This is a genomic window from Streptosporangium sp. NPDC000509 (assembly GCF_042898365.1).
Taxonomy (GTDB): Bacteria; Actinomycetota; Actinomycetes; order Streptosporangiales; family Streptosporangiaceae; genus Streptosporangium.
On sequence record NZ_JBIAYX010000009.1, the window covers coordinates 187633 to 243751 of the forward strand.

Consider the following 56119-nt stretch of genomic DNA (forward strand, 5'->3'; position numbering starts at 1 on the left):
TCCCGGCCGCCGCGCCCGCCCCCCGCGCCGGCGCCCCCCCCCCCCCGGCCGCCCCGCGCCCCCGAGACAACCGCAGGGCGCGGATGGGGGGGGGGGGGGGGGGGGGGGCCCCCCCCACGACCGGTGACACGGGTCGTGCCGATGTCCGGTGAAGGGGTCAGCGCTCGACGATCTCGTTCTTGCCGATGACGACGATGCCGCCGTTGGTCACCGCGAAGCGGCTGCGGTCGTACTCCAGGTCGAAGCCGATCCTGGCGCCGTCCGGGATGATCACGTTCTTGTCGATGATGGCCTTGCGGACGATGGCGCCGCGGCCCACCTTCACGTTGCCCATCAGGACCGAGTCCTCGACCTGGGAGTGGGAGTGCAGCACCACGCCGGGGGAGAGGATGGAACGCTCGGCGAGCCCGCCGGAGACGATCGCGCCCGCGGAGACGAGGGAGTCGATCGCCCTGCCCACCCGGTCGCCGTCGTTGTGCACGAACTTGGCCGGGGGGAGCGGATCGTGGCCGGTGTAGATGGGCCAGCGGCTGTTGTAGAGGTTGAAGACCGGATGCGCCGAGATGAGATCCATGTGGGCCTCGTAGTAGGCGTCGAGCGTTCCGACGTCCCTCCAGTAGCCCCGGTCGCGCTCGGTGGAGCCGGGCACGATGTTGTCGGCGAAGTCGTACACCTCCGCGCTGCCCGACTTCACCATCATCGGGATGATGTTGCCACCCAGGTCGTGCTTGCTGGTCGGGTCGAGCGCGTCCTCCCTCAGCGCGTCGATCATCGACTGGGTCTTGAAGACGTAGTTGCCCATCGAGGCGTAGACCTGGTCGGGCGCGTCGGGCAGGCCCACCGCGTCCTTCGGCTTCTCGCGGAAGGCCGTGATCTTGCGTCCGGCGGGGTCGGTCTCGATGACCCCGAACTGGTCGGCGAGCGAGAGCGGCTGCCGGATCGCGGCCACGGTCACCTCGGCTCCGCTCTCGATGTGCTGACGCACCATCTGCTGCGGGTCCATGCGATAGATGTGGTCGGCGCCGAACACGATGACGTGGTCGGGCATCTCGTCGTAGATGAGGTTCAGATTCTGGAACAGCGCGTCGGCGGAACCGGAGAACCAGTGCGGCCCGAGGCGCTGCTGGGCGGGGACCGGTGTGACGTAGTTGCCGAGCATCGCCGACAGGCGCCATGTCCGGGAGATGTGCCGGTCGAGACTGTGGTTCTTGTACTGCGTCAGCACAACGATCTGGAGGTAGTGGCCGTTGGCGAGATTGGACAGTACGAAGTCGACGAGCCGGTATATCCCCCCGAAAGGCACCGCAGGCTTCGCTCGATCAGCTGTCAGAGGCATGAGCCTCTTACCTTCTCCACCGGCGAGCACGATCGCGAGGACTCTCATAGGTGGACCTTAACCTGATGAACAGGGATGAAACACTAGGCTGATCGCATGCGAGTGGATCTGCTGACCCGTGAATACCCCCCCGACGTCTACGGAGGGGCGGGAGTTCACGTCGAATACCTCGCCCGGGAGTTGCGCAGGCTCGCCGACACCCGGGTCCGCTGCTTCGGAGCGTCACGACCGGAGGAGGGCGTCGCGGCCTACCGGGTGCCGGGCGGGCTGGAGACGGCCAACGCCGCGCTGCAGGTGCTCGGCGTCGACCTGGAGATGGCCGCCGGGTGTGAGGGCGCCGACCTGGTACACAGCCATACCTGGTACGCCAACTTCGCGGGCCACGTCGCCAAGATGCTGTACGGGACACCCCACGTGGTGACCACGCACAGCCTGGAGCCGCTGCGGCCGTGGAAGGCCGAGCAACTGGGCGGCGGTTACACGCTGTCGTCGTGGGCCGAGCGCGGCGCGCTGGCGAGCGCCGACGCGATCATCGCGGTCTCCGAGGGGATGCGCCGCGACGTGCTGGCGAGCTATCCGGAGATTCCGCCGGAGAGGGTCACTGTGATCCACAACGGGATCGACACCGGCGAGTACGCCCCCGACCGGGACACCGACGTCCTGGAGCGGCACGGCATCGACCCGAGCAGGCCCTACGTCGTCTTCGTGGGGCGCATCACCCGGCAGAAGGGTCTCGTGCACCTGCTCCACGCGGCACGCGACTTCCACCCCGACGCCCAGCTGGTGCTCTGCGCGGGAGCCCCCGACACTCCCGAGATCGCCGCCGAGGTGACCGCGCTGGTGCGCGGACTCGACCGCGAGGGCGTCGTGTGGATCTCGGAGATGCTTCCCCGTCCCGAGGTGATCCAGATCCTCACCCACGCCACCGTGTTCGTCTGCCCCTCCGTCTACGAGCCGATGGGCATCGTCAACCTGGAGGCGATGGCCTGCGAGACCGCCGTCGTGGCCACCGCCACCGGCGGCATCCCCGAGGTCGTGGCAGACGGCTCGACCGGTCTGCTGGTCCCGATCGACCAGGCCGCCGACGGCACCCCGCACGACCCCGACGCCTTCGCCGCCGACCTCGCCGAGCGGGTCAACCGGCTGCTCGCCGACCCCGCCCTCGCCACCAGGATGGGCGAGGCGGGAAGGGTCCGCGCGGTGGAGCACTTCTCCTGGGAGCGCATCGCCGAGCGGACGATGGAGCTCTACCGGCAGGTCGCCCGCCGGTAGGCGCGGGCCTGCGCCGGGTGACGGTCCCTCGCGGGGCGGAGTCCACGGCGGTGGTCTCCCGCAGTGGTTCCCCGGTGGTTCCCCGTGGTCTCCGGCGGTGACGAGGTGGGGTCCTAGGCGGTGATGAAGTGCAGGATCACGTTGTGCACGTGATGCGCCTTGTTGTCGCCCCGGAACTCCACCTCGTAGGTGTGGGTGCCCACGTGGATCGCGATGGCCCCCGAGGAGAAGAACGAGCCCGCGATCGACTTGTTGCTCACCACGCTCACCGCGGAGACCTTGTTGTAGGGGATGCTCGTGATGGCGATCTTCTTGCCGACGAACGACTTGTCCTGCACGATCACCCGCTTGTCGGTGAGCCCCAGGAAGCCGGTGCCCGTACCGATGGCGTCGTAGACGGCGATGATCTGCTCGCCGGGCATGAGGCCGCTCTCAATCTGCTGGTACTGCTCCTTGCGGTCGTACACAACCTGAGCCATGACGTTCGCAATCTGTAGGGGGATCTGTGTCTCTGTGAAACGAACGTCCCGGGGGTCAGGTTCCTGGGCGGGTAAGGTCGGCCCGTGAACTTTCAGATGAGGATCACCGATCGTCACGGTGGTGTCAGCACCGGTCCGTACCGCAGTCGCAATCTCGGAGGCATGTGCGGCGACGAGCCGGACGCGGTCGCGGAGAACAGAGCGCGGACGGCCGCCGAGTTCGGCCTGGAGCGGGTCGTGTTCATGCGGCAGGTCCACAGCGCCGATGTCCAATATGTCAGGGAACCCTTCGGCGACGACCCGCCGCCACTGGACGGGGTCTGTACCGACGTTCCCGGCCTCGGCCTGGCCGCGCTCTGCGCCGACTGCGCGCCCGTCCTGCTGGCCGAGCCGGAGGCCGGACTGGTCGGCGCCGCGCACTCGGGCCGGGTCGGCACCATGTCCGGCGTCGTCACGGCCCTGGTCGAGGAGATGGCCGAACGCGGAGCGGACCCGGCGAGGATGACCGCGCTGATCGGCCCGATGGCCTGCGGCACCTGCTACGAGGTCCCCGCGGACATGCGTGAGGAGGTCGCGGTGATGCTTCCCGAGGCGTGGTCGATCACCCGCCAGGACACCCCGGCCCTCGACCTGCGGGCCGCGATCACCTCGCAACTGGGCAAGGCGGGTGTCGGGGAGATCACCCACGACACCCGCTGCACCATCGAGAGCCCCGACCTGTTCTCCCATCGCGGGGAGGGGACGACCGGCAGGTTCGCGGGCTACGTCTGGCTGGAGGCCTGACCCGCCCTCACCCCGGTCCCGGCCCGCGTACGGAGGGGAGGCCGGTCCAGGTCGCCCACGGGACCCGCCCGGCCCTTCCCGGTCACGCGGTGTCCGTCACGCCGCGGCACGCTCCAGCACGACCACCGGGATCTCCCTCTCGGTCTTCGTCTGGTACTCGTCGTAGGCGGGCCAGGCCGCGGCCATGATCGACCACATCTCCGGTTTCTCCTCCGGAGTGGCGGTGCGTGCCCTGGCCTTGAACCGGTCGTCCAGCACCTGGACCTCGACCTCGGGATCCGCCTGGAGGTTGAGGTACCACAGCGGCGGATCGTCGGCGCCCCCCTTGGAGGCGACCACGAGGAGGTCGTCGCCGTGACGCTGGTAGATGAGCGGGGTGGAGCGCCGCTCGCCGGACTTGCGGCCGACGGTGGTGAGGATCAGGGTCGTGGTGCCCTGCCACTCGTGCCCCTCGGCGCCGTCGGTCGCCTGATATCTCTCCACATGCTCTTTTCCGAACAGCATGATCTATCCCCTCTGACGATTACGCGGGTCAATACCCGTCAGAGGGGATCCATCACACCGGGTCGATCAATCCGCCGACAGGATGCTCCCGTAGGCGCGGGCGGCCAGGTCCGCGATCAGATCGTGCGCGCCGAGAACCTCGGCGCACTCGGCTCCGACCTCCTCCGCGGCCGCGTTCGCGAGCCCTGGAGGCGCCTCAGGGCCCAGCAGGCAGGGGGAGACGGCGATGCGCTGGGCGCCGATGCCGCGAAGCCGCCCGGCCGCGTCCGCCACGGTGGGCGCGCTGTCGAGGGAGGCGACCAGGACGGGCAGGGTGAGCCGCGAGGCCAGCAGCACCGCCGTCGGCTGTGCCTCCGCCGCCGCGATCTCGCCGCCGACGGTGGCGAGGATGACCGCGTCGACCGGGCTGGAGACGTTGAGCAGCCGCATCCGGTCGGCCCGCGCCAGGCTTCGCTCCGACAGGCGGATGTGCAGGGCCTCGGCGAGCAGCGGGTGCGGCCCCAGGGGGTCGGTGACCGTCACCGGGACCTTGCTGGAGGCGACCGCCGCGGAGATCAGCTGGTCGGCGACCGGGTGCGGGCCGGTCAGCAGCGGAACCACGATGGCGGCCGTCGCGTCCTCGGGACGCTCCCTCGCCGCCGCCTCCAGTTCGGAGGTCAGTCCTTTGCCGTCCTCGCCGAGCGCGGCCAACCGGACCTGGATCTGTGGATTGTCCCCTCGGATGAGGGCCGCGAGTTCCGCGGCGGTGCCGGAGGCGTCGCCGAGCGCGGCCAGCACGAGCGCCGGCGCCTCGGGCGGGAGCTGGGAGGGCACGGGCCTGCGGTGCCTTCCGGAGGGCCGTACCGGGCGCCCTCGTACGGGGAGGATGGGACTCTCGCTCACATGCGCGGACTCTAGGGGCATTTGACACTTCCCGTGACCGGAAACGGCAGCATTTCCGTCACAACATTTGTGGAAAGGAGTGGGGAACCCGCCCCCGGGCGGGTCGGTGACCGGGCGTGCGCCCAGCTCACAGCCGGTATGCGACCGGCTCGCGGCCGGTACGGGGTGGGCTCATGTCCGGCGTGCGACCGGGTCACGACCGGCGCGCCGGCGGGTGACCGGTTCATGGTGGGTGGGCGGGCGGTGCGCGGCCGGGAAACCCGTCAGGTCAGACGTCACGGTGCCCCTCCCACTCGTCCTCCAGCGCCGAGTGCACGATGGAGTCGCGCCAGACCCCGCGGGCCCGCACGTGGTGCCTGATCCTGCCCTCCTCGACCATCCCGGCGACCAGCATCGCGAGTTGGGCGGCGGTGTTGGCGGGGGAGCGGGCGCCCCAGATGCGGTGCAGGCGCAGATCGCGGAAGCCGAACGTCAGGATCAGCCGGATCAGGTCGGTGCCGATGCCCCGGCCCCAGTGGTCGGGACGGAGCCCGAGGCCGATCTCCGCGCTGTGCGGGTGGTCGGCCTCGATGTGCAGCCGGGCGACGCCGAAGGCCTCGCTGTTGTCGAGGTCGGTCACCGCCAGCACGTAGAGACGCCGAGGCTCGACCTCCGCGGCCTTGATCGCCTCGATGATCGTTTCCTCGACCTCCTCGCGCGTGCGGGGGTCGAACGGCAGGTGCTCGGTGGCCGTCGGGTCACCGTATACGGCGTGCAGGGCGTCCACGTCATCGATGGTGATTTCCCTGAGCCGGAGTCTCTTGCCCGAGATCTCAACGTGGCGCATGCGCAGACGCTAACGTCTCGGAGCGCCTACGGCTAGAGATCTTTCCGGTAAGCGGACATACCATCATTTTAGTGATCTTATACGCATGGCTCCGTGTGTGCCCAGGGCCAGGATTCCTGTGCCACGACTCAGGCGACACGGTCTCGATCGTGTCCGGAATCGGACACGGGCCGGCTCCCGTGCGGTCGGCCTCGCGGGGGGGCCGCTTCACTTCGCGGGGAGCGACGCCGTCTTCGACGGACATGTCGATCCTCCTTTTTTGCGGGGAGGGCACCGGAGGGCGGTGGCCGGGGATGGCCGTCCCCTGCCACCGGCCCGCCCGGCTTCCCCTCGTGGCGGGCTCTGGTGGTTCTGACGTACTCCGATAGGCCTGTATGGGGTTACAACGAGCCGGCGGGTCGGCGAGTTCGGTGAATCGCGGCGAATTCACCGGGTGGTTCTCCTACTTCGGAGAAGGACGCGGCCACCGGAGAGGGGCGGTGGCCGCGAGAGGGCTCAGGCGTCCCGGGAAGCGGTCCCCGTGCGCGTTCCCGGAACGCCGTCGCCGGTGGCGCCGGAATCCCCGCCCTGGGCTCCGCCGAGGTCGGGGGTTCCGGGGAGGTCGGTGTGGGTCCCGGGCGCGATGGCGAGGCCCACGGCGGTGACGGCGAGCGCGGCGACCACGTAGAGCGAGATGGCGAGGGTGCCGCCGAACCGGTCGAAAAGCGACAACGCGATGATCGGGGCGAGGGCGCCACCGAAGATCCCGGCGACCTGGTAACCCATGGACGCGCCGCTGTAGCGCAGGCGGGTGCTGAACAGCTCGGCGATGAAGGCCGCCTGCGGCCCGTACATCGCCGCGTGGCAGGCGAGGGCGACGACGGAGGCCAGCACGATCAGCGGGAAGGACCTGGTGTCGAGCAGGGGGAAGAAGGCGAACACCCAGATCGCGGCCCCGATCACGCCCGCCAGGTAGACCGGGCGGCGGCCGACCCGATCGGAGAGCGCGCCGAACAGCGGGATCAGGAAGAGCTGGAAGGCGGAGCCGATCAGCACCGCGTTCAGCGCGACCCCGCGTTCGAGTGCGAGGGGACCGGTGACGTAGGCCAGGACATAGGTCACGAAGATGTAGAAGGCGACGTCCACGCCGATGCGTGCGAGGCCCGCGGAGATCAGCGCGCGCGGGTGCGTGCGCAGCACCTCGAGCAGCGGCATCCGTGCCTTCGCGCCCGCCCGCTCGACCTGGGCGAACAGCGGGGACTCCACGATCCGCAGGCGGATCCACAGGCCCACGACGACGAGCGCGCCCGACAGCAGGAACGGCACCCGCCATCCCCACGACAGGAACGCCTCCTCGGGAAGCGCCGCGGACATCACCCCGAGCACGCCCGCCGCCAGCAGGTTTCCCGCGGGTACGCCGACCTGCGGCCAGCTCGCGTTGAACCCGCGACGGCGGGAGTCGCCGTGCTCGATGGACATCAGCACGGCTCCGCCCCACTCGCCGCCCAGGCCGAGCCCCTGCAGGAAGCGCAGGGTGACGAGCAGCAGCGGGGCGGCCACGCCGATGGTGGCGTAGCCGGGCAGCAGGCCGATCAGGAAGGTGGCGACGCCCATCAGCAGCAGGGTGACCACCAGTACGTTCTTGCGGCCGGCCCGGTCGCCGAAGTGGCCGAACACGATGCCGCCGAGCGGCCGCGCGACGAACCCGATCGCGTAGGTGAGGAACGCGAGCAGCGTGCCGGTGAGCGGTTCGAAGGTGGGGAAGAAGAGCCTGTTGAAGACCAGGGCCGCGGCCGAACCGTAGAGGAAGAAGTCGTACCACTCCAGGGAGGTGCCGACCAGTCCGGCCACGATGACCCGTCTGGTCTGGGAGCTTGCCATCGCATGTGCTCCTTAGCTTCTCGTCGGGGGAGGTCCCGTGAGTTCGCTTCGTGTTGCGGTCCCCATCAACATAAGAATCGTTCAACAATTCGACAATAGGTTTGTTTGATGATTTCTTGGGGGAGTGGAAAACGTCACCGCAGCGCTACAGCGCGATCGCGGTCGTCTCGGGCGCAGCAGTGCGGCGGAGGTGGTCGCCGACATCCTCCGTGACCGGATCGCCGAAGGACTCTTCGTCCCAGGTCAGCGCCTGTCCGAGGAGAGCATCGGCGCGGCGCTCGAAGTCTCGCGCAATACCCTGCGCGAGGCGTTCCGGCTTCTCGGTCACGAGCGCCTGCTGGAGCATCGGCTCAACCGGGGTGTGTTCGTGCGCGTGCTGTCGGCGGAGGACGTCGCCGACCTCTACCGGATGCGCAGGGTGATCGAGGGCGCCGCCGTGCGAAACAGTGCGCACGCCACCCGGGAGACTCTCGCCGTCATCAGGGAGGCCGTCGCCGAGGCGTCCCGTGCCGCCGGCGAGGGGCGCTGGCAGGACGTCGGGACGGCCAACATCCGCTTCCACCAGAACCTCGCCGCCCTGAACGGCAGCCCGCGCCTGGACGAGGTGATGCGTCAACTGCTGGCCGAGCTCCGCCTGGTCTTCCACGTCATGAAGAACCCCCGCGCCTTCCACGAGCCTTTCGTGGTCCGCAACATGCAGTTGGTGGAGCTCATGGAGACCGGACGGGTGGCCGAGGCCGAGCAGGCCCTGGAGACCTACCTGGACGACGCCGAGAAACTACTGATAAAGGCATATATCCCCTAGCCGTAAATGGGGTGTAATACGGCACAATGGGCGGATGCTTCCTCCGAATCCGCATGTGAACGTGCTCATCGGCCCCGGTGTGGTCGCGGACCTCCGCCTGCTCACCGAGGTGGCCGATCGGGAGTTCGCGGCGCTCGGTGTCGGCGGTACGGTGTCGGCGACCCCGGACGTGCCCGGCTTCCGGGCGGCGCTGGAGTCGCGGGACGTCCTGGTCATCCTGCCGGGTCCGGATCCAGAGGCCCGCCGCCTGGCTTCCGAGCGTCCCGACGCGGTCTGGCTCGACCTGACGATGAGGCCCCACCCGGCGAAGGCCGACGCGCCCCTTCCGGCGGCCGAGGCGGGCACCGGGACCGCGGACGGCGCGGTCTCCACGGGCGGCACGGGGGCCGCCGGTGGCACGGGCGCCACCGGAGCCACCCGGGCAGTGTCGGGCACCCACATGCACGGGCGGGGAATCTGGGGACTGACCTGGGCGATCAGGCACGCCGTCCATCGCCTGCGCCGGCCCGCGCGCAGGATCGCCTACGGCGACCACCCCGACCAGTGGTCGGAGGTGCGCTCCCCGTACGGAGGCGACGGGCAGGCCCTCGCGGCGTCGGGGGAGAGCGGCGAACAGGTGCCTACCGCGGTGCTGCTGCACGGTGGTTTCTGGCGTTCGGTCTGGGGTGCGGACCTGATGGACGCGCTCGCCGTCGACCTCGCCGAGCGCGGGTTCGTCGCCTGGAACCTCGAATACCGCCGCCCCGACCTGCACGGCTGGGACGCGACCACCGAGGACGTCGCCCGGGGCGTCGCCCTCGCGGCGGAGAGCGCGAACGGCCCGCTCGTGGTGATCGGCCACTCGGCGGGCGGACAGCTCGCGCTGCGCGCCGCCGCCGACGACCACCGGATCACCCTGGCCGTCTCCCTGGCGGGGGTGCTCGACCTGGCCGAGGGAGATCGCAGGCACACGGGCACCGGCGCGGTCGCCGCCGCGCTCGGCGGATCCCTCGCCGAGGTGCCCGACGTCTACCGGAGTTCAGGGCCGCTGGAACGGCTTCCGGTGGGAGTGCCCCAGCTCATCGTGCAGGGCGGCGGGGACGACCTGGACCTGGTGGACTTCAGCCGTCGCTACGCGCGAGCCGCCCAAGCGGCGGGCGATCAAGTGACATATCTCGAAATGTCGGGCGATCATTTTGACGTCATCGACCCCGCCTCACCGATCTGGCGGGCCACCGCCGGGGCGGTCGCCGAGCACCGAACCCCCTCCTGACGCGCCTTCGCCGGTCGAAGGACTCCTGAAAGGTCCCCCGGCAGCCCGGCAGGAAGAAGGTCGGCGCCGACCGGCGAAGGTTCACCGAGCCGAGTCGCCCGACCAGGCTGAACCACCCGCGGTCCATCCCGCCGGAGGCCCCTCAAGGGCCCGTCGGAGGCCCGTCAGAGCGAGGAGAGGGGGCGCCAGGGGACCGGGCTGGACAGCACCATCATGCTCGACGGGTGGCCGTAGGGGGCGAGCCGGTCGATCATCTCCTCGAAGGCCGTCATCGAGGAGGCGGCCACCCGCAGCAGGCAGCAGGCGTCACCGGTCACCCGGTGCACCTCCAGGATCTCCGGCCAGGCGAGCGCCTGATCGTCGCGGAGCACGCAGCGGGGCCCGTAGCACGACATCCTGATCAGCGCGGCCACCCCGCGCCCGGCCAGCGCCGCGTCCACCCGGGCGTGGTAGCCGGTGATCACCCCGGTCTCCTCCAGCCGTCGCACCCGCTCGGCCACCGCCGGAGCGGACAGGTGCACCCGGCGCGAGAGCTCGCTGTACGACAGGCGCGCGTCGTCCTGCAACTCGGCCAGCAGCGCCCAATCCATCGCGTCCACGGTCACGCTCCGTCACGTCGTAACTTGATCTGCCCGATGCCTTACGTTCCGAAGGCTCAGTCCAATAATCACCTTTCTTCCATTATTTCCGTACAGACCGATACAGACCACCATGGAGGTACCCAGGCGGAGGAGGAGTGATGACCGGCATCAAGCAGCTCACAGAGCAGGACCGTAAGGCGCGCGCCGAGGCCAACGAAGGGCTGCCGACGCTGGGCTTCGAAGAGGGCACGCCCTACGACGACTACGTGGGCACCGCCGCCCTGCGCGGTATCCAGCGCACCCTCACCGACGTTCCGGAGGAACTGCCGTTCCTGGTCACCACCCAGGTGATGGAACTCTATTTCGGACTGCTCCGCACCGAGTGGCACCTCGCCCAGCGGCAGCTCGACGAGGACGACGCCGATGCCGCGATCTCGACGATCAAGCGCACCGTACGGCACTTCGAGGCGCTCAACGCCGCCTGGGCCGCGCTGAGCTGGCTGACCCCCGCGCAGTTCAACTCCTTCCGCGACGCGCTCGGCGAGGGGTCCGGCTTCCAGTCGGCCCTCTACCGCCACGTGGAGTTCCTGCTCGGCAACAAGTCCGAGGCGCTCATCCGGCCGCACCGCCGCAACCCCGAGGCGTACGAGGAGCTCGTGGAGGCCCTGCACCGGCCGAGCCTCTACGACTCGGTCCTCGCCTTCCTCGCCCGCGCGGGCCACGCCGTCCCCCGTGCGGTGCTCGATCGCGACCTCGCCACCGAGCACGAGCCCGTCCCCGAGGTCGAGGCGGTCTGGGTCGAGGTGTACGGCGGTCCGCTCGCTCCGCTGGCCGAGGCGCTGACCGACCTGGCCGAGCAGTTCTCCGAGTGGCGCTACCGGCACCTGATGGCAGTGCGCCGCTCGATGGGCGCCAAGCCGGGCTCCGGCGGGTCGAGCGGCCTGAGCTGGCTGGAGCGGAGCATGCGACGGGAGATCTTCCCCGAACTCTGGACGGCCAGAACCCTGATGTGAGGTGCTCCTCGGCGCCGTACCCCGGGGTCCTTCGGGTTCTCCGACGCCCGCGCTCGTCAGCGGCCCGCGCGGCGCACCTCCCCGCCGGGGAGGAGGTCAGCCGACCTGGCAGGCAGGGCACCAGAAGAGGTTGCGCCCGGCGAGCACCCTCGTGCGGACCTCGGTGCCGCACAGGAAGCAGGGCATGCCGGAGCGCCGGTAGACGTAGACCTCGCCGCCGTGGCCGTCGACGCGGGGCGGGCGGCCCATCGCCTGCGGCGTGTGCTCGGGCCTGACCGTGTCGATGTGGCCCACCCGGACGCCGTCGGCCATCAGAAGCACCAGATCCGCCCAGATCGCCTCCCAGCGGTCGTGGGTGAGGTCGCGGCCGGGCCGCGACGGGTCGACCCCCTGGCGGAACAGCGCCTCGGCGCGGTAGATGTTGCCCACCCCCGCGACGACCGACTGGTCCATCAGCAGGACCCCGACGGAGACGCGGCTGCGGCTGATCCGCCGCCAGGCGATGTCCGGATCGGCGTCCGCGCGCAGCGGGTCCGGCCCGAGCCTGGCGTGCAGCGCGGCCTTTCCCTCGGGGCCGAGCAGCTCGCAGGTGTTGGGGCCGCGCAGGTCGGCGTACTCGCCCGTGTTGCTCAGGCGCAGGCGCACCATCCCCGTCGGGGCGGGCACGGGGACCGGGCCGAAGGCGTACTTGCCGTAGATGCCCAGGTGGACGTGGAGCCACCGCTCGTCGTCGAAACCCAGCAGCAGGTGCTTGCCGTGGGCGTCGGCCTCGGTGAGCACCCGCCCGTCGATCCGCAGGGCTCCGGCGGCGAACCGTCCCTGGGGGCTCTCCGCGTGCACGGCCCGCCCCCCGAACGCCCGCCGGTGCTCTCGGGCGAGGCGATGAATGGTGTGTCCTTCAGGCATGATTGTGAGAATCATACGATCCGCGCGGCGATGCTCAGGGCGCCGCGGACGCCCGCTCCCGCCGACGCCGGGAACGGCGCCGGGCCAGGGCGTGGGCCGACGCGGCGAGCAGGGCCCCGGCCGCGTACGCCACGAGGTCGGCCGCGCCGAACGTGCTGCCGAGCACCAGCCTGGCCACGACGCTCACCTCGGAGAGCGCGGCGGGAACGGGCGTCAGCTGGGCCAGCTCGACCGCCCAGCTGAACGCCAGCGCGCCGATCGCGGCCCGCACCGGCGTGATCCGGGGCCACACCAGCACCACCAGCGCGTGGACGAGCACGGTGTAGAGGGCGTCGCCCGCGTACTTGCCGAACCAGCCGCCGGTGACCGCGCGGACGGTGAGCCCGGCGGCGACGGTCGCCACGGCGGCGAACGCGGCGAGCAGGCGCGTGCGGGAGGAGGGATCTTCCATCAGGGCCATCGAGTCGTCCGAGATGCGAGGGTCAGGGGAGGGCGGGCAGGGGGCGGCCGTGCAGCCAGCCGGCGAACAGGTCGTCCAGCGGCCGCGTCGTGCGGCGCGCGGCGAGCGCGGTGAAGGCGTCGGTGGTGACGGTCCCGTGGCGGTGCCCGGCCGTCCACTCCCTGAGCAGCGCGAAGAAGGAGTCGTCGCCGACGGTGCGCCGGAGCGCGTGCAGGGTGAGGGCGCCGCGTTTGTAGACGCGGTCGTCGAACAGCCGCCGGGGACCCGGGTCGGCCAGCGTGAAGTCCTGCGGGAGCACCGAAAGGCGGCGGTGCCAGCGGTGCGCGTGGTCGTCGGAGGACAGGCCGCCGGAACTCTCCGACCAGATCCACTCCGCGTACGAGGCGAACCCCTCGTGCAGCCAGATGCCGCTCCAGTCGGCCACCGTGAGGCTGTTGCCGAACCACTGGTGGGCCAGTTCGTGCGCCACCAGCCGCTCCTCGCTTCGTTTGCCGTCCACGTGGTTCACCCCGAAGATCGACATGCCCTGCGCCTCGACCGGGATCTCCAGCTCGTCGTCCACGACCACCACGGTGTAGGAGCCGAACGGGTAGGGGCCGAACCGCTCGCTGAAGACCTCCATCATCCGCTCCTGGCGCCCGAAGTCGTGGCGCACCCGCGTGGCGTATCCGGCGGGGAAGACCAGCCGCGTCCCCGGACCGGCCTCGGCCTGCTGGTAGCGGCCGATCTGCACGCTCGCCAGGTAGGAGGACATCGGCTCGGCCTGCTCGTACACCCACGTGGTCGTCGAGGCCGCCCGGCGTTTGGAGACGAGCTCGCCGTTGGCGACCACCTGGTACACCGAGGCGGTGGTGACCGAGATCCGGTAGGTGGCCTTGTCGTCCGGCCGGTCGTTGCACGGGAACCACGAGGGCGCCCCGATCGGCTGGCCGGCCACGATGACGCCGTCGGTGAGCTGCTCCCAGCCGAGCCCGCCCCAGTGGCTGCTCACAGGGCGGGGGGTGCCCGCGTAGCGGATCTCGACGGTGAACCGGCCGGGGCGCAGCCCGGCGGGCGACAGGTGGAGCTTGCCGCCGCGGTGGGTGAAACGCACCGGCGCGCCGTCGACCAGCACACCGCTCACCCGCAGGGCGCCGAGGTCGAAGGCGACCCGGGTGAGCGGCCGCAGCGCCACCGCGGAGATCCTGGCCACCCCGCCCAGGCGGTTGGGGCCCACCCGGTAGTCGAGGGTGAGGTCGTAGTGCTCCACCCGGTAGCCGTCGTCGCCGTGCATGGGGAAGTACAGCTGGAGGGTGGAGGTCGTGCTCAAAGCCACACCGGCTTCCTCTGTTCGCGCGCTATCCTCGCCGGGCCCAGGCCGCGATCGGGTTGCCGAACCAGCGGGTCCCGGCGGGCACGGACTCGCCGCGCATCACCAGGGACGCCGGTCCGACCGTGGTGTTCTCCCCGATCGTCGCCGCGGGCAGGACCACCCCGTGGGGGCCGAGTGTGGATCCGTCCCGCATGACGACAGTATCGATGCTCATCACGCGGTCGTGGAACAGGTGTGTCTGCAACACGCATCCCCGGTTCACCGACACCCCGTCACCCAGGCTGACCAGGTCGACCTCCGGCAGCCAGTAGGTCTCGCACCACACGCCCCTGCCCACCCGCGCCCCCAGGGAGCGCAGCCACAGGTTCAGCGGTGCCGTCCCCAGCCAGTGCTGGGCGAACCAGGGCGCGGCGAGCACCTCCACGAAGGTGTCGGCCAGCTCGTTGCGCCACACGAACGAGCTCCACAGCGGCCGGTCGCCCACCGCGATCCTGCCCACCAGGACCCACTTGGCCACGGTCGCCGTCGCCGCGGCGAGCACCCCGCCGCCCAGCACCGCCACGCCCGACAGGGCCGCCGCCACCGCGAAGCCGTACGCCCCGGCCAGCCACTCCACGGCCGCCGCGACGAGCACGGCCACGGCGACCGTGCACATCAGCGGCACCACGCGGCACACCTCGACCGCGGCGCGGGCGAACCTCAGCCTCGGCGGCGGGTCGTAGGTGCGGCTCCGATCGCCCTCCTCGGCGGACCTGCGCAGCTCCACCGGGGGCATCCCCAGGTACGACGAGCCCGCCTTGGCCTTCTTCGGCGCCGCGGACAGCACCGCGACCAGCCCGTCCTTGGGCACCTTGCGCCCCGGCGCGGTCATCCCCGAGTTGCCGAGGAACGCGCGCTTGCCGATCCGCACGTGGCCGACCCGCAGCCGCCCGCCCTCCAGCTCGTACGGCGCGACCATCGTGTCGTCGGCGAGGAAGGCGCCGTCGCCGACCGAGGTCATCGACGGCAGCGCCAGCACGGTCGACAGCTCCACGTCACGGCCGACCTTCATGCCCAGGGCGCGCAGCCAGGCGGGGGTGACCATGCTCGCGTACAGCGGGAACAGCCAGACCCGCGCCATCGACATGAGCAGGCCCGTCGCCCACGCCTGCCAGGCCTGGCGGCTGTGCACCGGGTGCTGCCCGGCGTGCAGGCCGAGCGAGAGCAGTCGTACCGAGGCCACGGTGAGCAGGGCGAGGGTGGCCGCCGAGGCGAGGGTGGCGAGCGGCACCCCGTACAGGACGGAGGCGAGGGAGGGTGCGCCGTCGCGCAGCAGGACGGCGAGGCCCGGCAGCGCGGCGATCACCGGGAAGAGGCTCAGGACCAGCGCGGACAGCCCGTACGCCGTCGCCCAGGGCCATGAGCGCGGGGGGCGGTCGACGGCCGTGGGGCGGGCCTTGCCCGTCCGGCTCGCGGGCACGCCCGCCCAGCGCTCCCCGGAGGGCACCGAGCCCGCCACCGCCGAACCGGGCGCCACCTGGGCGTTCTTGCCGATCTTCGTGCCGGGGAACAGGGTGGTGCGGGCGCCGACCGTGGCGGAGGCGCCGATCTTGATCTCGCCGACGCGCACCTGGTCGCCGTCGATCCAGTAGCCGTTCAGGTCGACCTCGGGCTCGACGGCCGCGTACCTGCCCAGTTTGAGCATTCCGGTGATCGGCGGCATCGAGTGCAGGTCCACGTCGTCGCCGACCTGGGCGCCGAGCGCCCGCGCGTAGTGGGTGAGCCACGGGGCGGTGGAGACCTCGCCCACGCCGAGCCGCTCGGAGAGCCGATCGGCGAACCACAGCCGCAGGTGCGTGCCGCCGCCCCTGGGGTATGTGCCGGGCTCAAGACCTCGTAGCAGCAGCCTGGCGCCGCCCGCGGCGAGCGCGATCCGCCCGGCGGGGCTGACGAACAGCAGCGCGCCGGCGAGCACCCACCACCACGAGACGGCGGGAGCCCAGGGAGATCCGGCCAGGTTGTTCAGCGCGGCGAGCGCCACCACCCAGCGCAGCGCGCCGACGCTGAGCAGCGGCACGGTGAGCGCCGCCTGCGCGATCGCGGCGCGGCGCGGCATCGGCGTGACGATCCGGTCGGTGGTCACGATCTCCGGCGCGTCGAGCGCCGACAGGTGCCTGCCGAGCCCGGCCAGCGTCGGGTGGTCGTAGACGTCGCCGACGGTGACCGCCGGGTAGCGGGTCCGCAGCGTCGAGACCAGCCGCGCCGCCGCGAGGCTGGTGCCGCCCTCGGCGAAGAAGTCGCCCTCGACGCCGCCCAGGATGTCCGTCCAGCACTCGGTCACCCACGGGTCGACGTCCGGCACCCCGGCGTCCGGTGTCTCCGGCGTTCCCGGTCTGCCGGGCAGCGGCCAGGGCAGCGCATCCCTGTCGATCTTCCCGGAGGTGCGGGTCGGGAGCTCGTCCACGAGGGCGATCCTGGGGACGAGCGCGGCGGGCAGGGAGTGGCGGAGGCGGTCTCTGGCGTCTTGCTGGTCGAACTCCTCGCCGGGCACGACGTAGCCGACGAGCAACTGGTGTCCGCCGCCGGTCGTGCGGACCGCCGAGGCCGCCCCGGCGACCCCGGGCAGCGCCTGCAGCGCCGCGTCCACCTCGCCCAGCTCGATCCTGCGCCCGCCGAGCTTGATCTGCTCGTCGGCCCGCCCGACGAAGACGAGCCCTTCCGGCTCCGCCCTCACCAGGTCGCCGCTGCGATAGGCGCGCTCCCAGCCGAGCGAGGTGAGCGGCGCGTACTTCTCCGCGTCCTTGACCGGATCCAGGTATCTGGCGAGCCCGACCCCGCCGATGACCAGCTCGCCGGTCTCTCCCATCGCCACCGGCTCGCCGTCCTTGCCGACGACGGCGAGGTCCCAGCCCGTCAGCGGCAACCCGATCCGCACCGGGCCCTCGCCGGTGAGCGGCGCCGCGCACGCCACCACCGTCGCCTCGGTCGGGCCGTAGGTGTTCCACACCTCGCGGCCCGGCACGGCCAGCCGCTCGGCCAGCTCCGGGGGACACGCCTCGCCGCCGAAGATCAGCAGTCGTACGTCGTCGAGCGTCTCGACGGGCCAGAGCGCCGCCAGCGTCGGTACGGTCGACACCACCGTGATGCCCATGTCCAGCAGCCACGGCCCCAGGTCCATGCCGGTGCGCACCAGCGCGCGCGGCGCCGCCACCAGGCAGCCGCCGTGACGCCAGGCGAGCCACATCTCCTCGCAGGAGGCGTCGAACGCCACCGACAGTCCCGCCAGCACCCGGTCACCGGGGCCGATCGGCTCTTTCGTGAGGAACAGCCGCGCCTCGGCGTCCACGAACGCCGCGGCGCTGCGGTGGGTCACCGCCACCCCCTTGGGCCTGCCGGTGGAGCCGGAGGTGAAGATGATCCACGCGTCGTCCTCGGGACCGGGGCGCTCGCCGACCCGCCTTCGCTCCTCGTCCGGTCTCCCGCCCGTCGCGTCTGCACCGCGCCCGTGGTACGGGCCCCCGCCGTGCAACTCGGCCGCGTAGTCGAGTTCGGAGCCGCCGGTGCGCCGGGGCTCAGGCGTGAGGTGTTCGGGGCCGTGAGGGTGGTGAATCTCACATCCGGCACCCTGCTCGGCGGAGGGTTCACCGGGGTGCCCGTCGCGGCCGGCCGGGTGCGCCGCGCCGTCACCGGAGGAGGGGGCGCCCAGGTGCTCGTACGGGTCGCCGTAGGGGGAGATCTTCCCGCCGTCGCCGATGACGGCGCGGACATTCGCCTCGCCGAAGACCAGGTCAGCCCGCTCGTCGGGGTCGTCGGCGTCCACCGGCACGTAGGCGGCCCCGGCGGTGAGCACGGCGACGATCGCGACGTACAGGCCGACGGTGCCCGAGGGGATCCGCACCCCGACCCGGTCCCCGCGCCCGATCCCGGCCGCCCGCAGCTCCAGGGCCATCCGGTTCGCCTCGGCCCGCAGCCCGGTGTAGTCGAGACGGGTCTTGCCGTCGTCCAGGGCGAGCGCGTGGGGGTGCCGTCGCGTGGTCTGGTCGAGGATGTCCAGCAACGTCCTGACCTGCGGCGCGGCCCCTCCGGGCAGGAGCGCTCGCGACGGCACACCGGTGCCGGCCGGTAACGGAATCACTGTCTTCCCCCATGTGTACGCCCCCTGTGGGCCCGGGACAGCCTACGTGCACGGGGTTAACGCATTTCCTCCGTGAGGCCGTACCTCACATGAACCTTCCCTTTCGGGCATATTTCACCCAGATGGCAGTGGGGGCCTGCCGGGCGTTGACGCCCCTTCCGGTGCGATCTTAAACTCAACGCTTAGTGAATTAGCTGCCGTACGGCGAGGCCGGGACGTCTGCGGCGGCCACGGCACGGGAGCGTGACGCCATGCGCAGGACATCCGCCGCGGTCGGGACCACGATCTTCTTCGCCTTGGCGCCGGGAACCGTCGCGGGGGTCCTGCCCTGGTGGATCACCCGCTGGGAGGAGGGGGACCTCCTGCGCGCGGCGCCACTCTGGGGTGCGGTGCCGCTGCGCCTGGCGGGCGCGGCACTCGTTCTCGCCGGGACCGCGGTGCTGGTCAGGGCGTTCGTCCGGTTCGTCGTGGAAGGTCTCGGCACCCCCGCCCCGATCGCGCCCACCGAGCACCTGGTCGTCGGCGGGCTGTACGCCCACGTCCGCAATCCGATGTACGTGTCGGTTCTCGCGGTCATCTGCGGGCAGGCGCTGCTCCTGGGCCGCCCCGTCCTGCTGCTGTACGCCGTCGCCGTGGCCGTGCCGGTCGTCGCGTTCGTCCGCTGGTACGAGGAGCCGACCCTGCGCCGCGCGTTCGGCGCCGACTACGAGAGATACCGTGCGGCGGTGCCGGGCTGGTGGCCCCGCTCGCGTGCCTACGAACCCTGATCGATCGCCGTACGGCCGGCCCGCGCCGTCACGGGCAGGACGGCAGCCATCCCTTGGCCGCCGCGAGGCATCCGGCCTGGAACCGGCTGCGAGCCCCGAGCCGTTCCATCAGTTCGGCGGTGACGCGCCGCAGGGTGCGCACCGAGACGTCGAGCCTGCGGGCCACCGCCTCGTCGGTCAGCCCCGTCGAGAGCAGGCGGAGCACCTCGCGCTCCTGGTCGCTGAGGCCCTTCTCGTCGCGCCTGCGCTCCTCGCCCAGCGGGCCGGCGGTCCCCCAGGTCTGCTCGAACAGGGCGACCAGGGCGGCGACCACGCCCGCCCCGCGCAGCAGAACCGCTCCGACGCTGCTGTCCGCCGGGTCCGTCGGCAGCAGGGCCGTCCGGCGGTCGAAGATGAGCATGCGAAGCGGGAGTCCGGGGGTGGTGCGGATCTGGCCGCCGTTACCGGTGAGCCAGGTCGCGTACCCGGTGGTCGCCTGGTCGTTGCGGACACTGTCGGGATAGATGATGCGGATCGCCACGCCACGGTCGAGCAGAGCCTCGTCCAGCGGACGGCTCGCCAGGATGTTCTCCGGGGTCTGGGCGCTCTTGGGTTCGAATCCGAGCAGTTCCTGCCGGCACCCGCCGACCAGTTCCTCGATCCTGCCGCGGATCGTGTCGATGCCGACGAGCGCCTCGGAGTCGCCGTCCGAGCGCGCCGGGTGGTGGTCGCCGTAGGCGGCGATCATCTGGGCGACGGCCGTCCGGCTCCGCTCGATCTCCTGCTGCTTGGCCAGCAGCGCGGCCTCCTCCCTGGCCAGTAGCGCGGAGAGTCCCACCTCCGGGCGGACCAGGCGCAGCACGTCCGGCTCCTCCCAAGAGGGGCGCAGGAGTGACAACTTGGCCAGTTCGTCCAGGGTGGCGCGGATCCGGTGGACCGGCCATCCCAGCTCCAGGCTCAGCTCGGTCACCCCGAAGGAGGGGTTCTCCAGAATGGTGCGGTAGACGGTTTCCTCGGCGGACCCGATGCCAAGCAGCATGAGCACGACTCCTCCACGGTTCGAGCATGACCGAGACACGATCCGGTGGGCGGGACCCACGACGATCACAGCCTGAAAAGTAGCCGGGCGCAGTGATGACCGGGTTACGCGATCGCCCCGCCCCCGCCGGGGCGTGCCGGTCCGCCGGGATCGTCCTTCGGGCGCGGGGTGTGGCGGGGCGTCCTCCGAGGGGCCTGCCGGGGCGGTGCGCGGGGTCCGCGGGGACGCCGTGCGGGGACGCCGGCGTCGGGCCGCGGGGGCGGGGCGCGGGGGCGGGGCGCGCTGGCATGATGCTGCCACGCCATGGACCTGACAGGGGAAACACCTGGTGGATTCGCCACGCGCGAACCACGGTCGATTCATGTATCTCATCAACGCGCGCCTGCGTGCCCCCCAGATCGAAGGCCACCTGGCCCCGGACGGCGGGTGGATGCCCGCGCGTGAGCTCCGCCACCTTCTTCTGGTGCTGGCGGAGCCCGCCGACGGGATAGAGCACATCTACAGCGAGCAGCATCCCGCCGGAATCCATCTCGGTCTCTTCATCCGCAGGCCCACCCTCGACGAGGCCGAGAGCGCCGCGGCCCGGCTGTGCCTGCGTGCCCTGCACGGCGTTCCCGAACTCTCCGGGTGGTCGCTGGTGGCCTGCGGCACCGACCTCGACCTCGCGCTCGGGCGTCTTGAGTCCTTCGACGAGGAGGCCTGTCAGCGTCCTGCCATTGCAGCGCGCTGACAGGCTCCAGGGCTTCCGCAACCAACCGCGATCGCCCAAGAATCGAAGTGTCAGAACGAAGCGGGAAATATCCGGAAATGAAATTCGGAGATCGTCCGCGAAACAGAAAAAGGGCGCCGAGAATCGCCGGTCGAAAGGAAAGAAGAACAATGAGCACCACGGTCCGTCGCATCGCCCCCGCACTCGGCGCCCACTCTCTCACCGCCCTTCTCGTCGCCGCGGCCGTGCCCGGGATGAGGGCCGGCCTCGCGGCCACCGCGGCCCGCACCCCGGCGGGCGGCGCCGGCTGGCAGTGAGCCGACCAGGAGAAACCCAGAAAACCATTCGTCACGGGCACCGAGCCCGAGAAGTCGTCCGGGAGGCGACCATCGTGAAGCACCAGGAAGTCGAGTTACTCGCTCTCGGCGCAGGGCCGTCCAACCTCGCCCTCGCCGTGGCCCTCGAAGAGCTCGCTCCGGAACTGGCCACAAGAACGCTGATCATAGAACAGCACGAGAACGTGGTCTGGCATCGGGGAATGCTGCTGCCCTGGGCCCAAAGCCAGGTTTCCTTTCTCAAGGACCTGGTCACGTTGAGAAACCCGCAGAGCAGATTCTCCTTCGTGAACCACCTGCACTCCGTGGGAAGGCTCAGTGAATTCGTCAATCTGGGCAGTTTCACCCCGTACAGGACGGAGATCTCGAACTACCTGCTCTGGGTGGCGGAGTCGCTCGCCCAGGTGCGCATCGAGTACGGCCGGCGCTGTGTGGCGGTCGAGCCGGTCATGGCCGAGGACGGCGGCGTCGAACGGTGGATCGTCCGGCTCGCCGACGGATCGACCATCGGCTGCCGCACCCTGGTGGTCGGCGCGGGCCGTGACGCCCACATCCCCGAGGTGTTCGACGAGCTCCCCCGCGAGCGGATCATCCACAGCACCGAGTACAGCCAGGTGATCGCCGAGATCGACCACGACGCCCCGCACCGGGTCGCGGTCATCGGCGGCGCGCAGAGCGCGGCCGAGATGCTGTGGTCCACCCACCAGAGCATGCCCAACGCCCAGTGCACGATGATCATGCGCTCCATCGGCCTCACCGGCTACGAGAGCAGCAAGTTCACCAACGAGCTCTTCTACGCCTCCTTTGTCGACGAGTTCCACCGGTCGCGTCCCGAGGCACGACGCCAGCTCCTCGGCGAGATGCACCGCACCAACTACGCCGGGCTGTCGCCGGGCCTGCTCGAAAACCTCTACCGGCAGATCTACCTGGAGCGCCTCGCCGGACAGGAGAGGATCCGGATGATCACGATGGCCGAGATCTCCCGGGCCAGGATCGAGGGCGACGAGATCGTCCTCACCCTCCGGGACAGGAAGAGCGGCGACCACGACGAGCTGACCTGCGACATCCTGCTGCTCGGCACCGGCTTCGACCGCCGGATGCCCACGCTGATCCGCGACCTCGCCACCAAGGCCGGCCTCGGCGAGATCGGCGTCGATCGCTTCTACAAGCTGTCCCTGCCCACCGGCTCGGGCGCCGCCTGCTACCTGCAGGGCGTGAACGAGGACACGCACGGCATCGCCGACTCCCTGCTCAGCACGCTGGCCAACCGGGCGGAGGAGATCGTCTACGACATCCAGGGCAACAACGCCGCCGCCGAGCTCCTCACGCCGTTCGCCCTCCCGATCGCCTCCTGACCCCTGCCGAGCCTCTCGGAAACCTTCGAGGAGAACCCCCGTGGACCTCCGTACCTTTGACCCCGCCCACCTGCGCCAGGACAACGGGCTGCTCGCCAAGCGGCTGCTGCCCTGGGAGACGCTGAACGCCCCCTTCGAAGGCGCCTGGTGCGTCATCGAACCGGGAACCGCCTCGACCCGGCACGCCCACCACGAATACGAGATCTTCATCGCCGTCTCCGGCGAGGCCGTTCTGGAGAGCGAGGGCGAGAGCAGCCCCTTCTCCGCCGGAGACGTCGTCTACTTCCCGCCCGGCACCGACCACCGGGTCGTCAACGACGGCACCGCCAGCTTCGAGATGTACGGCATCTGGTGGGACCACGACATGACCCGCACGTTCGAGAACCGCCACCAGGAGGAGAGATGACGGAGACGATCGTCATCGCCGCGACGCCGACGCCGAACGGTGACCTGCACGTCGGTCACATGGCGGGTCCCTACGTCGCCGGAGACGTCTACGCCCGCTACCTGCGGGCCGAAGGCCGCGGGGTCAACTACAACACCTGCACCGACGACAGCCAGTCGTACATGATCTCGACCGCCCACAAGCACGGCACCACGCCCGCCGAGCTGTGCGCGACGTCCACCGCCCGCATCCAGCGGTCGGTCGAGGCGATGGGCATCTCGCTGGCCCCGATGCCGCCCATCGACGACGTCTACCGGCGTACCGTGCTCGACTTCGTCACCGCCCTGCACGAGCAGGGCCGGTTCGAGACGCGGACCGTGCGCATGCCGTACGCGGAGAACGCGGGAACCTACCTGTTCGACGGGCTGGTCAAGGGCGAGTGCCCGGCCTGCCTGACCGAGAGCTGCGGCGGGTCGTGCGAGGGCTGCGGCCACCCCAACCACTTCGACGACCTGGGCGACCCGCGCTCGGTCCTCGACCCCGCCGACCCGGTGACCTCGCGCGAGGTCACCGTCCTGGTCCTGCCCATCGAGAACTACCGGGAGGAGCTCACCGCCTACTACGCCGCCCGCGAGAGCACCTGGAGGGGACACAGCAAGCAGCTCATCCGCGAGATCCTGGCCAGGCCGCTCCCCGAGATCCCGATCACGGTGCCCTCGCCGGGCTGGGGGATCGACGCCCCCTTCGCCGAGACGCCCGGCCAGATCCTCTACCCGTGGGTCGAGGCGATGCCCGCCTCGATCTACAGCACCTGGAAGGCGGCCGGCGAGCCAGCGGGCCCCGTCGACCAGGCCTGGCTCGCCGAGAGCGGCAACAGCCTCGTCTACTTCCACGGATTCGACAACGTCTACTTCTGGGGCATGGTCGACCTGGTCATGCTGCTCGCGCACGGCGACCGCTACATCACCCCCGACACCAACATCTGCAACGAGTTCTATGAGCTGGAGAACGAGAAGTTCTCCACCAGCCGCAACCACCTCATCCGCGGCGCCGACCTGGTCGCCGAGGTGCCGCGCGACCTCGTCCGGTTCTATCTCGCCCTGACCTGCCCCGAGGACCAGCGGGCCAACTTCACCAGGGAGGGGCTCGACAAGGTCACCTCCCGCAGGTTGCGCGAGCCGTGGAACGCGCTCGCCGACCGCCTCGACGCCCTCGTCACCGACCCGGGGGAGGAGCTGAAGGTCACCGACGCCGGACGCCGCCGGGCCGCGGTGGTCGTCGAGAGGTTCCGGCTCTGCTACGACCTCACCTCGTTCAGCCTCACCCGGGCGGCGGACAACATCGTCACCCAGCTCTCGAGGCTGCTGACCGCCGAGCGCGACGAGCCCGGCGACCTCCTGATGGAGGTGCGCGCCTTCCTCTCCTGCGCCGCCCCCGTCCTCATCGACGTCGCGGCCGAGGCCGAGGCGGCCGGTGTCGAGCTCACCCTCGACACCTCCGCGGAGACGATCGACGCCTTTACGCTACCGCGACTGCCCGGGAGCCCCCGATGAAACTCCTCGCCATGGAAGCCCGTCAGAACGCCACCTACTACCACTCCCGCTACCAGCAGGTTCAGGACTACGGCGCCGAACTCTACGTCCTCAACGGCATCGGCACCCCGGACTTCTGGCCCGAGGACCGCTACCGCGTCGTGGGCTCCCAGAACATCGACGACCTCATCACCGAGGCCAAGGAGTGGCACGAGCAGGAGCGCTTCGACGGGATCATCACCTTCTCGGAGTCGGCCGTGACCACGGTCGCGGCCGTCGCCGAGGCGCTCGGACTGCCGAGCGTGGGCGTCGAGGCGGCCAGGACCAGCCGCAACAAGCTGCTGATGCGCGAGGCGCACCGCAAATACGACGCTCCGCACCCCGGCTTCCGCTTCGTCACCGACCTGGAGGCCGCGCTCGGCGCGGCCGGCGACTTCGGCTACCCGGTCATCCTCAAGCCCACCCTGGGCGCCGCGAGCAACTTCGTGTTCAAGGTCGACGACGCCGAGGAGATGGCGGAGCTGTTCCCGCAGGCGCTGGAGGGCATCGAGGGGATGTCGTGGTTCGAGATGGAGGCGCACGGCCTCGACCTCGGCCCGCACGGCCTGCTCGTCGAGGCGTTCCTCGACGGCGACGAGTTCCTCATCGAGGCGGTGGCCTGGGACGGCGAGGTCTACCTCGGCTCCATCGTGGACCGCATCACCGTCGAGGGGGGCACCTTCGACGACGACGTGCACCACGGGCCGACCGCACTCACCCCCGAGCAGGTGAACGCGGTCCACCGCGTGGTCAGGGCCGGCGCTCACTCCCAGGGGCTGCGCCGCAGCGTGCTGCACGCCGAGGTGCGCTTCCACCAGGGCGAGCCGTATCTGCTGGAGATCGCGATCAGGCCCGGTGGCGGCGGGCTGGACCTCATCGCCGGGATCACCGCCGCGCACAACCCGATCCGCGCCGTGATGGACGTGGCCCGCGGTGCCGCGCCGAGGGTGCGCCACTACCGGCCGACCGGCGTCCACATCACCGCGATGTGCCTGATGTGCGACGCCGGCAAGATCGCCGCGATCGACGTGCCCGCCGAGGTCTCCGAGTCCGAGCGGGTCTTCTTCCTCAAGATCACCGCCAAGCCCGGGGACGTCGTCCGGCGCCCGCCGGAGGGCAACAGCATCCTCGGCTTCCTGGGCACCACCGGCACCTCCCTGGAGGACGCCAGGGAGACGATGCTCGACTACGCCTCCAAGATCAACGTCACGTTCGTCCAGGACGGAGAAGCGTCATGACACAGCTGGCCGAGGAGGCGCCGCAGCGGACCCTGAGGGTCGCCCGCACCCGCCGCTACCTGATGTGCCCTCCCACCCACTTCGACGTCGTCTACTCCATCAACCCCTGGATGAACCCCGGCAAACCGGTCGACGGCGCGCTGGCGAGGCTCCAGTGGGACGGCCTGCTGCGCGCCTTCCGCGCCCTGGGACACCAGGTGGAGTTCATCGAACCGCTGCCCGGCAACCCCGACATGGTCTTCGCCGCCAACGGCGCGACGGTCATCGACGGCAAGGTGCTGTCGGCCAGGTTCCGTCACGAGGAGCGGGCCGCCGAAGGCCCCGCCTACCTGGAGTGGTTCCGCGCCCGCGGCTACCAGACCCGCGAGGCCGTCTTCGTCAACGAGGGCGAGGGCGACTACCTGCACGCGGGACGGTACCTGCTGGCCGGCACCGGCTTTCGCACCGACATCCGCTCGCACCGCGAGGCGGAGAGGTTCTTCGGGATGCCCGTGGCGGGGCTGAGACTGGTCGACCCGCGCTTCTACCACCTCGACACCGCGCTCGCGGTGCTCGACCGCGACCAGATCATGTACTACCCGGGGGCCTTCTCCAGGGAGAGCCAGGGCGTGCTGCGCGTCCTGTACCCCGACGCGATCATCGCCAACGAGGCCGACGCCGAGGTGTTCGGGCTGAACGCCGTCTCCGACGGCCGCCACGTCCTGCTGCCGCCCGCGGCCACCCACCTGATGGGCGAGCTGCGCGAGCGCGGCTACGAGCCCATCGGCGTCGAGCTCTCCGAGCTGCTGAAGTCCGGCGGCAGCGCCAAGTGCTGCACCCTCGAACTCCGGGCGGCCCGCTCATGATCGACTACAACGGACGCCGCTTCACCACCGGCGGCGTCCCGGCGGGGGAGGAGCACCCGATCGCCCTGTACCGCCAGGACGGCGACCTGCTGTGGGGCGAGTTCTCCGGCGGCCACGCCCGCCGGGGGACCCTCACCGGGCTCTGCGCCCCCGACGGCACCCTCGACTTCGCCTACACCATGGTCCTCGACACCGGCGCCGTCGTGTCGGGCCACTGCCGCAGCACCCCCGAACTCCTCCCCGACGGCCGCGTCCTGCTCCACGAGACGTGGGAGCGCTACGGAGCCCACGCGAGCAGCGGTGTCTCGCTGCTCGAAGAGATCGACCCCGAGACCTTCGCCCTGCCCCACCAGAGGACTGAGAGCTGATCATGACCCTGAACACCATCGCCCGTCCGAACGTGGAGCGGCCCGTCAAGGGCGGCACGGTGACCTGGGCCTGCGCCCCCGGATTCCCCCCCTCGATCATCTTCCCCTTCACCCCGCCCGAGCGCTTCGGCACCCGCAACCTGCTCGAGTTCCAGATCCTGATGTACCGGCCGCTCTACTTCTTCGGCACCCACGGCACCCCCGAGGTCGACTACGACCTCAGCATCGGCGAGCCCCCGCAGTGGAGCGAGGACGGCCTCACCGTCACCGTCACCGTCAAGCCCTGGAAATGGTCCAACGGCGAGACGATCTGCGCGGACAACGTGCTGTTCTGGGTGAACATGATGGCGGTCAAGGGCGAGCGCTACGGCGAGTACGTGCCGGGCTGCTTCCCCGACAACCTCGTCTCCTACGGCAAGCTCGCCGAGGACAAGGTCTACTTCACCTTCGACAAGGTCTACTCCAAGCGCTGGGTGCTGATGAACCAGCTCAGCACCATCACCCCGATGCCCAAGGCATGGGACCGCACCGCCGACGGACCCTCCGACGCCTCGTACAGCCTGGAGAACGTCGCCGCGGTCTACGACTTCCTGATGGGCGAGAACGGCGGCGTCATCGAGGAGGACAACTCCGACCGGGTGCACTGGGCGACGAGCCCGGTGTGGAGCGTGGTCAGCGGCCCTTGGCGGCTGAAGAGCTACACCATGGAGGGCGTCGTCACCTTCGTCCCCAACGAGCACTACTCCGGGCCGAACAAGCCGCACCTGGACGAGTTCCGGCAGATCCCCTTCATGTCCGACGGGGAGGAGTACCAGAAGCTGCTGGAGGGACCGGACGGACCCGACGGCATCCAGGTCGGCTACCTCCCGCTGAGCTTCAGCACCGAGCCGACCGACGACCCCACCAAGGGCGGCCCCAACCCGCTGGGTGAGAACTACACGCTGGTCCCGCAGGCGGCCTTCTGCATCCGCTACATCCCGCTCAACTACAACAACCCGACCGTCGCGGGGAAGATGCTCGCCCAGACGTACATCAGGCAGGCGATGCAGCACGCGCTCGACCAGGACCGGGCGGCCCGCGACATCTACCACGGCTACGCCTACCGGCAGGACGGGCCGGTGCCCCGCTACCCGGTGAGCGACCTGGTCTCGCCCACCCTGCAGGGCGCGCCGATCCTGCCCTTCGACGCCGCGCGGGCCCGCGAGCTGCTGGAGGCGAACGGCTGGGACACCAGCACGACGCCGGCCGTCTGCGTCAACCCCGGCACCGGCCCCGGCCAGGCCGGGGAGGGCATCCCCGGCGGGACCAAGCTCAGCTTCTCGCTGAGGTACGCCGAGGGCCGTCCCGCGCTCACCCGGCTGATGGAGCAGTTCCGTGACGACGCGGTCGAGGCCGGCATCGAGCTGCGACTGCAGGAGGTCTACGGCTCGGTCCTGGTCGCCGAGGACGCTCCCTGCGTCGTCGGACCCGACAGTCCCTGCCTGTGGGAGCTGAGCACCTGGGGCGGCGGCTGGGTCTACCACTACCCGAGCGGCGAGATCCTCTTCCGGACCGACGCCGGCGGCAACTTCGGCCACTACACCGACCCGAAGGCCGACGAGCTCATCGACCGCACCCTGACCAGCGACGACCCCGCCGCGCTCTACGAGTACCAGGACTACATCGCCGAGCAGGTCCCCGTCATCTTCATCCCCAACTTCTCGCTGCGGCTGTTCGAGGTCGCCAACAACCTCCGCGGCTTCGAGCCGATCAACCCCTTCGGGATGATCAGCCCGGAGAACTGGTACTACGTCGAGAACGGTGACTGATCCCCATGCCGATCCCCGCGCCGATCGCCGCGCCGATCGCCATGGCTCCCGTCGCCGTCATCCCCGCCGAGAACCTCATGATCCTCCTGCTGCAGCTCGGGCTGCTCCTGGGGCTGGCCACCGTCCTGGGGCGTCTCTCCGTCCGGCTGGGCCTGCCCGCCCTGCTCGGTGAGCTCAGCGCGGGAATCCTGATCGGGCCCTCGCTGCTCGCCAACGTCGCCCCCGAGTTCTCCGCCTGGCTGCTGCCCACCGACCCGGCCAGATTCCACATGATCGACGCGGTCGGCCAGGTCGGCGTCCTGCTGCTGGTGGGCCTGACGGGCATGCACCTCGACCTGGGCTTCATCCGCAGGCAGGGGAAGGCCGCCGCCTGGATCAGCGGGGCGGGGCTGACCGTCCCGCTCGTCCTCGGCGTCGGGATCGGGTTCCTCGCCCCCTCCGAGATGATCGCCGAAGGCGTCGACCACACCGTCTTCGCCCTCTTCCTCGGCGTCGCACTCTGTGTCAGCGCCATCCCCGTCATCGCCAAGGTGCTGATGGAGATGCGCCTGCTGCACCGCGACATCGGCCAGCTCATCCTGAGCAGCGCCGTCATCGACGACGTGGTCGGCTGGTTCCTGCTCTCGGTGGTCTCCGCGCTCGCCACCGCCGGGGCGCGCACCGGGCAGGCCGCGCTCACCGCGATCGCGCTGCTCGTCGGGCTCGTGGCCGTGTCGGTCCTGTTCGGCCGCAGGGTGGTCGCCAAGGTGCTGCGCCTCGCGGACAGGGGCGGGAGCGTCACCACGATCGCCGCGGTGACGATCATGATCCTGCTCTCGGCCGCCGCCACCCAGGCGATGGGCTTCGAGGCCATCCTCGGCGCCTTCGTCTGCGGGGCGCTGGTCGGCTCCTCCCCGGACCTGAAGGTCGCCAGGCTGGCGCCCCTGCAGACGCTCGTCGCCGCGGTGCTCGCCCCCATCTTCTTCGCGACGGCGGGCCTGCGGATGGACCTGACGGAACTGGCCAACCCGGCCGTGCTGGTGGCCGGGATCGTGGTGCTCACCGTCGCCATCGCGGCCAAGTTCGCCGGCGCCTACCTCGGGGCGCGCATCGCCCGCAGGACACGCTGGGAGGCCCTCGCGCTCGGCGCGGGCCTCAACTCCCGCGGCGTGATCGAAGTGATCATCGCGATGGTGGGCCTCCGCCTGGGCGTGCTCACCACGGCGTCCTACACGGTCATCGTCCTGGTCGCGGTCGTGACCTCGATGATGGCGCCGCCCCTGCTGCGCTTCGCGGCGGCCAGGATCGCTCCCACCGAGGGCGAGGCCGTCCGCGAGGAGTTCTTCGACACCCTGCAGGGCACCGACGGCGCCGACGGCGCCGACAGACAGCTCGTGACCACCGCCAAGGAGGCGTGACATGATCACCGACACCAGGCCGCTGCTCCTCGTGGTCGCGACGGGAATGCGGCACTACCGCGAATACCTGCTGCGCTCCATCGCCACCGAGTACCGCGTCCACCTCATGGTGACCGCGGAGCCCGGTTGGGAGCGGGAGTACGTCACCGGCTGGACCGTCGTCGCCGACCTGGCCGACGGCCCCGCGCTGGCCGCCGCCGCGCTGGAGCTCGCCGCCCGCGAGCCCGTGCACGGGGTGCTCTGCTGGGACGAGGCGACGATCCTGGCCGCCTCGCACGTCTCGGAGGCCCTCGGCCTGCCGGGCGGCGACCCCGAGATGGTGCGCCGCTGCCGCGACAAGCACCTCACCCGCGTCGCGCTCGACGCGCTCGGCGTCCCGCAGCCCAGGTCGCTCGCGGTCTCCACGCTCGACGAGGCCCTGCGCGCCGCCGAGACGGTCGGCTACCCAGCCATCCTCAAGCCGCGCGGCCTCGGCGGCAGCCTGGGCGTCATCAAGGTCGAGGACCCGGAGGAACTGGCGGAGCGATTCGCCTTCGTCCACGACCTGACCGTCCCCGGTGGCGCGACGTTCGAGGTGCCCGTCCTGGTCGAGGAGTTCGCGGACGGCCCCGAGGTCAGCGTCGACGCCGTCGTCCAGAACGGTGTGGTGACCCCGCTCTTCCTCGGCAGGAAGGTCCTCGGCTACGAGCCCTACTGCGAGGAGGTGGGCCACTTCGTCGACGCCCAGGACGAGCTGCTGCAGGACCCCGAGTTCTGCCGCGTCCTGCAGGACACGCACACCGCGCTCGGGTTCACCGACGGCTTCACCCACACCGAGGTCAAGCTCTCCTCCAGGGGACTGCGCGTCATCGAGGTGAACGCGCGCCTGGGCGGGGACATGATCCCCTACCTCGGGATGATCACGACCGGGATCGACCCCGGCCTCGCCGCCGCGGCGGTGGCCTGTGGCCGCACCCCCGACATCGCCCCCGAGCGCAAGCTCGTCGGCGGCGTGCGCTTCTTCTACGTCGCCGAGGACGACACCACGATCGAGTCGATCGAGTTCGACGAGACCGGCCTGCCCGCGGAGATCGACCGGGCGATCCCGGTGGTCGCCGCGGGCGCGACCGTCTCACCACCGCCCAAGGGCACCCTGTGGGGGCGTATCGCCTACGCCACCGCGCTATCCCCGACCGTCGACGAGTGCCGGGCCGCGCTGGACGCCGCCGAGGCACACCTGAAGGTGAAGGCAGCCGCATGACCGCCGTTATCGAGAACGAGAACGAACTGTCCGGGACACCCCCGCGCAAGCAGGACGACGGGGTGTTCGTCACCCTGAGAGAGGCCCCGCGCGCCGTCAAGGCACTCCTTTTCGGCGGCTTCATCAGCAGGCTGGCCGCGTTCATCCAGATCTACCTGGTGCTGTTCCTGACCGACCGGGGCTTCTCCGCCACCCAAGCGGGGCTCGCGCTGGGCGTGTACGGTGCCGGCGCGGTGGTGGGCTCGCTGGCCGGAGGCTCGCTCTCCGACCGGCTCGGCGCCCGGGCGGTCACCCTGATCAGCATGGGCGGCTCGGCCCTGCTGATCGTGTCCATCCTCTACGCCCCGACCTACGCCCTGCTGCTGGCCGCCGTCTTCATGGTCAGCACGGTCGGCCAGTTCTACCGGCCCGCGGCCCAGACGATGCTCACCGAGCTCACACCGAGACACCGGGTCGTGATGATCACGGCGATGTACCGGCTCGGCCTGAACCTCGGCATGACCGCCGCCCCGCTCATCGGCGCCGCGCTGCTCGCGGTCTCCTACAACGCGCTCTTCTGGGGAGAGGCCGCCGCGGCACTGGTCTTCGGCGGCATCGTGATGTTCGCGCTGCCCCGGCGCGCGCCGAAGGCCGTGCGCGCCGCGGCCAAGCGGGCCGAGGCGGCGAAGGCGGCGGAGGCGGGGTCGATGGAGGGCCGTTCCGGCTACCTCGCGGTCTTCGCCGACTGGCGCTACAGCGTCTACCTGCTCGCGATGCTGCTCACCTCCATCGTCTACTGCCAGTACACGGCCACCCTCCCGCTGGACATCTCCGCGGCAGGCCTCAGCCTGTGGTGGTACGGCGCGGCCGTCTCGCTGAACGGCCTGATCGTCATCACCTGCGAGCTGGCGATGACGAAGGTCGTGCAGAAGTGGCCGATCCGGCTGACCGCGCTGCTCGGCCTCGGTCTCGTCTCGGTCGGCTATGCCATCTACGCGATCTCCCCGCTCCCGATCTGGTTCATGCTCGGCACCCTGGTCTGGACGCTCTCGGAGATCATCGGCGGACCCACCACGTTCGCCTACCCCGCCCTGGCAGGCCCCGAGCGGCTCCGCGGACGCTACATCGGCGCCATGCAGAGCGTCTTCGGGCTCGGTACCGCGATCGGGCCGGTGATCGGCACCCTGGTGTGGTTCCAGGTGGGGCGCTCGGTGTGGCTGTGGGCCGCCCTGCTCTCCGCGATCGCGACCGTGGCGGGCCTGATCGGCATGCGGGACCCGAACAAGGCCGACGAGTCGCGCACCGCGACCGCCTCGGCGACATGAACGGAGGAGTTACATGATCAGAATCGCCGTCGTGGGCGGTGGGATCGCCGGGGCGATGCTCGCCTGGCGCCTGTGCGAGGTCGTCAGGGGCAGCTCCGTCCACCTCTACACCGGAGAACCGCACAGGAGGGCCGACGCCAGCGCCGCCTCCGGGGGCCTGACCAGGGCCTTCGAGCCCGACCCCGCCCTGTGCCTGGAGGCCGCCGACAGCCTGGCCGAGCTCCACTCGAACCGGGAGCTGCGGGAATGGGCCTCCTACCGGGAGACCGGCTCGGTGTACCTGCTGCCCGGCCTCGGGCCGGGCACCGAGGGCCTGGTGGAGCTGGTACGCAGCCGCCTGCCCGGCTCGATCTCCCTGGTCAGCGGTGAGGAGCTCAGCAGCCGCGGCACGTTCCGCGAACTGCCGGAGGGGAGCGTGGCCGTCGTCGAGAAGCGCGCCGGATACCTCTCCCCGAACGCCTTCCGCGACCGGCTCCTGGTGGAGCTCGCCAGGTCGGGCGCCTTCGTCACCGACGGGCAGGTGGAGGGCATCACCGCCGAGGCCGAGGTCCGCCCCGCCGAGGGCAGCCCGGCCAGGTTCGACGCCGTCGTGGTGGCCGCCGGGGCGTGGACCCAGAGCCTTCTCGCCCGTACGGGCCTGTCGGACGCGGGGCTGCGCACCAAGGTGATCCAGTACGTGCTCGGCCCCACCTCGGGCAGGGGGCCCAACGCGTTCGTCGACGAGACGTCCGGGTTGTACGGCAGGTCCTACGCCGAAGGGCGGGTCCTGCTCGGGCTGCCGACCGACAGATGGGACATCACCCCTGGAACCGTGCCGACCGACCCCGTGCTCACCAGCAGGATCCTCGACGTCGCCGAGGCCAGGATCGGATACCGGCCGGCCGACGGGGCGGTCAAGGCCGTCACCGCGGTCGAGTGCTACCACCCCACGGGAGGGCTGTCACTGCGTCCCCTGGCCAAGGGCGTCTACACCTTCACCGGAGGGAGCGGCGGCGCGGGCAAGACCGTGCTCGCCGCGAGCCGCACGGCCGCGCGAAGCCTGGTCAGGTCGCTGCGTTGAGCGCGGGGACGCGGCCCGTGCGGGTCGCGTCCCCGCCGCTTCGAAGACGGGATCCGGCGGGATCGCCGGTCGTGAGCGCCGCGGTGAGGGGGAGCCCGGTAGGGGCGCCCGTCTCGGCGGCCATCCGGCGGGGTCGCCGGTCGTGAGCGCCGCGGTGCAGAGGAGCCCGGTGGGGTCGCTCGTCTCCGCGGTCGTGTGGCGGGTTCGCCGGTGGTGGCGAGGACTGTCAGGTCGCCGCGGTGAACGCGAGATAGCAGTAGTCGTCCAGCATCTTCGCGAGCGGACGCCCGGGGCGGCCCAGCTCCACCGCCAGCTCCCGCTCGCCGAGACCCGCCTCCTCGAGCAGACGCCGTGCCCAGTCCCGGCCCATCCGCAGGTGCGCACGGTAGGCGTCCGCCGTACGCGCCCCGTGCAGGGCCTCGGCGATGGCCGCGTCCCAGGGCATCAGCGCCCCCGGGCGCAGGGCGTGCAGCATCTTGGTCGCGGCGGTCGGCCCCAGGGAACGGGGTCTGGCCCCCGGAGTCGCCCGCATCGCCGACAGATCCGCGTAACACCCGCCCAGCACGTCGATCTCCGGGTCGCCCAGCGTCGCGAGCGTGGCGTCCTGGCCGGGCAGGTGCTCCCTCCAGCGCTCCCACCAGGCCGCGGTCTCCGCGCCGAAGACATCGGGCTCGCCGTCACGCGGATAGCGCAGCCGGCACCCCCACGCGTTCAACCAGGCGAGCAGTGCCCGGCGATGGGCCGCGAGCGCGGGGTCGACCCGCGGCCCGGTCGCCAGCAGCAGCCGTTCCCATGACCTGTCGGCCGCGTCGTAGCGGGCGAACTCGCCGACCGCCGCGCGCAGGCGTTCCAGATCGGGCCCCCGGTCAAGGGAGGTCGCGGGCATCTTCACCGGTGCCGACCTGTCAGGGGCGGCCGGCTCCGGCCTCGCATGAGCGTGGCCAGCAGCCGCTCGGTGCGCTCGCTCGGCTCCACGTCGAGGTCGGTGCGCAACCGGTGGCGGCACACCTCGTACCAGCTCAGGACGCGGCCGAGCTCGCCGAGCTCGCCGTGCATCATCATCAGGGTCTGGTAGGTGGTCTCGTGGTGGGGATCGACGTCGAGGGCCCTGCGGCACCAGTGCATCGCGGCCGGCCAGTCCTCGCGCTCCAGAGCCTCGGTGCGCAGCGAGGTCAGGGCACGCAGGGCGGTCGCGCGCATCCACTGCCGCTGCTCGTTGATCCAGCCGCCGGTCTCGCCGGAGAGGAAGTCCCCGACGTACAGGTCGGCGGTCCGCTGGAACCACGCGATCGCGGTGTCGTAGTCCTTGGCCACCCACGCGCTCCGGCCTCGGTCGAAGGCGCGCTGGAACTCCTCGATGTCCACCCACGCGCTGTTCGTCCGCAGCACGTACCCGTGGTCCTGGTGGAGCAGGGAGAAGCCGTCCCTCCCCTCGAACTCGTTGAGCACCCGTCGCACGCCGTGCACGGCGACCTTGAGCGAGCTGGAGGGGTGGCCCTCCCGCTCCGGCCACAGCACCTCGCGCAACCGGTCCCTGTGGACGAACCGCTCGCGGTTGACCAGCATGTACTGGAACAGGGCCCGCGACTTGCCGGCCCGCCAGTGTGAGACGGCCTGCCCGTCGACCTCCAGGCGGAAGTTGCTCAGGCATCGGGCGATGACCGAGGGGGTGCCCTCGTCCTGCCCGGGGTTGTGGGGGCCGGCTTTCGCCAATTGTTGAACGGGCATGTTCGCTTCCCTTGGGAGGACGGACTCCGCCGCTCGCGGACTCACCCGCGGACGCCGAAGCACGTCGAGTACGAGTGTGGAGCCAGCACGACCTGGACCTGATAAGGCATGCGATCGTCGTGCATTCTGAACATGACCGTGATCTCCGGGTAGGAGGTGGTCATGCCGAGCCCGGCGAAATAGTGGTCGGTGGCGAGGATGAGACGATAGAGCCCGCGCTCCATGAATTCGTCCACCCATTCTTTAACATTTCCGTCGATGTCGGTCTCGCCCTCGGATACCGGCTCCCAGCCGTTACCCGAGGCGCGCTCCAGGCGAGCTCGGACACCGGCCGCGGATCGGCCGTAGACGCCGTCAAGTGCCTGCGTGGCGATGCTCATGGTGAGGATACCCATCTTCTGGTTCGGGGCCGCGTGACCTGTATCGCGCGACCTCGGCCCTATCAGGCTCCACGGGGGGGCTATCCGTCCGCTTTCGGCCCGCTATCCATCGGCTACCCGAGCCTATCTTTGCGCCGGATATCGGATCAGAAGAGATCGGATAAGGCGTGGATAGGGGGGCTGTTTACGTTTTGAAGCAGACAGGCGGACAGCAGTGAACGGCCTGCGAGACACGAAGAAGAGGTACAGGAAATGCGGAAATTCGCGAGCATCAACACCCTCCGGATCATCGTCTCCGCCATCGCGGTTCTCGGATGCCTCGGTCTCGCCGCCGTCGTCCCCTCGGTCGCCGACGGGGCCGCGAAGACCACCGTGCTCGCCAGCAACACCCCCTGGGGATGAAGCACACCCCCACCCGGCGGGTCGCCGGCGGTGGGAGTTCACCGGAGCGGTCGGAGCCTTCCAGGGCCCGGCCGCTTGTTCATGTCACAAACCCGCACGTTAGTCGCAAGTTGGGCCAGACCTTCACAAACCCCACTGGTTCTCCCATCAGTGACGTTGTATGATCCCGGACAGAACACGTTTCATGCATATAAAATTGCTCGCCGTGATCGCTGGGTTATATGTCCGAAGATCGCGGAGAGGTGGGGGTTGAGTCTATTGTTGCCTGCTTTAAGGCAGCGGTTAGATCCCTGATGTCTCCCTTACACCAACCGTGCGGAGAATTCCTGGTCAGGCCGCGATTCTGCAAGGAGATTCGGTGGAGTATCGAATCCTCGGCCCCCTGGAGGTCCTCGCCGACGCGCGCCGCCTGGATCTGGGCGCGCCTCGGCAACAGGTCGTCCTCTCCTGCCTCCTGCTGGAGGCCAACCGAATGGTCACCATTGGACGGCTGACGGACGCGATCTACGGTGAGGATCTTCCCAGCACTTCCCGCGCGCAGGTGCAGATCTGTATCTCCTCGCTGCGGCGGCTTTTCGCCGCCAATGGCGGAGCCGACGTCATCGCGACCCACTCCCAGGGATACACGCTACGAGTCGCCGAGGGAGAACTCGACTCCCAGAACTTCGAGGGCCTGCTGAACCAGGCCCGCCAGGCTCGCGACGACCGCCAGCTGGAGGACGCCGTCAGGCACTATCGGGCCGCGCTCGCCCTCTGGCGAGGGCCCGCCCTCGACGGCCAGGAGAGCCGGCTCGTGCAGGCCGCGGTCGGCAGGCTGAGCGAGCGCCGGATCACGGTGAACGAGGACTGCGTCGAGATCGAACTGGAACTGGGCAGGCACCACGAGCTGGTGGGCGAACTCAGCGAGCTCGTCGAGGAACACCCGCTCAGGGAGCGGCTGCGCGGCCTGCTGATGCTCGCGCTCTATCGCTCGGGACGCCAGGCCGAGGCGCTCACGGTCTATCGTCGTGCCCGCCAGACGATGATCGACGAGCTGGGCATCGAACCCAACGAGAGCCTCCAGCAGCTCGAGTACTCCATCCTCACCTCCGACGAGAGCATCGACGCGCCGGGGCGGCAGCAACAGCAGCAGCAACAACAGCAACAGCAATCCTCCCAGCGTCACCCGGAGACGCAGGAGGCGCCGGCCGCCCGCCGGACGGTTCCCCGTCTGCTTCCCACCGACATCGCCGACTTCACCGGCCGGATCAAGCTGGTCGAGGCCATCCGCCGCCAGCTCACGTTCGCCGCGGAGGACCGCCAGCGGCTCGCCGTCCCCGTCATCGCCATCGTCGGCAAACCGGGCATCGGCAAGTCCACGATCGCGGTGCACGTCTCGCACAGCGTCGCCGGACGCTACGAGGACGGCCAGCTCTTCGCCGACCTGCACGGAGGGGAGTCCCATCCGATCGGTTCCGGGCAGGTGCTCGAACGCTTCCTCCGCGCGCTGGGCGTGCCGGGCAACGCGATCCCGGACGGGGTGGACGAACGGGCGGAGATGTACCGCGCGCTGCTCGCCGGGCGCAAGATGTTGATCGTCCTGGACGACGCCAGAAGCGAGAGCCAGGTGCTGCCCCTGCTGCCCGGCAACCCCGAGGCCGCGGTGATCATCACCAGCCGCAGCCGGCTCGCGGGCCTGCCGGGCGCGGCCCACCTCGACGTCGGGCTCTTCGACTCCAGGCAGTCGGTGGACATGCTCTCCAGAATCGCGGGCATCGAGCGGGTGCAGGCGGAGCGGGAGTCGGCGGCCGAGCTGGCGGACCTCTGCGGCCACCTGCCGCTGGCGCTGCGCATCGCGGGCGCGCGGCTCGCCGCCCGGCCGCACTGGACGATCGACCAGCTCGTGGGACGACTGGAGGACGAGACCCGCAGGCTCGACGAGCTCAAACACGGCGACCTGGGCATCAGGGCGAGCATCTCGCTGACGTACGAGAGCGTGAGCGAGGACGCACGCCGCCTGTTCAGGCGCCTCGCCATCCTGGAGTCCCGGCACTTCTCCGGCTGGGTCGCCGCCGCGCTGCTCGACTGCCATCCCTCCGACGCGCAGGACCTGCTCGACGACCTGGCCGACGCCCAGCTGGTCGAGACGACCGACGCCGGGTACGGCGTGCAGAGCCAGTACCGCTTCCACGACCTGATCCACGTGTTCGCCCGTGAGCGTCTCGCCGGCGAGGAGGCGATCGCCGACCGCAACGCCGCGCTGCAGAGAGTGCTCGGTGGCCTGCTCTTCCTGACCGGTGAGGCGCACCGCCGAGAGTACGGCGGAGACTACGTGCAGGTCCACAGCGACGCACCACGCTGGCCGCTGCCGGGGCGGCTGGTCGAGAAGCTGGTCATGGCCCCGCTGCCCTGGTACGAGCGCGAGCGGCTGACGCTGGTCTCGGGCATCCGCCAGGCGGCGCAGGCCGGGTTCGTCGAGCTGTGCTGGGACCTCGCGATCAGCGCGGTCACCCTGTTCGAGTCGAGAATCTACTTCGACGACTGGCGGGAGACCCACCAGATAGCGCTGGCGGCCACCCGGCAGGCCGGGGACCGCCGGGGGCAGGCGGCGATGCTCTACTCAATAGGGTCGCTCTACATCGCCGAGCAGCGCTTCGGGGACGCGCGGCGCGACTTCGAGTCGGCGGCCAAGCTGTTCGAGGAGGCCGGGGACGACCTGGGGGTTGCCCTCGTCATCCGCAACATCGCCTTCCTGGACCGGATGAGCGGCCAGCTCGACGACGCGGTGGAACGCTACGATCGCGCGCTGGGCATCTTCCGCGGCACCGGCGACCAGGTCGCCTCCGCCTACGTGCTGCACAGCATGGCCCAGATCAGGCTCGACTGCGACGAACTCGAAGAGGCCAGACGTCTGCTGGGCGAGGCGCTGGAACTCAGCAGGATCGGTGGCAGTCGCAGGGTGGAGGCACAGGTCCTGCACCGGCTGGGCGAGACCTACCTCAGGTTGGAGGAGTTCGCGTCGGCGGCGGAGGTCTTCGAGCAGGCGCTCACGACCGTGCGCAACATCGGCGACCCGACCGGCGAGGCCTACGCCCTGCACGGCCTGGGCATCACGAAGCTGCGCCAGGGGGACCTCCAGGAGGCCGAGGCCACTCTCCAGAACGCCCTGGAGGTGGCGGGCACCGCGGGGGAGAGACTCGCCGAGGCGAGGGTCGTGCTCGGGCTCGGTGAGCTGGCGCTCGCCGACGACCAGACCGAACAGGCGATCGGCCGCTTCCACCAGGCCCTCGGCCTGTTCCACAAGATCGACGCACCGCTCCATCAGGTGCGCGTCCTGGTCATGCTCACCGCGGCGTACCTCGCCGTCGACGAGGAGGAGGCGGCGCGGAGCGTCTCCGAGGAGGCGCTCGAACTGGCGGACACGATGCCCCCCGCGATCGCCGCCAGGGTGCGCGCCCAGTTGGAGAACCTTCCTTCTCCCGGTCATGCACGCCTGCCCGGCCGGGCACGGAAGGTCCCGGCGTCCTGAGTCCCGTACGGTCGAATCCCGAGATCCTGGGCGCCGTACGGCCGAGGGCTCCGAGTTCCTGAGCGCCCCGGGGCGAGGGCACCGTTGTCCTGAACCCGACCGGGGCGAAATGTCCTGAACTCGACCGGGTCGAAAGCGAAGGGATGTCGGTGCCCTGAGCCGAACGGTCCGGAGCGGGAGCGGTCCTTCGCACTCCGAAGACGTGAGCGACGAACCGCCGGAGAGGTCCGGAAGAGACCTCTCCGGGCGGTCGTGACCGGTCGTGCCGGCCGGTCACGAGACCATCGGCGCCGGATCGCCGGTGCTCAGCAGATGCGGCGCAGAGCCTCCGCGAGACTGGACAGGCCGACAGGCCCCAGCTCCAGCGCGGCGGTGTGCCAGGCACGCAGGTCGAAGGCGTCGCCCAGGCGCAGCTTGGCCTCCTCGCGGGCCTGCACCCACGCTCGTTCGCCCAGCTTGTAGGAGATGGCCTGGGAAGGCCAGCCGAAGTAGCGCACCACCTCCGCCTCGACCCGATGCGGCTCGCAGCGGCCCTGCTCACGCAGCACCTCGCAGGCCTTCTCGAAGGTCCACGACGAACCGTCGGGCAGCGGAAGGTCGAGGTGGACGCCCAGGTCGATGACGACCCGGGCGGCACGCAGCGCCGACCAGTTGAGCATGCCCAGCCGGGTGCCGGGGTCGGTGAACCAGCCGAGCTCGTCGGCCAGCCGCTCGGCGTACAGGCCCCACCCCTCGCCGTGGCCGTCCACCCAGGAGACCTTGGAGAACCTGGACAGGGTGTCGCCGGCCATGCGCATCGCGCCGAACTGCAGATGGTGGCCGGGCACGCCCTCGTGGAAGATCGTGGTCAGTTCGCTCCAGGTGGCGAAGCGGGTCCGGCCCCCGACCGGCCACAGGGTGCGACCCGGCCGCGACAGGTCCTCGCTGGGCGCGTTGTAGGAGGCCGCACCGGAGGTGGAGCTCACGTCGACCTCGGCCACGATGCGCCGCAGCGGCTCGGGGATGTCGAAGTGCGTGCCGTTCAACTGCTCGATCGCCCGGTCGTGGCGCTCCTGCAGCCACGCCTGGTACTCCTCGAGCGAGTCGACGGCCTGGGTCTCGTTGAGGATCGCGGTCGCCTCCTCGATGGTCGCCCCGGGCTTGATCCGCTCGACCTCGGCGGCCGTCTCGGCTCCGATGCGCTCCAGCTCGGCCCAGCCCCACTCGTAGGCCTCGCGCAGGTCGATGTCGGCGCCCAGGCTGATCCTGGCGACGACCGCGTAGCGCTCGGGGCCCACCGCGTCGGCCTCGTCCGCCCTCGGGGCGTACTCCTCGCGCAGGTAGCGCCCGGCGTCGGCGTACGCGGCGTGGGCCGCCGCCGCGGCGCTGAGCAGCTCCTCCTTGACCGGGCCCTCACCGTAGGTGGCGACGAAGGCGTCGTGGGCCGGGGGAGTCCCGCCGGCGCCGGAGAACTGGTCGGCCTGGTCCGCCATGGCCAGCGCCTGCCTGCGGGCACCCCGCAGCCCCATCGCCAGACCGGTCTCCAGGCTCTCCCGCCACCCGGCGAGCATTCCCGGGATCGCCGCGAGGCGGGCGGCGACATCACGCCATTCGTCGTCGTTGCCGTGGGGGAGAAGGACGACGCTGGAGCGCACCCGGTAGGGCAGCCCGTACGGCGCCGCCACCCAGCGCAGCGGCTCGCCCGTGTCGTGCCAGGCGAGCTCGGCCTCCAGCCGCTCCCGCAGGTGGGTGGCCGCCCTGACGTCCGGCTCACCGGTCGGGACCAGCTCGTCGAGGCGCTTCAAGGTCGAACGGATCATCTCGGCCCGGGCGGCGCTACCGGCGGGGCTGTGGTCGGTGGCGGCTACGAAGTCGGACACGATGCCCTCGGCACCTGTCGCGATCGGGTCCAGTGCCGCCCAGCGGGTGACGTACTCATCGCAAAGCGCGAAGATCGGAGTGCTCATGTCCGAAACGTAGGAAAGCCTGGCATCGGCCCCCTATTCCTTCGCTATCCAACCCCAGGACCTGGGGAAACCTGGCCTCCGGCCGGCTGGTACTCCGTTGCCCGATTCGTTTTCGAACTCCGCGCCCCGCTTGTCCGGCACCGGACAACGATGCCGGACAAGCAGGAGGCGACCGGGCAACGGCGGAGGCGGTTCTCTCATGCTCCTCCGCCGGTACCGCCGGACGATCGGATCGACCCGGCGCCGCCTCGATCCCGGTCGGCTACGGCGCGACGACTTCCTCGTGGGAGCCGGCCGCCCCGCGCCGAATCCCCCAGGCGACACCGGCGGTGGCGAGTGCCAGGGCCACCAGCAGCGCACTGACCCACAGCGGCGAGCGATAACCGAGTCCCGCGCCGATCGAGATCCCGCCGAACCAGGGACCGAGCGCGGCGCCCACGTTGAGCGCCGCCGTGGCGAACCCACCGGCCAGGGCCGGTGCCTCGGCCGCCGCGTAGAGTGCCTGCGAGATCAACGTCGACCCGACGGCGAACGAGAGGGTTCCCTGGACGAAGACGAGCACCGTCGTCGCCACCGGACTCCCGGCGGCCACCGCGAACACCGTCCAGCCGACGAGCAGGGCCACCCCGCCGCTCACCAGGAGCGCGACGGGTCGTACGTCGGCCATCCGGCCACCGACGGTGACACCGAGAAACGACCCCAGCCCGAAGAGGGCCAGCATGGCGGGCACCCATGCGGATTCGATTCCGGTGACGGTGGTGACCAGCGGCGCGAGGTAGGTGAACGAGCAGAACGTCGCGCCGTTCACGAGGCATCCCAGCAGCAGGATCACCACAAGCCGCCGATCGCGCAGCGAGCGCAGTTCGTCGCGCGCGCTCGTGTGGTCGGATTCGGGGCCGTCGGCCGGTACCGACCGCAGGATCGCGACGATGGCCGGCACCGACAGGATGGCCACCGCCCAGAACGCCGAGCGCCACCCCCACAGCTGACCCAGCAACGCGCCGCTGGGAACGCCCACGACACAGGCGACGGTGACCCCACCGAGCAGGATGGAGGTGGCGCGTCCTTTGGCGTTCGGCGCGACCAGGCTCATCGCGGTCGCCATGGCCACCGCGAGGAACCCGGCGCACGCCAGCGCCCCGACGACCCGGGATACCAGCAGTACCCCGTAGCTGGTGGTGACCGCGCCCAGGACATGGACGAGCAGGAAGGTGACGAGGAAGGTGAGGAGCGAGCGACGTCGCGACCGGCGCAGGCTCAGGATCGCCATCAGCGGCGCGCCGACGACCATCCCCACCGCGAACGCCGAGGTCAGAAATCCCGCGGCGGGGATGGACACGTGCAGGTCCCGTGCGATGCCCGGCACGAGGCCGGACAGCATGAACTCGGACGTGGCCTGGGCGAAGACCGCCAGTCCGAGCAGGTGAACAACGAATGGCATGACAAAACTCCGCGACCACACTGTGGATCGATAAGGAGGCGATGGGCCGCGCCGGCGTCGGAGAGAGGAACCGTCCGATCGGGGTGCGGCCATCGCGCGGGAGACCCTGCCGACGTCACGGAGGTGACGCTCGGTCCAGGTCGAGCACAGCCTGCGCTATGGCGATCCGGTGGCAGTGGTCGCGGACGGCAGTGAGCGCGGCCTCATTGGCCGCGAAGCCTCGACGCGACGACGGTGGCCGGCCACCGGATGACCGGTGGCTAGCGTCTGGATGCCTCGGGGCTGGACATAGGCGCAAGTTAGCAACGCCGGACGCGTCATGTCCAGCCGTTCGGCCGCGAGCTCCCCGAGAACGATCTTTTTCGCCGCGGTCCGGCTCTGAGGGCACCCTGATGGGCGGCCGGGCTGTCAGCCGGTGATGGTGCCGAGGGCCGCGACGAGGTAGAGACCTCCGGCGGAGGAGACCGCGAGGCCGGCGGCGGCCGGAGCCCAGGCCATCGCCGTGGAGGCGAGCGACCACCGGTGGGTTCCGTGGGTCAGCAGGGTGAGGCCGCGGATCGTCACGATGCCCACGCCGGTCAGGGTGAGGGCCATCCCCACACCGAAGGCGGCGACGAGGGTGACGGCGTCGAAGGCCCGGCCGGTGAGCAGCCCGCTCATCAGGACGACGAACGCCGACGGCGAGGGCAGCAGCCCACCGGAGAGGGCGAGGGCGACGAGGCCACGCCGCGACCAGGGATCCGGCCCGTCCTCGAACTGATGCCCGTGCCCGTGCCCGTGCCCGTGCCCGTGCCCGTGCCCGTGCCCGTGGCCGTGCCCGTGCTGGGCCTGCGCCCGAAGCCGACGCCCTCGCAGGTGGCGGTAGGTCAGGTGGATGCCGACGCAGATCGTGATCACGCCGGCCAGCACCTGCATCCAGGCGGTGACGCTCTTCGTGCCGAAACTCGCGGCGCTGCTCAGCCCCACCCAGGCGAACGCCAGCACCAGCACCGAGAAGGTGTGCATCAGGGCGACGATGACTCCCAGGCGCAGCGCGTCACGGTAGGTGCCCCGGGTGCCGACCAGGTAGGCCGCGGTGACGCTCTTGCCGTGCCCGGGGGCGACCGCGTGCATCGCTCCGGCGACGAGGGCGACGGCGAGGACCGCCCAGAAGACGCCCCTGTTGTCGAAGAGTGAGATGAACCGGCTCTCGAAGCCGCTGAGCTCCGTCATGGTCGCCTACCTGTCGTACTCGTCGTGCCCGTCCTGCGCCGGGTCCGCAGCATGGTGAACGCGCCCGATCCGGCCAGCAGCACCGCGGCGCCGACGGCGACACCCGTCGTCTGCCAGGACGTGCCGGCCGCCGCCGTGCCGGAGAAGCTCAGGCGCTGGGTGCCGGCCGCCTCGGTGAAGAGGATCCGTTCGGGGGTGGCGGGTGTGTCCGCGATGAGCACCGTCCGGTACGCCGTGTTGAGATCGGTGAGGGCGGCGACGGTCACCTCCACCTCGGTCACCGGACTCCGGCAGTCGAAGACGAACCGGGCGCCGTCGACGAGCAGCGCCCGCAGTTCCTCCAGCCGGCTCTGGCACGGCCGGCCTGCCTGGGCGACGGTGATCTTCTCCAGCAGGTAGTCGCGGAGGGCCGTTGAGCGCTCCAGTTTCTGCTCACCGGTCAGCTCCGTCGAGACCGTGCCGGTGGAGGGGTCCTCGAACGCGCCGAGCGACTGGCCGAGCGCGACCCAGTCATCCTCGGCGGGGAGCCACGAGATGGTCACCTGTGAGCCGTCGGCCCCGATCCGTGCGGTGGACGGCGGTCCGAAGGGATGGGCGGAGGCTGGGGCGGCCCAGCCGACCAGGGCGCCGACGAGCAGCGCGCCCGCCAGCGTACGGGCGTGGATTTTCAATGCGTTTCCTGTCCGACGGGGCTCCGGTACGTCCGAGGGACGGGGCCGCCGTGGCGGCCCCGTCCCCGGGAGGCGCTACTACTTGGTGATCGTGACGGCCGGGCTGGTGATCTTCTGGTTGGCGCTGTCCAGGTGGACCACGTAGGTCTCGCCCTTCTTCAGCCTGCTCGGCACCTTGAAGGTGTGAACGAGACGGCCCAGCTCATCGGCCTCCCGGGTGTCGACGGAGACGGTGCCGTTCCCCTTCTCCTTCTCCCCCTCGTCACCGCCCGCCTTCCTCATGACGACGGTCACCCGCTCGGCGGGGTCGTAGCCGTACGCGGAGATCGTGAGCTCGCCGCGGTGCTCGACGGCGGTCTTGTCGACGACGACCTGCTCGCCGACGGTGTTCTCCGCGGTGCGGAGCTCGTTGACGGTGCGCTCGCCCTTGGCGTTCTTCCGGACGACGAAGCCGTCGTGGTGCTCACCGTTGGCGTAACGGGCCTCGAACGTGATCTTGTCGGCCTCGATGTCGATCAGCTGGTAGAGCTGGGTGTTCTGGCTCTTGCTGACGACCTCGGCGCCGTTTCCGGTCCAGTTCTCGCCGTTGTTGAGCGCGTACATCTTGCCGCCGGAGACGGACACGACGTAGGCGACACCGTTGTTGACGGTGACGGACTTGCGGGCGGTCGCCACGTTGCCTCGGCCGTAGGAGTGGTCGTGGCCCTGGAGGACCAGGTCCACGCCGTACTTCTCGAACAGCGGGCCCCACTGGCCGCGTACGGCGGGGTTGTTGCGGGTGCCGGTGGTGGAGTAGACGGGGTGGTGGAAGGTCACCACGGTCCACTTGTTCGGGTTGTCCTTGAGCAGACCCTCCAGCCAGGTGGTCTGCGCGGCCATCAGCGTGGCGTTGCTCTGCACGTTGGTGTCCAGGCCGATGAAGCGCACACCCTGGTAGTCGACGGTGTAGGCGGTCTGCTTCAGCTCCGGGTTACCCGGTCCGTTGTCCGGATAGGGGAACTGCGGACGCCAGAAGGTGGACAGGCCGCCGCTGTACTCGTGGTTTCCGGGGATCGAGATGTTGTTGACCTGGCTGTCGATGAAGCCGGAGGCCTTGTACCACTGGCCCCACTGCTCCTCGTTGTTCGCGTTGTCGATGAGGTCACCGGCGTTGACGATCACCTTCGCTTGCGGGCGGTCGGCGAACGCCTGGCGGAAGACGCGCGGCACCGCGGAGTCGATGTAGTTCTGCGCGTCGCCGTAGTAGATGAACGAGAACGGCTGGAGGTCGGCCGCCGCGGTGGTGAAGTCGCTCCACTCGTTCCAGTTGGTGCCGTCGCCGACCCGGTAGCTGTAGCGGGTGTTCGGCTTCAGGCCCGTGAACTCGACGGTGTGGTAGACGGAGGCGTACCCCAGCGTGGTGTTGACCGGGGTGGTGCTGAGCGCCTTGACGGTGGCGACCGCGCCCGCGGACGGCGCGACGTCGCCGAGCGCGCGCGGGGCCTCGAGGATCTGGGCCTGAGCCGACTCGGCGTCGGTCACGGCCCGCCAGGTGACCTTCTGGCTGGCCGCCGGCGTGGTGGTCGGGGTGAGGATAACCCGGTCGGGCATGGGGGAGGGCTTGTGGATATCGGCGGCGGGGTACTTCGGCGGCGCGGCCGCGCCGAACGCCACCGGGCTGAACGCGAGGCCGCCGGCGATCAGCACGCCCGCGCTCACCGCCGTCAGCCTGGTACGCCGGGATCCGGCGGATCGGGGCAGTTTGGCTTCGCCCATCATGAGCTCTTCTCCAGGGAGGGATCGCATTCCACCGAGGGAGTGCGGTGGACGTCGGTATTGATCCAAAAAAGAAGGACAAAAGCTCATATAGGGGGTTACATCAGGATGAACACCTCCTCTTATGTATCTCTAGCCCCAAAAGCCCCATTGATGTCGCCAGAAGGTCGTGCGCTCGACGCCTTCCGTTGCCCTCGCGTTCGCTGGAACACCCCTAATCTCGGGCGAGCGGGCTCGGATGAGGGCGGAACGCGCGCGCCCGCTTCACGACCCGCGTCACACGGCAGGTGGCCTCGCCCAGGTTTCGACGGGTCCGGTACGCGGCGTCGTGCCCCGTTTCCCCGGGAGCGGGCGAGACCGACGTTCCCGAACGAGAGGTGTTCGATGATCGGCCCCCGGCAGGCGGGTGACCGGCGGTCAGCCCGCCGGACGTTGTTCCCCGGCCTCGTGGTGCTCGGCGTGCTCTTCCTGCCATCGTCCACGGCGGGTTCGGCGGGACCGACGATCAAGGACGAGACCTTCGTCACCGCGGAGACCGGCGGGCTTCTGCACATCGAGGCGGGGGAGTGTTTCACCGACCCGGCCTATTCTCCGGAGGCGGGCGAGGTCGTCGTCCTCTACACGCCCTGCAAGGAGCGGGCGGCCAACCAGTCGTACGGCTTCGTGCGCGCCCCCGACGGTGAATGGGATCCGGCCGCGCTGACCGTGTTCGCCAGGGAGAGTTGCAGGCGGGGGTTCGACGGCAACTGGAGCGGCGCGTCGGCCTCGGGTCTGGACTTCTACCCGGTCATGCCGACCAGGAAGACCTGGGCAGGCGGCGACCGCGACGTCATGTGCGTGGTCTACAGCCCGCAAGGGCCGATGGACGGCTCGGCGCTCCCCATGGCGAGTTGGTGACCGAGGGGTCGTCCGTGAGGCTCCCCGGCGCACCGCGAATTTCCTGGCCTCGCCGCACCGCCGGATAAAGCCGCACTGCCGGATAAAGGTCGGTAAATCAGCCCACCGATGTGCGGGACAACTCGATATCTGTGGAAATCCTTAGCGCCGGTGTACCCAGTATCAAGGCTGTCGCCCTGTCGTACCTGAAGTATGAGCACACCCAGGAGGTCCCCCATGACCACCCCGCAGCGGATCTCACTCTGGCATGACGTGCTCGCCGTTAGCCGAAGCATCAGGCTCAGCATGGCGTCGCCGGAGACCCGTGCCAAACGTGCCTACGAGATCTTTCCGCCGAGCACCTGGACCGCGCTGAACGAGCACAGTTCGTACCTCAATTTCGGCTACTGGCGTGATGGGCCCGACACGCTCGACGACGCGTGCGAGGCGCTGGCGGAGAAGCTGGGGGACGCCGCGGGCTTTCGGGAGGGCGATCGCATTCTCGATGCCGGGTTCGGATACGGCGACCAGGACTTCATGTGGTTGGAGCGGCACAATCCAGCGAAGATCGTCGGATTGAACGTGACGCCGACGCATGTGCGGATCGCTCAGGAGAAGGCCCGCGCCCGTGGTCTGGATGATCGGCTGATCTTCCAGGAGGGGTCGGCGACCGCGATGACGTTCGAGCCCGGTAGCTTCGACCGGGTGGTCGCCCTGGAGTCGGCCCTGCATTTCCGGACCAGGGACGAATTCTTTCGCCAGGCTCACCACATCCTTCGACCGGGCGGGGTGCTCGCGACGGCGGATGTCGTGCCGTTGAACGTCGACAACGGCGGCCGCCGAGAGCTTTTCTCCACTTCGGTCCCCGAAGAAAACCTGTACGACGGCAATGAGTATGTCGCCCGCCTCCGGGCCGCCGGATTCGCCCATGTCCAGTTGACCTCCATCCGTGACCACGTTTACGAACCGTGGTGCAAATGGGCGGAGCGGAAGCTGGACGACCAGGCATTTCAGCAGAAGGTCACCTGGGTCTACCGCCGCTGGTTGCATCGCGAGCTGGCCGACGACACGCGTATGCGGCAGAAGTTCGCCGGCTTGGACTACGTCATCGTCGTCGCCGAGAAGTCGATGTGAGGGCCGGAACACCGGATGTCGGCCCGAGAAGCCAGAAGGCCGCCAAGGCTCCCGAGCTGGGACTTTGGCGGCCGTTTGCCGTGATGGGCCCATAGATGTCATGGGCGATGGTGGACGATACAGGGATTGAACCTGTGACCTCTTCCGTGTCAGGGAAGCGCTCTCCCGCTGAGCTAATCGTCCGCATGGGAAGGACCAGAGGTGGAGACGGGATTTGAACCCGTGTAGACGGCTTTGCAGGCCGTTGCCTCGCCTCTCGGCCACTCCACCGGAGTGAGAGCCCGAAGACCCTTCGAGCGGAAGACGGGATTCGAACCCGCGACCCTCACCTTGGCAAGGTGATGCTCTACCACTGAGCCACTTCCGCGTGTTTCCTCCGGGTTTCGTACCCGGTGGCGACGAGAGAACTCTAGCGGGTTTTCCCGGCGGTTGTGTAACCGCGCGTTCAGCCGCCGGCCCCGCGGCCGTCGCGCGAATCCGCCGGCCGACACCCGTCCGCGGACTCCCACACGGTGCGGATCCAGGCCGGGCATCCGGCCAGGTGGGCGTTCAGCCTTCTCGTTCAGCCTTTTCGTTCAGCTGTCCTGCTCAGCCGTCCTGCTCGGCCGGGCGGCGCAGCTGGCGCGTGACCACGCGCTCCACGGCGGGCAGGGTGAGGAAGATCTCCAGGATGCGGGTGAGACGGTGCACCTCGATGCGGTGGAAGGCGGGACCGTCGGCGCGGGCCAGCAGGAAGGTGAGGGCGAGCGGGGGCAGCGGGGCGGCGATCACGTGCAGGCCGGAGTCGAGGGTGAAGGCCCTCGGACGGGCGGGGGTGTCGTCGGGGAAGGGCACCTGCTCGGGGGCGCGCCAGCTGGAGTGGACGACCGTGCGCGGGCTCTTCTCGGTCGCCGCGGCCGCCCAGTCGGCGCTGAACAACACGGGCATGGAGTCGATCAGGGTGGCGAGGGCGCGGTCGCCCGCGGTGGTGATGTATTTGAGGATCTCCAGCTCCGGATAGGTCCCCGGCGCCTCGCGCGTGCCCCAGATGCCCTCGATCCTCACTCCCGGAACGCTCTCCAGCCCTTCGACCAGGCTTTCCCTGGGGGCTGAGTCGGGCCAGTAGACGGTGATGTCGTCCAGCGCCTGGCCCTCGCCCCGTTCGAGGACGACCACCTGGGTGATGTCGGCGCCCGCGACACCGAGGACACGGGTCACCTTCCCCAGCGAGCCCGGCTGGTCGGGCAGCGCGATCCGCAGTCGCAGCAGCATCCGCGGCCTCCCATGTCACGTTGGTCCACGCAGGGACACAATACCCAGCGACGATTCGTCCCGCTCGTCGCGGTGCGGTAGAAAAGCCAGGTGGAGTCGTTGAAGCTGGGATCACTGGAGGTGTGGCCGCCGGTCGTCCTCGCCCCGATGGCAGGGATCACCAACGCGCCCTTCCGCACCCTGTGCCGGGAGCAGGGCGGCGGATTGTTCGTCTGCGAGATGATCACGACGCGGGCGCTGGTGGAACGCAACCCCAAGACCTTGAAGATGATCCGGTTCGAGCCCGAGGAGAGCCCCCGCAGCCTCCAGCTGTACGGGATCGACCCGGTGACCGTCGGCAGGGCCGTCCGCATGATCGTGCAGGAGGACCTCGCCGATCACGTCGACCTCAACTTCGGCTGCCCGGTGCCCAAGGTGACCCGCAAGGGCGGCGGCTCCGCGCTGCCGTACAAGCGGAACCTGTTCCGGTCGATTCTGCGCGAGGCCGTGGGCAACGCGGGGACGCTGCCGGTGACCGTGAAGATGCGCAAGGGCATCGACGACGACCATCTGACCTACCTGGACGCCGGGCGGATCGCCGTCGAGGAGGGCGTCTCCGCGATCGCGCTGCACGGCCGCACCGCGATCCAGCACTACGGCGGCACCGCCGACTGGGAGGCGATCGCGCGGCTCAAGGAGAGCGTGACGGAGATCCCCGTGCTCGGGAACGGCGACATCTGGAGCGCCGCCGACGCGCGCCGCATGATGGACGAGACCGGCTGTGACGGCGTCGTCGTGGGCCGGGGCTGCCTGGGCCGCCCGTGGCTGTTCGCGGACCTGGCGACCATGTGCGAGGGCGGGGAGGAGCGGCGCAGGCCCCTGCTGGGCGAGGTCGCCGCGACGATGGACCGGCACGCGACCCTGATGGTCGCCTGCTTCGAGAGCGAGCGGCACGCGGTGGTCGACTTCCGCAAGCACGTCGGCTGGTATCTCAAGGGCTTCACCGTCGGTGCCGCCCTCCGCCGCCGCCTGGCCACCTCGGAGAGCCTGTCGGACCTGCGCGAGGGGCTCGCCGAACTCGACGCCGCCCAGCCGTGGCCCGACGGCGTGGACACCCCCCGGGGCAAGACCAACCCGCGCGACCGCGTCCAGCTGCCCGCCGGGTGGCTGGACGACCCCTATGATCTCGCGGTTCCCAGCGCCGACGCCGAGAGCGACACCTCGGGCGGCTGACGCCGACGGCGGGCCGGGTCTCCGATGGAGTCCTCTGCGGTCCTGCGCGGTCCTCGGTGGCCCTCGGTGCTCCTCGGTGCTCCTCGGTGCTCCTCGGTGCTCCTCGGTGTCGGCTCGGCCCGTCACACCGGGGCCGGGGCGGAACTCTGGTCGTCACGGGGCCGTGCTCGGGGCGTCGGGGCGGCGCTCGGACGGCACCGGGAGATCCATGGTCTCCTTCCGCTTGGGCCGCGAGCCGTGTCACGCCCTCGTTCCCGGGTACTCCGAGTCGTGTGAACGTGTGGGGCAAAAGAGATGACATGGTGGTCCACAGCAGCGAGCCGTACAACGCCGAGGCTCCGCCGGGCGCCCTCGCCGATCACATCCTCACCCCGCTCGACACCTTCTACAGCCGCAACCACGGCCCCGTCCCCGACCTGGATCCGACCTCCTGGCGCCTCACCGTGGACGGTCTGGTCGAGCGCCCGCTGACGCTGTCGCTGGAGGAGCTGCGTTCCGAGTTCTCCGAGGTCACGCTGGTGGCGACCCTGCAGTGCGCGGGCAACCGCCGTGCCGATCTGGTCGAGGTCCGCGACATTCCCGGTGAGGATCCGTGGGGGCCCGGAGCCACCTCGACCGCGCGCTGGAGCGGTGTCGGCCTGGCCGAGGTCCTCGCCCGCGCCGGGCTGCTTCCCAGGGCCGCGCACATCGCCTTCGCCGCCCCCGACGTCTCCGAACTCGCCGACCCCGCCCAGCCCTACGGTGCCTCCATCCCGGTGTCCAAGGCCGTCGGCGGAGACGTCCTGCTGGCCTGGGCCATGAACGACCGGCCGCTGCCCAGGGCCCACGGCGCCCCGCTCCGCGTCGTGGTCCCGGGCTGGATCGGCGCCCGCAGCGTCAAGTGGCTCCAGCGTGTCACCGCGCGGGAGGAGCCCTCCGACAACTACTTCCAGACCGTCGCCTATCGCCTCCTGCCCTCCGGGGCCGATCCCGCGAAGGCGGGGCCCGGTGACGGTATCTCCCTGGGGCCCGTCGTCCTCAACACCGCGATCCTGAGCCCCGGCGACGGCGCCCGCACGCGGCCGGGCCTCACCCGGATCACCGGCTACGCCTACGCGGGGGACGGCCGTACCGTCGCCCGCGTCGACGTCTCCCTCGACGGGGGCGAGACCTGGACGCAGGCGGACCTCGGGGAGCAGGTGGGCCCCTGGGCGTGGCGGCACTGGCACGCCGTCGCCGAACTGGGGGAGGGCGAGACCGTGATCGTCGCCCGCGCGTGGGACAGCGCCGGTGCCACCCAGCCGGAATCGCCCCGGCACGTGTGGAATCCCAAGGGGTACGCCAACACCTCCTGGTCCCGCGTCCGCGTCACCTGTGCTCCCTGAGGGGACACGCGGGGATGTGCGGGGATGTGCGGGGATGTGTCGGGCCGCACGCGCCGCGTCGCCGCGGGCGAACGCGGCCGATGATCGGCCCGGGGCGATCGGGCGGCGCGTGTCAAGGGCGGGCCAGGTCGCGGCGGAGGTGTTCGGCGGTGAAGGAGCCGGGCTCGTCGAGGAGGCGGGACGGCGTGCCCTCGAAGATCACGATTCCGCCCTGGTCGCCGCCGTCGGGGCCAAGGTCGACGACCCAGTCCGCCTTCTTGATCACGTCGAGGTTGTGCTCGATGACGATGACCGTGTTGCCGCCGTCCACCAGGCTGTCCATGATTTTGATCAGGTGCTCGACGTCCGACATGTGCAGCCCGGTCCTCGGCTCGTCCATCACGTACACGCTGCCCTTCTTGTGGAGTTCCCCCGCCAGCTTGATCCGCTGGCACTCGCCTCCCGACAGGCTGCTGAGCGGCTGACCGAGCCTGAGGTAGCCCAGGCCCATCTCGTTCAGCGTTTCCAGGACGCGCAGTGGTCTCGGCTCGGTGAAGAACTCCGCGGCCTCGCCGATCGTCATCTCCAGCACGTCGGAGACGGACCTGCCGCGCAGCGTGTGCCTCAGGATCTCGGGCCGGAACCGCCGTCCCCGGCACACCTCGCACACGGACGTGATCGCGTCCATGAACGCCAGGTCGGTGTGGATGACCCCGAGCCCCTGGCATTCGGGGCAGGCGCCCTTGGAGTTGAAGCTGAACAGCGCGGGGCTGACTCCGCCCGCGGCGGCGAAGAGCCCGCGGATCTCGTCCATCAGCCCGGTGTAGGTGGCCGGGTTGGAGCGGATCGAGGTGCCGACCGCGGCCTGGTCGATCACCACCGCCTTCGGATGCTCGGCGAGGAACACCTCGTTGACCAGGGTGCTCTTGCCCGATCCCGCGACCCCGGTGACCACGGTGAGCACCCCGGTGGGAAAGGACACCGTGACGTCTTTGAGGTTGCGCGCGGTGGCCCCGGTGACGGTGAGCGCGCCGGTCGGCTCCCTGAACGACGCCTTGAGCGGCGGATTGCGGCGCAGATGCCGCCCGGTGAGGGTGCGGGCGCGCCGCAGGCCCTCGACGCCGCCCTGGTAGACGATCTCACCGCCGTGCGTCCCGGCGCGTGGCCCGACGTCCACCACGTGGTCGGCGACCTCGATCACGTCGCGGTCGTGCTCGACGACGAGTACGGTGTTGCCCTTGTCCCGCAGTTCGCGCAGCAACTCGTTCATGCGCGTCACGTCGCGCGGGTGCAGTCCGATGGTCGGCTCGTCGAAGATGTACGTCATGTCGGTCAGGCTGCTGCCCAGGTGCTTGACCATCTTGATCCGTTGCGACTCCCCGCCGGAGAGGGTGGGCGTCGGCCCACGCCCTGGCCAAGCTGGAACAGGTCCTGCCCTCCCGTCTGCGCCTGCGCGTGCACACGCTGCAGACGCAGACGCATCCGGTCGCGCCGATCTGGGCGGTGCCCACGGTGGAGGCGGACACCCTCGCGCTGCTGGCCAGGACCTGCCGGGACCGGGAGCGGATCCGCTTCGGCTACCGCCGCCGCGACGGGCAGCAGGATGGCCGGATCGCCGACCCGTACCGGCTCGCCTCCACCGGGCGGCGCTGGTATCTCGTGGCGTGGGACATCGGCAGACAGGACTGGCGGACCTACCGGGTGGACCGGCTCACCTCACCGCTGGGCACCGGCGTGCGCTTCCCGCCGCGCGAGCCGCCCCCCGGCTATGTCGAGGAGTCGATCGTCGCCCCCATCAGCCGCCACCGGGCGGTGGTCGTCGTGCACGCACCGGCGGCCGTGGTCGCCGAGCGCTTCTCCGGACCCGGCTGGGTGCTGAAGGAACTGGACGAGCACAGCTGCCTGCTACGCACCGGCGGCGACTCGCTGGAGTGGCTGGCGCTCACCGTCGGGCAGCTCGGCCTGGACTTCACCGTACGGGAGCCGCCGGAGCTGATCGACCACATCCGGACGCTGGCCGCCCGCCTTCAGGCCTCGACCGAGCCGCCGCTGCGCCAGTAGACGTTGCTCTCCCTGCTGAGCATGCCCTCGTCGACCAGGTAGCGGCGCAGTGCCGCGTAGTCGTCGTGGAAGGCGCGCAGCGCGACGTTGACCTCCTTCTCCGGGTAGCGGACGCCCGGCTCGAAGACCTGGACCACGTAGTCGAGTACGACCAGTTGCTTGTCGCGCTTGGTGGGGATCGCCCGCAGTCGTCCCTCGACGAGGAAGGACTGCAGGACCCTCTCCTCCGGGGAGGCCGGGGTGGCGGGTCTCGCCGTGGCGTGCAGCAGCTCACGGAAGCGCTCGCGCCGTACCTCCCACTCGCCGCCCTCTCCCCGTACGGCCAGCCCGCCGCGTTCCAGCCGGTCCAGCGCGCGCCTGACCGCCTCCCTGTCGAGTCCGGACTCCTCCTCCGGCTTGCCGCCCAGCACCAGGGCGGCCAGCACCTTCAACGTGTCTTCCTGGTACAGCAGGCCCAGCACCTGCCTGATCGCTTCGTCGCTCATCCGGTCATTCTTCTCGGTCCCGCCTGATATTTCTGCGCGCACGGACGGTCTTCCTCCGCCGAGCGCCCCTGCCTGCGCCGGCAGGGACGTGGCGAGGGACGGTTCAGAGGCGGTTCAGGCCGATGACGTGGACCACCGCGCGGCCCTCCTCGTCGGAGGCGGCGAGGTCCACCTGCGCGTCGATGCCCCAGTCGCCGTCGCCTGCGGGGTCGGAGACGACCTGGCGGACGCGCCAGAACTCCTTCTCCTCCTCGATGCGGAGCAGGCCGGGGCCGCGGGCGTCCGGGCCGGTGCCGATCTCCTCGTGGTCGTCGTAGTAGGCGTCGAGCGCGGCGCCCCAGTCGACGTCGGGTGCCAGCTGCGCCAGCTCCTCCTCGTTCTCCAGGGCGGCGAGCTCGATGAGGCGGAACATCGCGTTGCGGACCAGCACGCGGAACGCGCGGGTGTTGGCGGTGACGGGCTTGGTGCTCTCCTCCAGCGAGGGCGCCTCCACCTCCCCGGTCGGGTTCTGCAGCTGCTCCCACTCGTCCAGGAGGCTGGAGTCGACCTGGCGGACCAGCTCGCCGAGCCACTCGATGAGGTCGACCAGGTCCTCGGTCTTGAGGTGCTCGGGGATGGTCCGCGACAGGGTGCGGTAGGCGTCGGCGAGATAGCGAAGCACGGTGCCCTCCGAGCGGTTCAGCTCGTAGAACTGCACGTAGTCGGCGAAGGTCATCGCCCGCTCGTACATGTCGCGGACGACGCCCTTGGGGCTCACCGTGTAGTCGCCCACCCAGGGGTGGCCGCGCCGGTAGGTCTCGTACGCGCCGAGCAGCAGGTCGGCGAGCGGCATCGGATAGGTGACCTCGGCCAGGCGCTCCATCCGCTCCTCGTACTCGATGCCGTCGGCCTTCATCAGCGCCACCGCCTCGCCGCGCGCCTTGTTGAGC

The 56119-nt window shown here is 70.4% G+C and carries 50 protein-coding genes and 3 tRNA genes (1 of these 53 cut by a window edge); 26 read left to right on the top strand and 27 right to left on the bottom strand.

All coding sequences use genetic code 11. The features are described 5' to 3' along the window. Positions 1-157 precede the first annotated feature (157 nt). The gene (gene glgC, locus ACFY3D_RS18295) at positions 158-1384 is read right to left on the bottom strand and encodes a glucose-1-phosphate adenylyltransferase (protein ID WP_350943866.1); all 1227 of its coding nucleotides are present in this window, start codon (positions 1382-1384) and stop codon (positions 158-160) included. Positions 1385-1432: 48 nt separating this feature from the next. On the opposite strand from glgC, the gene glgA reads away from it, so the two are divergent. Further along, on the top strand, positions 1433-2608 hold the full coding sequence (gene glgA, locus ACFY3D_RS18300; protein WP_389980754.1) for a glycogen synthase: 1176 nt from the start codon (positions 1433-1435) through the stop codon (positions 2606-2608). A gap of 113 nt (positions 2609-2721) precedes the next feature. On the opposite strand, the gene ACFY3D_RS18305 is transcribed toward glgA, so the two are convergent. Further along, complete coding sequence (locus ACFY3D_RS18305; RefSeq protein ID WP_362505298.1) at positions 2722-3087, bottom strand: PH domain-containing protein; 366 nt, start codon at positions 3085-3087, stop codon at positions 2722-2724. 96 nt (positions 3088-3183) lie between these two features. Here ACFY3D_RS18305 and pgeF point away from each other — a divergent pair, with 96 nt between their 5' ends. Next, a complete protein-coding gene (gene pgeF / locus ACFY3D_RS18310) occupies positions 3184-3870 on the top strand; it encodes a peptidoglycan editing factor PgeF (protein ID WP_389980974.1) in 687 nt (228 codons plus the stop codon). A 96-nt stretch (positions 3871-3966) separates the two neighbouring features. On the opposite strand, the gene ACFY3D_RS18315 is transcribed toward pgeF, so the two are convergent. From ACFY3D_RS18315 to ACFY3D_RS18330, 4 genes are all read right to left on the bottom strand, one after another. Continuing rightward, positions 3967-4374: a nitroreductase family deazaflavin-dependent oxidoreductase gene (locus ACFY3D_RS18315; protein ID WP_389980756.1), complete on the bottom strand. Its 408-nt coding sequence runs from the start codon at positions 4372-4374 to the stop codon at positions 3967-3969. Positions 4375-4440: 66 nt separating this feature from the next. Continuing rightward, a complete protein-coding gene (locus ACFY3D_RS18320; RefSeq protein WP_389980758.1) occupies positions 4441-5256 on the bottom strand; it encodes a sirohydrochlorin chelatase in 816 nt (271 codons plus the stop codon). A gap of 268 nt (positions 5257-5524) precedes the next feature. Next, on the bottom strand, positions 5525-6082 hold the full coding sequence (locus tag ACFY3D_RS18325; protein WP_350943857.1) for a GNAT family protein: 558 nt from the start codon (positions 6080-6082) through the stop codon (positions 5525-5527). Between the two features lie 495 nt (positions 6083-6577). Beyond that, on the bottom strand, positions 6578-7942 hold the full coding sequence (locus ACFY3D_RS18330) for an MFS transporter (RefSeq protein ID WP_350943855.1): 1365 nt from the start codon (positions 7940-7942) through the stop codon (positions 6578-6580). Positions 7943-8066: 124 nt separating this feature from the next. Between ACFY3D_RS18330 and ACFY3D_RS18335 the strand changes: the two genes are divergently transcribed. Both ACFY3D_RS18335 and ACFY3D_RS18340 read left to right on the top strand, forming a co-directional pair. After that, entirely contained in the window at positions 8067-8747 is a 681-nt protein-coding gene (locus ACFY3D_RS18335) for a GntR family transcriptional regulator (RefSeq protein ID WP_389980760.1), read from the top strand. 34 nt (positions 8748-8781) lie between these two features. Next, a complete protein-coding gene (locus tag ACFY3D_RS18340) occupies positions 8782-9999 on the top strand; it encodes an alpha/beta hydrolase (protein ID WP_389980762.1) in 1218 nt (405 codons plus the stop codon). A gap of 164 nt (positions 10000-10163) precedes the next feature. On the opposite strand, the gene ACFY3D_RS18345 is transcribed toward ACFY3D_RS18340, so the two are convergent. After that, positions 10164-10589, bottom strand: coding sequence for an Lrp/AsnC family transcriptional regulator (locus ACFY3D_RS18345; RefSeq protein ID WP_350944243.1), 426 nt, complete (start codon positions 10587-10589; stop codon positions 10164-10166). A gap of 149 nt (positions 10590-10738) precedes the next feature. Here ACFY3D_RS18345 and ACFY3D_RS18350 point away from each other — a divergent pair, with 149 nt between their 5' ends. Next, complete coding sequence (locus tag ACFY3D_RS18350) at positions 10739-11593, top strand: tryptophan 2,3-dioxygenase family protein (protein ID WP_350943850.1); 855 nt, start codon at positions 10739-10741, stop codon at positions 11591-11593. Between the two features lie 96 nt (positions 11594-11689). Here ACFY3D_RS18350 and ACFY3D_RS18355 read toward each other — a convergent pair whose 3' ends face one another. The 4 genes from ACFY3D_RS18355 to ACFY3D_RS18370 are packed head-to-tail and all read right to left on the bottom strand — an operon-like array spanning position 11690 to position 18385. After that, positions 11690-12499, bottom strand: coding sequence for an Fpg/Nei family DNA glycosylase (locus ACFY3D_RS18355; RefSeq protein ID WP_389980764.1), 810 nt, complete (start codon positions 12497-12499; stop codon positions 11690-11692). Between the two features lie 34 nt (positions 12500-12533). Next, a complete protein-coding gene (locus tag ACFY3D_RS18360; RefSeq protein ID WP_389980766.1) occupies positions 12534-12959 on the bottom strand; it encodes a DUF2809 domain-containing protein in 426 nt (141 codons plus the stop codon). A 22-nt stretch (positions 12960-12981) separates the two neighbouring features. After that, positions 12982-14274 (bottom strand): M1 family metallopeptidase, encoded by a 1293-nt coding sequence (locus ACFY3D_RS18365; RefSeq protein ID WP_389980768.1) that lies wholly within the window; start codon positions 14272-14274, stop codon positions 12982-12984. A 22-nt stretch (positions 14275-14296) separates the two neighbouring features. Then, positions 14297-18385: a Pls/PosA family non-ribosomal peptide synthetase gene (locus ACFY3D_RS18370; protein WP_389980770.1), complete on the bottom strand. Its 4089-nt coding sequence runs from the start codon at positions 18383-18385 to the stop codon at positions 14297-14299. Positions 18386-18636: 251 nt separating this feature from the next. On the opposite strand from ACFY3D_RS18370, the gene ACFY3D_RS18375 reads away from it, so the two are divergent. Then, entirely contained in the window at positions 18637-19152 is a 516-nt protein-coding gene (locus ACFY3D_RS18375; protein ID WP_389980772.1) for a methyltransferase family protein, read from the top strand. A gap of 28 nt (positions 19153-19180) precedes the next feature. Here the strand turns inward: ACFY3D_RS18375 and ACFY3D_RS18380 are convergent, their stop codons facing one another. Continuing rightward, positions 19181-20170: a LuxR C-terminal-related transcriptional regulator gene (locus ACFY3D_RS18380; protein WP_389980774.1), complete on the bottom strand. Its 990-nt coding sequence runs from the start codon at positions 20168-20170 to the stop codon at positions 19181-19183. A 361-nt stretch (positions 20171-20531) separates the two neighbouring features. On the opposite strand from ACFY3D_RS18380, the gene ACFY3D_RS18385 reads away from it, so the two are divergent. From ACFY3D_RS18385 to ACFY3D_RS18445, 13 genes are all read left to right on the top strand, one after another. Then, positions 20532-20900: a hypothetical protein gene (locus ACFY3D_RS18385; RefSeq protein WP_350943838.1), complete on the top strand. Its 369-nt coding sequence runs from the start codon at positions 20532-20534 to the stop codon at positions 20898-20900. 149 nt (positions 20901-21049) lie between these two features. Continuing rightward, the gene (locus ACFY3D_RS18390; protein WP_362897106.1) at positions 21050-21196 is read left to right on the top strand and encodes a hypothetical protein; all 147 of its coding nucleotides are present in this window, start codon (positions 21050-21052) and stop codon (positions 21194-21196) included. Between the two features lie 74 nt (positions 21197-21270). Then, a complete protein-coding gene (locus ACFY3D_RS18395; RefSeq protein WP_389980776.1) occupies positions 21271-22569 on the top strand; it encodes a SidA/IucD/PvdA family monooxygenase in 1299 nt (432 codons plus the stop codon). Between the two features lie 40 nt (positions 22570-22609). Next, positions 22610-22975 (top strand): cupin domain-containing protein, encoded by a 366-nt coding sequence (locus ACFY3D_RS18400; RefSeq protein WP_350943832.1) that lies wholly within the window; start codon positions 22610-22612, stop codon positions 22973-22975. Continuing rightward, on the top strand, positions 22972-24507 hold the full coding sequence (locus ACFY3D_RS18405) for a class I tRNA ligase family protein (protein WP_362897104.1): 1536 nt from the start codon (positions 22972-22974) through the stop codon (positions 24505-24507). The genes ACFY3D_RS18400 and ACFY3D_RS18405 overlap by 4 nt, the downstream gene beginning before the upstream one ends. A gap of 11 nt (positions 24508-24518) precedes the next feature. Beyond that, entirely contained in the window at positions 24519-25763 is a 1245-nt protein-coding gene (locus ACFY3D_RS18410; protein WP_389980778.1) for an ATP-grasp domain-containing protein, read from the top strand. Continuing rightward, positions 25760-26608: a dimethylargininase gene (gene ddaH / locus ACFY3D_RS18415; RefSeq protein WP_350943826.1), complete on the top strand. Its 849-nt coding sequence runs from the start codon at positions 25760-25762 to the stop codon at positions 26606-26608. Before ACFY3D_RS18410 ends, ddaH begins: the two co-directional genes overlap by 4 nt. Further along, the gene (locus ACFY3D_RS18420) at positions 26605-26976 is read left to right on the top strand and encodes a hypothetical protein (RefSeq protein WP_350943825.1); all 372 of its coding nucleotides are present in this window, start codon (positions 26605-26607) and stop codon (positions 26974-26976) included. The genes ddaH and ACFY3D_RS18420 overlap by 4 nt, the downstream gene beginning before the upstream one ends. Before the next feature lie 2 nt (positions 26977-26978). Continuing rightward, positions 26979-28784: an ABC transporter substrate-binding protein gene (locus tag ACFY3D_RS18425; RefSeq protein ID WP_389980780.1), complete on the top strand. Its 1806-nt coding sequence runs from the start codon at positions 26979-26981 to the stop codon at positions 28782-28784. A 5-nt stretch (positions 28785-28789) separates the two neighbouring features. Beyond that, positions 28790-30181: a cation:proton antiporter gene (locus ACFY3D_RS18430; RefSeq protein ID WP_389980782.1), complete on the top strand. Its 1392-nt coding sequence runs from the start codon at positions 28790-28792 to the stop codon at positions 30179-30181. 1 nt (position 30182) lies between these two features. Further along, positions 30183-31421, top strand: a complete 1239-nt coding sequence (locus ACFY3D_RS18435) for an acetyl-CoA carboxylase biotin carboxylase subunit family protein (RefSeq protein WP_389980784.1) — start codon at positions 30183-30185, stop codon at positions 31419-31421. Continuing rightward, the gene (locus ACFY3D_RS18440) at positions 31418-32725 is read left to right on the top strand and encodes an MFS transporter (RefSeq protein WP_389980786.1); all 1308 of its coding nucleotides are present in this window, start codon (positions 31418-31420) and stop codon (positions 32723-32725) included. The genes ACFY3D_RS18435 and ACFY3D_RS18440 overlap by 4 nt, the downstream gene beginning before the upstream one ends. Positions 32726-32738: 13 nt before the next feature. Next, complete coding sequence (locus ACFY3D_RS18445) at positions 32739-33785, top strand: FAD-dependent oxidoreductase (RefSeq protein WP_389980788.1); 1047 nt, start codon at positions 32739-32741, stop codon at positions 33783-33785. A gap of 226 nt (positions 33786-34011) precedes the next feature. Here ACFY3D_RS18445 and ACFY3D_RS18450 read toward each other — a convergent pair whose 3' ends face one another. The 3 genes from ACFY3D_RS18450 to ACFY3D_RS18460 are packed head-to-tail and all read right to left on the bottom strand — an operon-like array spanning position 34012 to position 35893. Further along, positions 34012-34677, bottom strand: coding sequence for a hypothetical protein (locus ACFY3D_RS18450; protein WP_350943817.1), 666 nt, complete (start codon positions 34675-34677; stop codon positions 34012-34014). Then, complete coding sequence (locus ACFY3D_RS18455) at positions 34674-35513, bottom strand: BTAD domain-containing putative transcriptional regulator (protein WP_362897099.1); 840 nt, start codon at positions 35511-35513, stop codon at positions 34674-34676. The genes ACFY3D_RS18450 and ACFY3D_RS18455 overlap by 4 nt, the downstream gene beginning before the upstream one ends. A 41-nt stretch (positions 35514-35554) precedes the next feature. Then, positions 35555-35893 carry a hydroxyisourate hydrolase gene (locus tag ACFY3D_RS18460; protein WP_350943813.1) on the bottom strand — a complete coding sequence of 113 codons (339 nt, stop codon included), beginning with the start codon at positions 35891-35893 and terminating at the stop codon, positions 35555-35557. A 252-nt stretch (positions 35894-36145) separates the two neighbouring features. Between ACFY3D_RS18460 and ACFY3D_RS18465 the strand changes: the two genes are divergently transcribed. Continuing rightward, positions 36146-36295 (top strand): hypothetical protein, encoded by a 150-nt coding sequence (locus ACFY3D_RS18465; RefSeq protein ID WP_389980791.1) that lies wholly within the window; start codon positions 36146-36148, stop codon positions 36293-36295. A 358-nt stretch (positions 36296-36653) separates the two neighbouring features. Then, on the top strand, positions 36654-39803 hold the full coding sequence (locus ACFY3D_RS18470) for a BTAD domain-containing putative transcriptional regulator (RefSeq protein ID WP_389980793.1): 3150 nt from the start codon (positions 36654-36656) through the stop codon (positions 39801-39803). A 305-nt stretch (positions 39804-40108) separates the two neighbouring features. Here the strand turns inward: ACFY3D_RS18470 and ACFY3D_RS18475 are convergent, their stop codons facing one another. From ACFY3D_RS18475 to ACFY3D_RS18495, 5 genes are all read right to left on the bottom strand, one after another. After that, positions 40109-41749 carry a DUF885 domain-containing protein gene (locus tag ACFY3D_RS18475; RefSeq protein ID WP_389980795.1) on the bottom strand — a complete coding sequence of 547 codons (1641 nt, stop codon included), beginning with the start codon at positions 41747-41749 and terminating at the stop codon, positions 40109-40111. Between the two features lie 262 nt (positions 41750-42011). Further along, a complete protein-coding gene (locus tag ACFY3D_RS18480) occupies positions 42012-43190 on the bottom strand; it encodes a Cmx/CmrA family chloramphenicol efflux MFS transporter (RefSeq protein ID WP_389980797.1) in 1179 nt (392 codons plus the stop codon). A 408-nt stretch (positions 43191-43598) separates the two neighbouring features. Continuing rightward, positions 43599-44402 carry a nickel/cobalt transporter gene (locus ACFY3D_RS18485; RefSeq protein ID WP_389772475.1) on the bottom strand — a complete coding sequence of 268 codons (804 nt, stop codon included), beginning with the start codon at positions 44400-44402 and terminating at the stop codon, positions 43599-43601. After that, complete coding sequence (locus ACFY3D_RS18490) at positions 44399-45073, bottom strand: hypothetical protein (protein ID WP_389980799.1); 675 nt, start codon at positions 45071-45073, stop codon at positions 44399-44401. Before ACFY3D_RS18490 ends, ACFY3D_RS18485 begins: the two co-directional genes overlap by 4 nt. Before the next feature lie 78 nt (positions 45074-45151). Beyond that, positions 45152-46831, bottom strand: coding sequence for a fibronectin type III domain-containing protein (locus tag ACFY3D_RS18495; protein ID WP_389980801.1), 1680 nt, complete (start codon positions 46829-46831; stop codon positions 45152-45154). Between the two features lie 381 nt (positions 46832-47212). Here ACFY3D_RS18495 and ACFY3D_RS18500 point away from each other — a divergent pair, with 381 nt between their 5' ends. Both ACFY3D_RS18500 and ACFY3D_RS18505 read left to right on the top strand, forming a co-directional pair. Further along, positions 47213-47725 carry a hypothetical protein gene (locus ACFY3D_RS18500; RefSeq protein WP_389980803.1) on the top strand — a complete coding sequence of 171 codons (513 nt, stop codon included), beginning with the start codon at positions 47213-47215 and terminating at the stop codon, positions 47723-47725. 216 nt (positions 47726-47941) lie between these two features. After that, the gene (locus ACFY3D_RS18505) at positions 47942-48838 is read left to right on the top strand and encodes an SAM-dependent methyltransferase (RefSeq protein ID WP_389980805.1); all 897 of its coding nucleotides are present in this window, start codon (positions 47942-47944) and stop codon (positions 48836-48838) included. A gap of 108 nt (positions 48839-48946) precedes the next feature. On the opposite strand, the gene ACFY3D_RS18510 is transcribed toward ACFY3D_RS18505, so the two are convergent. The 4 genes from ACFY3D_RS18510 to ACFY3D_RS18525 form a co-directional block, all read right to left on the bottom strand. After that, positions 48947-49021: transfer RNA gene (locus tag ACFY3D_RS18510), tRNA-Val, on the bottom strand. 16 nt (positions 49022-49037) lie between these two features. After that, positions 49038-49108: transfer RNA gene (locus ACFY3D_RS18515), tRNA-Cys, on the bottom strand. Between the two features lie 25 nt (positions 49109-49133). Next, positions 49134-49205, bottom strand: a tRNA-Gly gene (locus tag ACFY3D_RS18520). Between the two features lie 221 nt (positions 49206-49426). Then, positions 49427-50089 (bottom strand): amino acid-binding protein, encoded by a 663-nt coding sequence (locus ACFY3D_RS18525; RefSeq protein WP_362897091.1) that lies wholly within the window; start codon positions 50087-50089, stop codon positions 49427-49429. Between the two features lie 90 nt (positions 50090-50179). Here ACFY3D_RS18525 and dusB point away from each other — a divergent pair, with 90 nt between their 5' ends. Next, positions 50180-51301 (top strand): tRNA dihydrouridine synthase DusB, encoded by a 1122-nt coding sequence (gene dusB, locus ACFY3D_RS18530; protein ID WP_389980807.1) that lies wholly within the window; start codon positions 50180-50182, stop codon positions 51299-51301. Positions 51302-51600: 299 nt separating this feature from the next. Continuing rightward, positions 51601-52665 carry a sulfite oxidase gene (locus ACFY3D_RS18535; RefSeq protein ID WP_389980809.1) on the top strand — a complete coding sequence of 355 codons (1065 nt, stop codon included), beginning with the start codon at positions 51601-51603 and terminating at the stop codon, positions 52663-52665. A 112-nt stretch (positions 52666-52777) separates the two neighbouring features. On the opposite strand, the gene ACFY3D_RS18540 is transcribed toward ACFY3D_RS18535, so the two are convergent. Beyond that, a complete protein-coding gene (locus ACFY3D_RS18540; RefSeq protein ID WP_389980810.1) occupies positions 52778-54004 on the bottom strand; it encodes a hypothetical protein in 1227 nt (408 codons plus the stop codon). A gap of 95 nt (positions 54005-54099) precedes the next feature. On the opposite strand from ACFY3D_RS18540, the gene ACFY3D_RS18545 reads away from it, so the two are divergent. Further along, complete coding sequence (locus tag ACFY3D_RS18545; protein WP_389980812.1) at positions 54100-54705, top strand: helix-turn-helix transcriptional regulator; 606 nt, start codon at positions 54100-54102, stop codon at positions 54703-54705. On the opposite strand, the gene ACFY3D_RS18550 is transcribed toward ACFY3D_RS18545, so the two are convergent. Continuing rightward, positions 54672-55190: a DUF2087 domain-containing protein gene (locus tag ACFY3D_RS18550; protein ID WP_389980814.1), complete on the bottom strand. Its 519-nt coding sequence runs from the start codon at positions 55188-55190 to the stop codon at positions 54672-54674. The two genes, ACFY3D_RS18545 and ACFY3D_RS18550, sit on opposite strands and share 34 nt — an antisense overlap. Positions 55191-55293: 103 nt before the next feature. After that, positions 55294-56119, bottom strand: partial view of a DUF3516 domain-containing protein gene (locus ACFY3D_RS18555; RefSeq protein ID WP_362897085.1) — the end only. It continues 1667 nt past the right edge of the window; the window shows 826 of its 2493 coding nt (coding positions 1668-2493); its start codon lies beyond the right edge, outside the window — the gene reads right to left on this strand; its stop codon occupies positions 55294-55296.

Excerpts from the sequence above, each read along its gene's own strand:
- ACFY3D_RS18540 (WP_389980810.1), bottom strand. The coding sequence starts at position 54,004 with ATGGTCAAGCACCTGGGCAGCAGCCTGACCGACATGACGTACATCTTC.
- ACFY3D_RS18445 (WP_389980788.1), top strand. The coding sequence starts at position 32,739 with ATGATCAGAATCGCCGTCGTGGGCGGTGGGATCGCCGGGGCGATGCTC.
- ACFY3D_RS18480 (WP_389980797.1), bottom strand. The coding sequence starts at position 43,190 with ATGCCATTCGTTGTTCACCTGCTCGGACTGGCGGTCTTCGCCCAGGCC.
- ACFY3D_RS18410 (WP_389980778.1), top strand. The coding sequence starts at position 24,519 with ATGGAAGCCCGTCAGAACGCCACCTACTACCACTCCCGCTACCAGCAG.
- ACFY3D_RS18505 (WP_389980805.1), top strand. The coding sequence starts at position 47,942 with ATGACCACCCCGCAGCGGATCTCACTCTGGCATGACGTGCTCGCCGTT.
- ACFY3D_RS18360 (WP_389980766.1), bottom strand. The coding sequence starts at position 12,959 with ATGGCCCTGATGGAAGATCCCTCCTCCCGCACGCGCCTGCTCGCCGCG.
- ACFY3D_RS18375 (WP_389980772.1), top strand. The coding sequence starts at position 18,637 with ATGCGCAGGACATCCGCCGCGGTCGGGACCACGATCTTCTTCGCCTTG.
- ACFY3D_RS18475 (WP_389980795.1), bottom strand. The coding sequence starts at position 41,749 with ATGAGCACTCCGATCTTCGCGCTTTGCGATGAGTACGTCACCCGCTGG.
- ACFY3D_RS18345 (WP_350944243.1), bottom strand. The coding sequence starts at position 10,589 with ATGGATTGGGCGCTGCTGGCCGAGTTGCAGGACGACGCGCGCCTGTCG.
- ACFY3D_RS18460 (WP_350943813.1), bottom strand. The coding sequence starts at position 35,893 with ATGAGCATCGCCACGCAGGCACTTGACGGCGTCTACGGCCGATCCGCG.
- ACFY3D_RS18430 (WP_389980782.1), top strand. The coding sequence starts at position 28,790 with ATGCCGATCCCCGCGCCGATCGCCGCGCCGATCGCCATGGCTCCCGTC.
- ACFY3D_RS18380 (WP_389980774.1), bottom strand. The coding sequence starts at position 20,170 with ATGCTGCTTGGCATCGGGTCCGCCGAGGAAACCGTCTACCGCACCATT.
- ACFY3D_RS18440 (WP_389980786.1), top strand. The coding sequence starts at position 31,418 with ATGACCGCCGTTATCGAGAACGAGAACGAACTGTCCGGGACACCCCCG.
- ACFY3D_RS18325 (WP_350943857.1), bottom strand. The coding sequence starts at position 6,082 with ATGCGCCACGTTGAGATCTCGGGCAAGAGACTCCGGCTCAGGGAAATC.
- ACFY3D_RS18550 (WP_389980814.1), bottom strand. The coding sequence starts at position 55,190 with ATGAGCGACGAAGCGATCAGGCAGGTGCTGGGCCTGCTGTACCAGGAA.
- ACFY3D_RS18535 (WP_389980809.1), top strand. The coding sequence starts at position 51,601 with ATGGTGGTCCACAGCAGCGAGCCGTACAACGCCGAGGCTCCGCCGGGC.
- ACFY3D_RS18350 (WP_350943850.1), top strand. The coding sequence starts at position 10,739 with ATGACCGGCATCAAGCAGCTCACAGAGCAGGACCGTAAGGCGCGCGCC.
- ACFY3D_RS18390 (WP_362897106.1), top strand. The coding sequence starts at position 21,050 with ATGAGCACCACGGTCCGTCGCATCGCCCCCGCACTCGGCGCCCACTCT.
- ACFY3D_RS18425 (WP_389980780.1), top strand. The coding sequence starts at position 26,979 with ATGACCCTGAACACCATCGCCCGTCCGAACGTGGAGCGGCCCGTCAAG.
- ACFY3D_RS18330 (WP_350943855.1), bottom strand. The coding sequence starts at position 7,942 with ATGGCAAGCTCCCAGACCAGACGGGTCATCGTGGCCGGACTGGTCGGC.
- ddaH (WP_350943826.1), top strand. The coding sequence starts at position 25,760 with ATGACACAGCTGGCCGAGGAGGCGCCGCAGCGGACCCTGAGGGTCGCC.
- ACFY3D_RS18355 (WP_389980764.1), bottom strand. The coding sequence starts at position 12,499 with ATGCCTGAAGGACACACCATTCATCGCCTCGCCCGAGAGCACCGGCGG.
- ACFY3D_RS18405 (WP_362897104.1), top strand. The coding sequence starts at position 22,972 with ATGACGGAGACGATCGTCATCGCCGCGACGCCGACGCCGAACGGTGAC.
- ACFY3D_RS18435 (WP_389980784.1), top strand. The coding sequence starts at position 30,183 with ATGATCACCGACACCAGGCCGCTGCTCCTCGTGGTCGCGACGGGAATG.
- ACFY3D_RS18455 (WP_362897099.1), bottom strand. The coding sequence starts at position 35,513 with ATGCCCGTTCAACAATTGGCGAAAGCCGGCCCCCACAACCCCGGGCAG.
- pgeF (WP_389980974.1), top strand. The coding sequence starts at position 3,184 with ATGAGGATCACCGATCGTCACGGTGGTGTCAGCACCGGTCCGTACCGC.
- ACFY3D_RS18420 (WP_350943825.1), top strand. The coding sequence starts at position 26,605 with ATGATCGACTACAACGGACGCCGCTTCACCACCGGCGGCGTCCCGGCG.
- ACFY3D_RS18315 (WP_389980756.1), bottom strand. The coding sequence starts at position 4,374 with ATGCTGTTCGGAAAAGAGCATGTGGAGAGATATCAGGCGACCGACGGC.
- ACFY3D_RS18525 (WP_362897091.1), bottom strand. The coding sequence starts at position 50,089 with ATGCTGCTGCGACTGCGGATCGCGCTGCCCGACCAGCCGGGCTCGCTG.
- ACFY3D_RS18385 (WP_350943838.1), top strand. The coding sequence starts at position 20,532 with ATGTATCTCATCAACGCGCGCCTGCGTGCCCCCCAGATCGAAGGCCAC.
- ACFY3D_RS18305 (WP_362505298.1), bottom strand. The coding sequence starts at position 3,087 with ATGGCTCAGGTTGTGTACGACCGCAAGGAGCAGTACCAGCAGATTGAG.
- ACFY3D_RS18340 (WP_389980762.1), top strand. The coding sequence starts at position 8,782 with ATGCTTCCTCCGAATCCGCATGTGAACGTGCTCATCGGCCCCGGTGTG.
- ACFY3D_RS18465 (WP_389980791.1), top strand. The coding sequence starts at position 36,146 with ATGCGGAAATTCGCGAGCATCAACACCCTCCGGATCATCGTCTCCGCC.
- glgC (WP_350943866.1), bottom strand. The coding sequence starts at position 1,384 with ATGAGAGTCCTCGCGATCGTGCTCGCCGGTGGAGAAGGTAAGAGGCTC.
- ACFY3D_RS18495 (WP_389980801.1), bottom strand. The coding sequence starts at position 46,831 with ATGATGGGCGAAGCCAAACTGCCCCGATCCGCCGGATCCCGGCGTACC.
- glgA (WP_389980754.1), top strand. The coding sequence starts at position 1,433 with ATGCGAGTGGATCTGCTGACCCGTGAATACCCCCCCGACGTCTACGGA.
- ACFY3D_RS18500 (WP_389980803.1), top strand. The coding sequence starts at position 47,213 with ATGATCGGCCCCCGGCAGGCGGGTGACCGGCGGTCAGCCCGCCGGACG.
- ACFY3D_RS18485 (WP_389772475.1), bottom strand. The coding sequence starts at position 44,402 with ATGACGGAGCTCAGCGGCTTCGAGAGCCGGTTCATCTCACTCTTCGAC.